Origin of the sequence: Plantactinospora sp. KLBMP9567, assembly GCF_033446045.1 — a bacterium.
Lineage (GTDB): Bacteria > Actinomycetota > Actinomycetes > Mycobacteriales > Micromonosporaceae > Plantactinospora.
In genome coordinates this window covers 1-57,671 of record NZ_JAWQRR010000003.1, presented here as the reverse complement: position 1 = coordinate 57,671, position 57,671 = coordinate 1, and the positions used below count along the sequence as shown (strand labels likewise).

Annotated in this window: 50 protein-coding genes (1 of these 50 running past the window's edge); 24 read left to right on the top strand and 26 right to left on the bottom strand. The window is 72.6% G+C overall.

Annotated elements, in window-relative coordinates; all coding sequences use genetic code 11:
- Positions 1–413, top strand: the 3' end of a protein-coding gene (locus tag R6Y94_RS00965; protein WP_318393800.1) for a nucleoside hydrolase. Its footprint begins 538 nt before the window's first position; the window shows 413 of its 951 coding nt (coding positions 539–951); the start codon falls outside the window, past its left edge; it ends in the stop codon at positions 411–413.
- 83 nt (positions 414–496) lie between these two features.
- Here R6Y94_RS00965 and R6Y94_RS00960 read toward each other — a convergent pair whose 3' ends face one another.
- Positions 497–2,272 (bottom strand): glycoside hydrolase family 15 protein, encoded by a 1,776-nt coding sequence (locus R6Y94_RS00960; RefSeq protein WP_318393799.1) that lies wholly within the window; start codon positions 2,270–2,272, stop codon positions 497–499.
- A 76-nt stretch (positions 2,273–2,348) separates the two neighbouring features.
- Positions 2,349–2,879 (bottom strand): MarR family winged helix-turn-helix transcriptional regulator, encoded by a 531-nt coding sequence (locus R6Y94_RS00955; RefSeq protein WP_318393798.1) that lies wholly within the window; start codon positions 2,877–2,879, stop codon positions 2,349–2,351.
- A 5-nt stretch (positions 2,880–2,884) separates the two neighbouring features.
- Between R6Y94_RS00955 and R6Y94_RS00950 the strand changes: the two genes are divergently transcribed.
- The 5 genes from R6Y94_RS00950 (at position 2,885) to R6Y94_RS00925 (ending at position 6,225) form a co-directional block, all read left to right on the top strand.
- Positions 2,885–4,081 carry an MFS transporter gene (locus R6Y94_RS00950; protein ID WP_318393797.1) on the top strand — a complete coding sequence of 399 codons (1,197 nt, stop codon included), beginning with the start codon at positions 2,885–2,887 and terminating at the stop codon, positions 4,079–4,081.
- Between the two features lie 109 nt (positions 4,082–4,190).
- Positions 4,191–4,550 (top strand): STAS domain-containing protein, encoded by a 360-nt coding sequence (locus R6Y94_RS00945; RefSeq protein ID WP_318393796.1) that lies wholly within the window; start codon positions 4,191–4,193, stop codon positions 4,548–4,550.
- Between the two features lie 199 nt (positions 4,551–4,749).
- Entirely contained in the window at positions 4,750–5,538 is a 789-nt protein-coding gene (locus R6Y94_RS00940; protein WP_318393795.1) for a PfkB family carbohydrate kinase, read from the top strand.
- A complete protein-coding gene (locus R6Y94_RS00935; protein WP_318393794.1) occupies positions 5,508–5,732 on the top strand; it encodes a PfkB family carbohydrate kinase in 225 nt (74 codons plus the stop codon). The genes R6Y94_RS00940 and R6Y94_RS00935 overlap by 31 nt, the downstream gene beginning before the upstream one ends.
- A 130-nt stretch (positions 5,733–5,862) precedes the next feature.
- On the top strand, positions 5,863–6,225 hold the full coding sequence (locus R6Y94_RS00925) for a glycosyl hydrolase family 65 protein (protein WP_412102665.1): 363 nt from the start codon (positions 5,863–5,865) through the stop codon (positions 6,223–6,225).
- 164 nt (positions 6,226–6,389) lie between these two features.
- On the opposite strand, the gene R6Y94_RS00920 is transcribed toward R6Y94_RS00925, so the two are convergent.
- On the bottom strand, positions 6,390–6,695 hold the full coding sequence (locus R6Y94_RS00920; RefSeq protein ID WP_318393793.1) for a hypothetical protein: 306 nt from the start codon (positions 6,693–6,695) through the stop codon (positions 6,390–6,392).
- 159 nt (positions 6,696–6,854) lie between these two features.
- Between R6Y94_RS00920 and R6Y94_RS00915 the strand changes: the two genes are divergently transcribed.
- Positions 6,855–7,382: a DUF6098 family protein gene (locus R6Y94_RS00915; protein WP_318393792.1), complete on the top strand. Its 528-nt coding sequence runs from the start codon at positions 6,855–6,857 to the stop codon at positions 7,380–7,382.
- 35 nt (positions 7,383–7,417) lie between these two features.
- A complete protein-coding gene (locus tag R6Y94_RS00910; RefSeq protein ID WP_318393791.1) occupies positions 7,418–8,950 on the top strand; it encodes an FAD-dependent oxidoreductase in 1,533 nt (510 codons plus the stop codon).
- A gap of 225 nt (positions 8,951–9,175) precedes the next feature.
- Here the strand turns inward: R6Y94_RS00910 and R6Y94_RS00905 are convergent, their stop codons facing one another.
- The 4 genes from R6Y94_RS00905 to R6Y94_RS00890 form a co-directional block, all read right to left on the bottom strand.
- Positions 9,176–9,592, bottom strand: a complete 417-nt coding sequence (locus R6Y94_RS00905; RefSeq protein ID WP_318393790.1) for a CBS domain-containing protein — start codon at positions 9,590–9,592, stop codon at positions 9,176–9,178.
- 102 nt (positions 9,593–9,694) lie between these two features.
- A complete protein-coding gene (locus tag R6Y94_RS00900) occupies positions 9,695–10,630 on the bottom strand; it encodes a carbohydrate ABC transporter permease (RefSeq protein WP_318393789.1) in 936 nt (311 codons plus the stop codon).
- Positions 10,627–11,610, bottom strand: coding sequence for a sugar ABC transporter permease (locus tag R6Y94_RS00895; RefSeq protein ID WP_318393788.1), 984 nt, complete (start codon positions 11,608–11,610; stop codon positions 10,627–10,629). The genes R6Y94_RS00900 and R6Y94_RS00895 overlap by 4 nt, the downstream gene beginning before the upstream one ends.
- Positions 11,611–11,617: 7 nt before the next feature.
- Positions 11,618–12,961, bottom strand: a complete 1,344-nt coding sequence (locus tag R6Y94_RS00890) for an extracellular solute-binding protein (protein WP_318393787.1) — start codon at positions 12,959–12,961, stop codon at positions 11,618–11,620.
- A gap of 298 nt (positions 12,962–13,259) precedes the next feature.
- Here R6Y94_RS00890 and R6Y94_RS00885 point away from each other — a divergent pair, with 298 nt between their 5' ends.
- The 7 genes from R6Y94_RS00885 (at position 13,260) to R6Y94_RS00855 (ending at position 18,549) form a co-directional block, all read left to right on the top strand.
- A complete protein-coding gene (locus R6Y94_RS00885; RefSeq protein ID WP_318393786.1) occupies positions 13,260–14,444 on the top strand; it encodes a zinc-dependent alcohol dehydrogenase in 1,185 nt (394 codons plus the stop codon).
- A 185-nt stretch (positions 14,445–14,629) separates the two neighbouring features.
- A complete protein-coding gene (locus R6Y94_RS00880; RefSeq protein WP_318393785.1) occupies positions 14,630–15,430 on the top strand; it encodes an SDR family NAD(P)-dependent oxidoreductase in 801 nt (266 codons plus the stop codon).
- Between the two features lie 208 nt (positions 15,431–15,638).
- Positions 15,639–15,911, top strand: a complete 273-nt coding sequence (locus tag R6Y94_RS00875) for a hypothetical protein (RefSeq protein WP_318393784.1) — start codon at positions 15,639–15,641, stop codon at positions 15,909–15,911.
- A gap of 22 nt (positions 15,912–15,933) precedes the next feature.
- Positions 15,934–16,542 (top strand): flavodoxin family protein, encoded by a 609-nt coding sequence (locus R6Y94_RS00870; RefSeq protein WP_318393783.1) that lies wholly within the window; start codon positions 15,934–15,936, stop codon positions 16,540–16,542.
- Positions 16,543–16,871: 329 nt separating this feature from the next.
- Entirely contained in the window at positions 16,872–17,459 is a 588-nt protein-coding gene (locus tag R6Y94_RS00865; protein WP_318393782.1) for a hypothetical protein, read from the top strand.
- Positions 17,456–17,899 carry a phage holin family protein gene (locus tag R6Y94_RS00860; protein WP_318393781.1) on the top strand — a complete coding sequence of 148 codons (444 nt, stop codon included), beginning with the start codon at positions 17,456–17,458 and terminating at the stop codon, positions 17,897–17,899. Before R6Y94_RS00865 ends, R6Y94_RS00860 begins: the two co-directional genes overlap by 4 nt.
- The gene (locus R6Y94_RS00855) at positions 17,896–18,549 is read left to right on the top strand and encodes a DUF3618 domain-containing protein (RefSeq protein ID WP_318393780.1); all 654 of its coding nucleotides are present in this window, start codon (positions 17,896–17,898) and stop codon (positions 18,547–18,549) included. Before R6Y94_RS00860 ends, R6Y94_RS00855 begins: the two co-directional genes overlap by 4 nt.
- A 106-nt stretch (positions 18,550–18,655) precedes the next feature.
- On the opposite strand, the gene R6Y94_RS00850 is transcribed toward R6Y94_RS00855, so the two are convergent.
- On the bottom strand, positions 18,656–19,633 hold the full coding sequence (locus R6Y94_RS00850) for a DNA topoisomerase IB (RefSeq protein ID WP_318393779.1): 978 nt from the start codon (positions 19,631–19,633) through the stop codon (positions 18,656–18,658).
- Positions 19,634–19,957: 324 nt separating this feature from the next.
- Between R6Y94_RS00850 and R6Y94_RS00845 the strand changes: the two genes are divergently transcribed.
- Positions 19,958–20,689: a DUF6766 family protein gene (locus R6Y94_RS00845; protein ID WP_318393778.1), complete on the top strand. Its 732-nt coding sequence runs from the start codon at positions 19,958–19,960 to the stop codon at positions 20,687–20,689.
- A gap of 78 nt (positions 20,690–20,767) precedes the next feature.
- Positions 20,768–22,576 (top strand): Hsp70 family protein, encoded by a 1,809-nt coding sequence (locus R6Y94_RS00840; protein ID WP_318393777.1) that lies wholly within the window; start codon positions 20,768–20,770, stop codon positions 22,574–22,576.
- 6 nt (positions 22,577–22,582) lie between these two features.
- Here the strand turns inward: R6Y94_RS00840 and R6Y94_RS00835 are convergent, their stop codons facing one another.
- Together R6Y94_RS00835 and R6Y94_RS00830 are read right to left on the bottom strand one after the other, a co-directional pair.
- Positions 22,583–22,813 carry a hypothetical protein gene (locus R6Y94_RS00835; protein ID WP_318393776.1) on the bottom strand — a complete coding sequence of 77 codons (231 nt, stop codon included), beginning with the start codon at positions 22,811–22,813 and terminating at the stop codon, positions 22,583–22,585.
- Between the two features lie 124 nt (positions 22,814–22,937).
- A complete protein-coding gene (locus R6Y94_RS00830; RefSeq protein WP_318393775.1) occupies positions 22,938–23,690 on the bottom strand; it encodes a hypothetical protein in 753 nt (250 codons plus the stop codon).
- Between the two features lie 504 nt (positions 23,691–24,194).
- Here R6Y94_RS00830 and R6Y94_RS00825 point away from each other — a divergent pair.
- From R6Y94_RS00825 to R6Y94_RS00815, 3 genes are all read left to right on the top strand, one after another.
- Complete coding sequence (locus R6Y94_RS00825) at positions 24,195–25,148, top strand: permease (RefSeq protein WP_318393966.1); 954 nt, start codon at positions 24,195–24,197, stop codon at positions 25,146–25,148.
- Positions 25,149–25,173: 25 nt separating this feature from the next.
- Positions 25,174–25,941, top strand: coding sequence for a TIGR03943 family putative permease subunit (locus R6Y94_RS00820; protein ID WP_318393774.1), 768 nt, complete (start codon positions 25,174–25,176; stop codon positions 25,939–25,941).
- 384 nt (positions 25,942–26,325) lie between these two features.
- The gene (locus R6Y94_RS00815; protein WP_318393773.1) at positions 26,326–31,830 is read left to right on the top strand and encodes a carboxyl transferase domain-containing protein; all 5,505 of its coding nucleotides are present in this window, start codon (positions 26,326–26,328) and stop codon (positions 31,828–31,830) included.
- 258 nt (positions 31,831–32,088) lie between these two features.
- On the opposite strand, the gene R6Y94_RS00810 is transcribed toward R6Y94_RS00815, so the two are convergent.
- A complete protein-coding gene (locus tag R6Y94_RS00810) occupies positions 32,089–33,081 on the bottom strand; it encodes a DMT family transporter (protein WP_318393772.1) in 993 nt (330 codons plus the stop codon).
- Positions 33,082–33,303: 222 nt separating this feature from the next.
- Here R6Y94_RS00810 and R6Y94_RS00805 point away from each other — a divergent pair, with 222 nt between their 5' ends.
- The gene (locus R6Y94_RS00805) at positions 33,304–34,971 is read left to right on the top strand and encodes a hypothetical protein (RefSeq protein ID WP_318393771.1); all 1,668 of its coding nucleotides are present in this window, start codon (positions 33,304–33,306) and stop codon (positions 34,969–34,971) included.
- A 104-nt stretch (positions 34,972–35,075) separates the two neighbouring features.
- On the top strand, positions 35,076–37,730 hold the full coding sequence (locus R6Y94_RS00800) for a wax ester/triacylglycerol synthase domain-containing protein (protein ID WP_318393770.1): 2,655 nt from the start codon (positions 35,076–35,078) through the stop codon (positions 37,728–37,730).
- Between the two features lie 142 nt (positions 37,731–37,872).
- On the opposite strand, the gene R6Y94_RS00795 is transcribed toward R6Y94_RS00800, so the two are convergent.
- The 13 genes from R6Y94_RS00795 to R6Y94_RS00735 form a co-directional block, all read right to left on the bottom strand.
- Entirely contained in the window at positions 37,873–39,768 is a 1,896-nt protein-coding gene (locus tag R6Y94_RS00795; RefSeq protein ID WP_412102664.1) for an AMP-dependent synthetase/ligase, read from the bottom strand.
- Between the two features lie 215 nt (positions 39,769–39,983).
- Positions 39,984–41,024 (bottom strand): glycosyltransferase family 9 protein, encoded by a 1,041-nt coding sequence (locus R6Y94_RS00790; protein WP_318393768.1) that lies wholly within the window; start codon positions 41,022–41,024, stop codon positions 39,984–39,986.
- Positions 41,021–41,713, bottom strand: coding sequence for an SDR family oxidoreductase (locus tag R6Y94_RS00785; protein WP_318393767.1), 693 nt, complete (start codon positions 41,711–41,713; stop codon positions 41,021–41,023). Before R6Y94_RS00785 ends, R6Y94_RS00790 begins: the two co-directional genes overlap by 4 nt.
- Entirely contained in the window at positions 41,710–43,179 is a 1,470-nt protein-coding gene (locus R6Y94_RS00780; protein ID WP_318393766.1) for a PfkB family carbohydrate kinase, read from the bottom strand. The genes R6Y94_RS00785 and R6Y94_RS00780 overlap by 4 nt, the downstream gene beginning before the upstream one ends.
- A gap of 66 nt (positions 43,180–43,245) precedes the next feature.
- Positions 43,246–43,956 carry an SIS domain-containing protein gene (locus R6Y94_RS00775; protein ID WP_318393965.1) on the bottom strand — a complete coding sequence of 237 codons (711 nt, stop codon included), beginning with the start codon at positions 43,954–43,956 and terminating at the stop codon, positions 43,246–43,248.
- A complete protein-coding gene (locus R6Y94_RS00770; protein WP_318393765.1) occupies positions 43,953–45,170 on the bottom strand; it encodes a glycosyltransferase in 1,218 nt (405 codons plus the stop codon). The genes R6Y94_RS00775 and R6Y94_RS00770 overlap by 4 nt, the downstream gene beginning before the upstream one ends.
- On the bottom strand, positions 45,155–46,126 hold the full coding sequence (locus R6Y94_RS00765; RefSeq protein ID WP_318393764.1) for a glycosyltransferase: 972 nt from the start codon (positions 46,124–46,126) through the stop codon (positions 45,155–45,157). The genes R6Y94_RS00770 and R6Y94_RS00765 overlap by 16 nt, the downstream gene beginning before the upstream one ends.
- Positions 46,123–47,820 carry an HAD-IIIA family hydrolase gene (locus tag R6Y94_RS00760; protein WP_318393763.1) on the bottom strand — a complete coding sequence of 566 codons (1,698 nt, stop codon included), beginning with the start codon at positions 47,818–47,820 and terminating at the stop codon, positions 46,123–46,125. The genes R6Y94_RS00765 and R6Y94_RS00760 overlap by 4 nt, the downstream gene beginning before the upstream one ends.
- Positions 47,817–48,842: a glycosyltransferase family 2 protein gene (locus R6Y94_RS00755; RefSeq protein WP_318393762.1), complete on the bottom strand. Its 1,026-nt coding sequence runs from the start codon at positions 48,840–48,842 to the stop codon at positions 47,817–47,819. Before R6Y94_RS00755 ends, R6Y94_RS00760 begins: the two co-directional genes overlap by 4 nt.
- Positions 48,839–50,500, bottom strand: coding sequence for a carbamoyltransferase (locus R6Y94_RS00750; RefSeq protein ID WP_318393761.1), 1,662 nt, complete (start codon positions 50,498–50,500; stop codon positions 48,839–48,841). The genes R6Y94_RS00755 and R6Y94_RS00750 overlap by 4 nt, the downstream gene beginning before the upstream one ends.
- Positions 50,501–50,670: 170 nt before the next feature.
- A complete protein-coding gene (locus R6Y94_RS00745) occupies positions 50,671–52,872 on the bottom strand; it encodes a xanthine dehydrogenase family protein molybdopterin-binding subunit (RefSeq protein WP_318393760.1) in 2,202 nt (733 codons plus the stop codon).
- Positions 52,873–52,874: 2 nt separating this feature from the next.
- Positions 52,875–53,870, bottom strand: a complete 996-nt coding sequence (locus tag R6Y94_RS00740; protein ID WP_318393759.1) for a xanthine dehydrogenase family protein subunit M — start codon at positions 53,868–53,870, stop codon at positions 52,875–52,877.
- Positions 53,871–53,872: 2 nt separating this feature from the next.
- Positions 53,873–54,370, bottom strand: coding sequence for a (2Fe-2S)-binding protein (locus R6Y94_RS00735; RefSeq protein WP_318393964.1), 498 nt, complete (start codon positions 54,368–54,370; stop codon positions 53,873–53,875).
- 500 nt (positions 54,371–54,870) lie between these two features.
- Between R6Y94_RS00735 and R6Y94_RS00730 the strand changes: the two genes are divergently transcribed.
- Both R6Y94_RS00730 and R6Y94_RS00725 read left to right on the top strand, forming a co-directional pair.
- A complete protein-coding gene (locus R6Y94_RS00730; RefSeq protein ID WP_318393758.1) occupies positions 54,871–55,071 on the top strand; it encodes a hypothetical protein in 201 nt (66 codons plus the stop codon).
- A 452-nt stretch (positions 55,072–55,523) separates the two neighbouring features.
- A complete protein-coding gene (locus tag R6Y94_RS00725) occupies positions 55,524–56,006 on the top strand; it encodes a class I SAM-dependent methyltransferase (RefSeq protein ID WP_318393757.1) in 483 nt (160 codons plus the stop codon).
- On the opposite strand, the gene R6Y94_RS00720 is transcribed toward R6Y94_RS00725, so the two are convergent.
- Together R6Y94_RS00720 and R6Y94_RS00715 are read right to left on the bottom strand one after the other, a co-directional pair.
- On the bottom strand, positions 55,984–56,151 hold the full coding sequence (locus R6Y94_RS00720; protein ID WP_318393963.1) for a polysaccharide lyase beta-sandwich domain-containing protein: 168 nt from the start codon (positions 56,149–56,151) through the stop codon (positions 55,984–55,986). The genes R6Y94_RS00725 and R6Y94_RS00720 overlap by 23 nt on opposite strands.
- Positions 56,152–56,188: 37 nt before the next feature.
- Positions 56,189–57,265, bottom strand: a complete 1,077-nt coding sequence (locus R6Y94_RS00715) for a radical SAM protein (protein WP_318393756.1) — start codon at positions 57,263–57,265, stop codon at positions 56,189–56,191.
- Positions 57,266–57,671 lie beyond the last annotated feature (406 nt).

Here is a 57,671-nt window from a genome sequence, read left to right as displayed (position 1 = left end):
CCGGCCTGCCGGTGACGATGTGCGGGCTGAACACCACCCACCAGGCGCTGGTGACGCCGGACGTCATCGCGAGATTCCGGCGGCTCGACACCGACCTGGCACGGATCTGCATCGACCTCATGACGTTCTTCGCGGCGACGTACCAGGACGTGTTCGGGCTCGCCGATCCGCCGCTGCACGATCCGGTCGCCGTTGCCCGGGTGATAGACCCGTCGATCGTCGCCTGCGTACCGGCGCCGGTCGCGGTGGAACTGGCCGGGACACACACCCGGGGCGCGACCGTGGTCGACCTGCACCACCGCACCGCCACGCCGGACAACGCCAACGTGGCGCTGCACCTGGACGTCGAGGCGTTCTGGGAGTTGGTGACCGGCGCGGTCGAACGGCTGGCGTCACCGGCGCGCCGCCGGTGACGACCGCGCCGCCCGAGCGCCGAAGGCTCCCGGAGAAGGCCGCGCCCGTTGCCGGCGCACTTCCCGGAGGCGGTCAGGCGGGCTCAGATGAAGGTGGGCTTGGTGAGTCGCCAGGCGGCTCCGATGAGGCCGACGTGGGACAGCGCCAGCGGGGTGTTGCCGAGGTGCGCGCCGGTGCGCGGGTCGATCTGTTCGGCGAACAGCCCGAGGTCGTTGGCGCGGGCGGCGGTGCGTTCGAAGAGTGCGGCGGCCCGTTCGGTCTCGCCGGCCATCGCCAGGCACTCGACCAACCAGAACGTGCAGATCACGAAGCCGGCCGGATCGTCTGGCCAGCGTCGGACCAGTCCTTCGGTCGTCAGGTCTGTCGCGATGGCCTCGATGGTGGCGCGCATCTGCGGATCGGTGGCCGCCACCATGCCCGAGCCGGGCAGGAGCAGCACCGAGGCGTCCAGTTCCGCCGATCCGATGGCTCCGGTGTAGGCACCGACGCGCTCGTTCCAGCCGTCGCGCAGCACCGTGCGCCGGATCTCGTCGCGGACGGCGGCCCACCGCTGCGGATCGGCGCGCGGGCCGAGGATCGGCGCGAGCTTCACCGCGCTGTCCAGCGCGCCCCAGCACATCGCCTTCGACGCGAGGTAGTGCCGTCCGGGGCCGCGTTCCTCCCACATGCCGGCGTCCGGTTCCCGCCAGTGGGTGGCCTGCTCGGCCAGGCCGACCAGCAGCGCCCGTAGCTCCTCGGTGACGTCGCCGAGTCGGTCGCGGAGCAGGTACGCGCAGAGCAGTACCTCGCCGGGCACGTCGTGCTGCCGCTGCCGCCAGGCGCCGTTGCCGACCCTGACCGGCCGACTGCCGGCGTAGCCGCGCAAATGGTCGAGGGAGTACTCGGCCAGGTTCCGCTCGCCGGTCACCCCGTACATGACCGGCACGGGTTCGTCACCGGTGCGACCGGCCGAGCGGGCGGCCCAGTCGAAGAGCCGGCCGGTCTCCTCGGGGCAGGCGGTGACCCAGAGCGCCCGCATGGTCAGGAAGAAGTCCCGCAGCCAGGCGTAGCGGTAGTCGTAGTTGTCGGTGCCGCCGAGCCGCTCCGGCAGGGACGTGGTGACGGCGGCGACCACCGCCCCGCTGGGCCGGTAGGTCAGGCCTTGCATGATCAACGCGTGCTGCTGTACGAGGTCGCGGTAACGACCGTCGTACCGGTGCAGGTCCCCCGCCGCCCGCCACGACTCGACGGTGTCCCGCAGCGCCGGTACCGGGTCCAGCCGCCGTGGCGGCGGGCCGTAGGCCGTCGCGGTCGCGAGGTCGAAGCCGAACACCTGACCGGCGGCGACGTCGAACTCGCCAACCGCCCGCCCGCGCGCGCAGTCCAGCGGCACCGGGGCGCGCAGGGCCAGGGTCAGCGGACCGGCGGTGGTGAGTACCTGCCCGTCGCGGCAGTGCAGGTACGGAACTATCAGCCCGTATTCCGGTCTCGGGACGTACTCGCAGCACATCCGTACCGTGCCGGTGAGTCCTTCGACGACCCGGGCCAGCACCATCGGGGAATCCCGTCCGATGTCGTGTGCATGCACCCCGGGCTCCGCCAGCAGCGCTTCGGTGACCGCGACGCTGCCGGTGCCGGTACGATGCACGGTCCGCAGCACCAGCGAACCGTCGACGTACGCCCGCTCCGTCCGCGGGTCCGACCCGGGCACCGGGCAGAGGGTCCAGTGTCCGGCGTCCGGGTCCAGCAGCCGGCCGAACACCGACGGCGCGTCGAACCGGCCCGGGCACCACCAGTCGACCGAGCCGTGCCGGCTGACCAGCGCCGCCGACGCGCAGTCGGACAGCAGACCGTAGTCGGCGATGGCGGCCTCGGACATTCCGGGCGAATACCCGATTTGCTGGGGATAGCACTTCAGCGGAGCCGAGCCGTCGGCGCGTCCGCCGTGGGGTCGGCTACCCGGAGTTGTCCGGCCCGCGATCCGTGTATCCCGCGTAGACCGGGCACTCCGTGCACGCCGACCGGTCGCAGAGCCGGCACAGCCGGGCCAGGCACCGCTCGTCGGCCGGCTGCGGCCGCAGGAGGGCCGTGGCGATGTCGGTCAACTGCCGGCGCTGCTCGGCGGACAACGGAGTGAGCAATTCGGTCAGGACCTGGCGTCGGGCTCCCAGTACCTGTTCGGCGATCCGCAGTCCGGCGGCGGTGAGGTGCAGGCGGTAGCTGCGGGCGTCGCTGCCGGGTCGTCGCTCGATCCAGCCCGACTGGACGAGGCGGCGGACGAGGTGCGCGGTCCCCGGTTGGGAGAGGCCGAGCACCTGGCCGAGCCACTCCGCGGTGGCTCCCGGCTGGTCCTTGACCACTACCAGCGCCTCGGGCAGTGACCCGGCGGCTCCCGCTTCGGCGGTCACGGCTGCCCGGACCGTGCCTTCGATCAGCAGACTCAGCGCGCCGAGCAGGTTTGACGTGTCGTCGGCGGGAACATTCATAACTCATGAATCTACCGCGTCGCAGCCTCGCCGTCATCGCCGCGACCAACCTGGCCCAGCTACCGATCGCGCTGCGACAACTGCTGGTCGTGCTACTCGGTCACCACATCAGCGGTAGCTACGCCGTCGCCGGCGCCGCTGGCGCCGCCTGCGGCGTCGGCCTCGCCATCAGCGCCCCGCTGGCCGGCCGGCTGCTCGCCCGGCTGGGGCATCGGAGAGTCCTGCTCGGATTCGGGATGCTGCACGCCTCGGCACTGATCGGGCTCAGTTTCGCCGCCAGCCCGGCCGGCTACCTCACCCTCGCCGCCGTGGCCGGCCTGGCCACGCCTCCGGTCACCAGCAGCAGCCGCGCGATCCTGCCGACCCTGGTGCCCGCCCCCGCGCTCAGTCGCGCCTACGCGCTCAACGCGGTCGGGCAGGAGTTGCTGTACGTCGCCGGCCCGCTGGCCGTGACGGTGATCCTCGGCTACGTCGGTCCGGCCGCAGCACTGCTGGCGTTCACCGCGGTCGGCACCATCGCACTGCTCCTCGACGCCGCGATCATCCCACCCTGCGGCGGCCGTGCCGAGCCGGTCGCCCGGGCCTGGACGGGGCCGGCGCGGGTGGCCGTACTCACGCTGGTCGGAGTGCATTTCGCCTACATGGTCGGGATGGGCGCCATGTGGGTGCTCCTACCCGCCTTCGCCACGGACAACGGCCGTTCGAACCAGACCGGGCTGCTGGTCGCCGTCTGGTCGGCCGCGAGCCTGTTGGGCGGGTTGCTGCTGGTGAAACGGGGCCGCTCCGGTGGCCTCGTGGTCAGCTACCTGGCCCTGCTGGCGGCACTGGCGCTCACCTCCGGCGCGCTGCTGTTGCCCCGCACCGTGCCTCAGATGGGCCTCGCCCTGCTGGCTTTCGGCCTCGCGCTGGCGCCGTGGCTCGCCACCACCGACGAACTCATGGTCCGGACCGTGCCGCGGCACCGGAGCGCGGAGAGCTATGGCTGGCAGCAGACCGCCGGCCAACTCGGGGTGGCGGCAGGTTCGGCCAGCAGTGGGCTGGTCAACGACCACTTCGGCACCAGGGCCGCGTTCCTGCTCGTGTGCACCACCCTGATTGCCGGCTTCGCGCTCGCCTACCGGCAGCGTGCGGGCCTCCAGGCCGCGACCGGACGTGAACGTTACCGACCGTCACATCCGGACATCCGAGGGGCGCCGTCATGACCGGATGACGATGCCAGGGTCCCGCATCGTAGCTTCGGGTGTGGGACCAGATAAGCGAACCAGCGCCGCCCTGCGCCTCGCGGGCCGCCGCAGGTGTCATTATGATGCGATGACGGACGGAAGGCGGGAGATGTCCCCCGAACTCGATTCCACCGCGGCCGTTCTGTCCTTGACAGTGGTGCGCGACGGCATCGGGATCCGGGTGGCAGCCGACGGCGAGGTGGACATGAGCACCGCCGACAACCTACGAGACTGTCTGGACGAACTGCTGGACCAGAAGCCCGACAAACTCACGGTCGACCTGGCCGGTGTCACCTTCCTGGACTCCAGCGGTATCGCCACACTCGTGCACGCCTACAACCGCGCGACCAAACAGGACGCCGGCCTGAACGTGGTGAACTGCCGGCGAAACGTTCGTCGGGTCCTGGAGTTGACCGGTCTGCTCTCCGTCATGAGCGACGGCACCTGAGACCACGCACCGGGCAGACGGTCGGCCCCTCAGGCCAGCCAGGACCGCCGGCTGCGGCGATGGCCGTCGTCCGGCGGCAGCTCCGGCTTCGCCAGCGGGCCCGATGTGCTTCGTCCGACGCGGTACAGCAGCACGGGCCGGCCGCCGGTCGTGACGCCCGGCCGAGTAGCGCCGGCCGGTTCTGGGTAGCTGAAGGTCCGTGAGCGCTGTCCCGCAGGTTCTGGTGGTCGGACAACTGGCCCGCGATCTCGTACTGGTGGTCGACCGGATGCCACCGGCCGGCAGCGCCGCCGACGTCCGGTGCCGCCGCGAGATGCTCGGCGGCAAGGGCGCCAACCAGGCGGTGGCGCTGGCCCAGCTCGGCGCCCGTCCGATCCTGCTCGCCGTGGCCGGCGACGACCGGGTCGGTGCGGACCTGTTGGCGCAGGCGCGCCGGGACGGTATCGACGTGTCGTGGGTACGCCGCCGGGTCGGGGCGGGCACGGGGCTGATCGTGGAGGCGCTGGACGCCGAGGGAGGCTGGCGCTACCTGCAACACCTGCCCGACGACATGCTGCTGACCGAGGCGGACGTGCGGGAGGCGGCGGAGGCGTTCGCCGCCGACGGCGTACTGGTGCAGCTCCAGCAGCCACCACCGGCGGCGCTGGCGGCGGCGCGGCTCGCCCGGGAGGCGGGCCGGCTGCTCGTGCTCGACGGCGCGCCGGCCGACGACGAGCACCGCCAGCCGCTGCTGGCGGCCGCCGACGTGCTACGGGCGGACGACCGGGAGACCGGGTTGCTGACCGGCGTCTCGACCGACGACCCGGATCGGCTCCGTGCCGCCGCCGAGCGGCTCCTCCGCGCCGGCCCGGACCTGGTCGTGCTCGGCCCCTCGGGCCAGCGGGAAACCTCTTCGTCTGGGACGACCGTCGCTGGGGCCGGGGGCATCTGCTGGTGCCGCTCACCGAGGAGACGGTGGTGGACACCACCGGCGCGGGAGACGCGCTGACCGCCGCGCTCACCGTGGCACTGCTGCGCGGTGACCCGCCGCCGGACGCGGCCCGGTACGCGGTGGCCGCCGCCGGTGCCAGTGTCGGGCATCCCGGAGGCCGCCCCGCGCTCGGTGGCGCTGCGGTACGGAAGCGGCTGGCGGACCTCGCTCCCGAACCGGGTGACGATCGGCTGATCGGCGGCGAGGCGTGAGCGTCGAGACCGGGCCCACCTCGGTCACGCCCACCTCGCCGAGTCGGCCCTACAGGACCTGCACGGTCTCGCCGGGCAGAGCCGCGACGGCCTGCACACCGCCACCCTCGCCGGCGTCTGGCCGGCCCTGGTGACGGGCTTTGGCGGGCTCCGGGACGGCGGCGACGAACTCGCGTTCGCGCCTCGGCTGCCGGCGGCGCTGACCCGGCTGGAGTTCTCGCTCCGCTGGCGGGGCCGCCGGCTTCGGGTCACGGTGACCGGGGACACCGCGACGTACCTGCTGCGGAAGGGCACCGACGAGCACGGAATCCGGCTGCGCCACCACGGGACGCGGGTGCACCTCCGACCGCGTCGCCCCCGTCGCCTGCCGCTGCCGGAACTCCCCGACCCCGGCCCGGAACCCGCCGCACCGCCCGGTCGGGCTCCCCGACGCCGGCATGCCGGGCAGCCGGTGACCGCCATCCGGGCGGCCCGGTCCGGTGTTGGTGAGTGAGCCCGTGCCTCCACCGGCTCAACCCGGTCCCGAGGCTCCAGCACACGGATGAGGGCGAAGGCTCCGGCACACGGGGTGGAGCGGGCACGCCGACGCCGTCCGGACCGCCTGGATCTGCGAGGGAGGAGCGGCGGCGGCCCGGACGGCGGCGAGGGCGCGGGAGGCTAGGAGCGGGAGCCGGACAGATCGTCCCGGCTGGAAGGAAGCTCGGTGGCCTGGCCTGCGGCCAGCGGAGAGGCCACCCGGTCCCGGGCGTTCTCCGAGCCCGAACTCCCGCCGTCCGCGGCCACCTCCCCGTCGTAGTTGTAGACCCGGTACGTGCCACCGCCGACTTCCCTCGTCGCGGTGGTCCGGATGTACCGGTGGATGAGTCCGTCGAGCTCCAGTTCGACAAGTCCGGAGTCGCCGGCCGCGACGAGGCTCTCGCCGTGCGGGCCGCCTATCAAGATCGCGTCGTCACGTGTCGTCATGACTGCCCACTACCCAGCGCCGGATCCGTTCACTCACGCCACGCTCCGATCGGCGGTGGGGCCGGCCGCCATGTCGGTTGGCGCCGGCCCGGCGACGCCCGACAGCACAGCTCGGGCGAACCAGGAATGACCTGGCCAGTGCGGGGGCAGAGTGACGGCATGGATCAGCAGGCGACCGCAGGGATGTACCGGATCGAGGATCTTTGTCAGTTGGCCGAACTGGTGCGGCAGGCGCCGGCGGACGAGGAACTGTACGTGCGGTGGTCCCACGGCCCGGACGCCGACCACGTCGGTCGGGGTGCGTCCCGGCAGACCAGCCGGGACGCGCTCACCGGCGTGCCACTGCCGGGCCTGTCCGCCAACCCGCTGCGGGTCGAGCCGTGGTGGGGCGACCGCTCGCGGTATCTCTGGGTCGCCCGGCGTCTCTACGACTACTGCCATGTCCGGGAACTCCGCGGCCCGGGAGCCTCCCCCTGGGTCCTGACCGGCCGGGAGTGCGGACGGGGACCGGACAACGAACCGCTGGTGATCTGCCGCCGACCGGTCGCGTGGGTGGGCGAGAAGGCACTCCGCGAGGCCGACCTGGCGATCCGGGGACAACGCTCCGACGAATGGGGTCCGTTGCACCGCGCGGATCAGGACGGCGAGGACGAGCGGCGAGGGTGGGGACTGGGCGTCGCGCAGTGAGCGTGGCGGTCAGCGGGTGCGGGTATAGCGACGACATGGTGCATGAACCGGGCTCGGCGGAGTCGTACTGGATGGATTCGACGGCGGCGACCTCGTTCGCCGCGCTGGCCGACGACGTCGAGGTCGACGTGGCGGTGATCGGCGGCGGTATCGCGGGCCTCTGCACGGCCTGGGAGTTGGCCCGCACCGGGGTTGCGGTCGCGGTCCTCGAGGCCGACCGGATCGCCGCCGGGGTCACCGGCTACACGACCGCGAAACTGACCGCCCAACACGGTCTCGTCTACGCCCACCTGCGGACGAAACTCGACGAGCAGGCCGCGCGCTGGTATGCGGCGTCCCAACTCGACGCCCTCGAGCACGTCGCCGCGACAGCCCTCGAACTGGGCATCGACTGCGACCTGGAGCGGCTGCCCGCCTACACCTACCTGCCCGAGGAGAAACGCGGCCAGATCGAGGCCGAGGTCCAGGCGGCACGTCTCGCCGGCCTGCCGGCGTCGCTGGTCACCGAGTCCGGGCTGCCGTACCCGATCGGTGCCGCCATCCGCGTCGACCGGCAGGCCCAGTTCCATCCCCGCCGTTACCTGCTCGGGCTGGCCGCCGACCTCGTCCGCCGGGGCGGGCGCATCTTCGAACGCACCCGCGTCGTCGACCTGACCGAGGGCGAGCCGTGCCGGCTCGGCACCGAGAGCGGTGCCACGGTGACGGCCCGGGACGTCGTGGTCGCGACCCACTACCCGATCTTCGACCGGGCGGGCCTGTTCACCCGGCTGGTACCACACCGGGAACTGGTGGTCGCCGCCGCCATCGACGCCGGTGACGACCCGGCCGGCATGTACGTCACGCCGGAGCAGAACACCCGTTCGGTCCGTACCGCCCCGTACGGCGACGGGCGCCGGCTGCTCATCGTGACCGGCGAGTCGTTCCAACCCGGAACGCCGGGAGTGCGCGAGCGCCTGGACAGACTCGCCGACTGGACCGGTGAGCACTTCCCGGTCGACTCGCTGGCGTACCACTGGGCGGCTCAGGACAACACCAGCACCGACCGGATCCCCTACATCGGTCTGCTGCACCCGGGCGCCTCGCACGTCTACGTGGCGACCGGCTTCAACGCCTGGGGAATGACCAACGGAGTACTGGCCGGCCGGCTGCTGACCGCTCTCATCGACGGAACGGATCCGCCGCCCTGGAGCAAGCTGTACGACCCACGTCGCCTGCATCCCGTGGTCGAGGCGGTGCCCCTGGTGAAAGCCGCGGCCGAGGTCGCCAGGCGGTTCGTCGGAGACCGGTTGCGACCGGCCAGCTTTGCCGACTCTCCCGAGCAGCTCGCACCCGGTGACGGGGCCGTGATCCGGATGGGCGGGCGGCGGTGCGCGGTCTACCGTGACGACTCCGGCGACCTGCACTCGGTCTCGGCGACCTGCACCCACCTGGGCTGCGTCGTCGCGTTCAACGATGTCGAGAAAACCTGGGACTGCCCGTGCCACGGCTCCCGTTTCGACGTAGAAGGTGCCGTACTGCACGGGCCGGCCAGCACACCACTGCCGCCCGCGGGCGACGTCAGGACCTGACGCCCGCCCACCTCAACACCAACCCTGAGTGTCCACTCCCCGTCGTCGTGTCCGGCCCCACCCGTCCGGTGCGTCGACGGTCTCCTCGACGACCCCGGGCCGCGCATCGCCGCAGACCCGCTCGCCGCTCGGAGACGCCAACCGGGCTCGACGGTGCCGGTACCGTCGAGCCCGGATGGGAGCGAGCCGGATGCGCCGTACCGCCCGCGCGTTCTGCTGTCGGGTTCAGCGCTGCGAGATGGCGTCGACCAGGTCACCGACGGGACGGTCCGGCAGGGCTCGCGCGACGTCGGCCACGGCCACCACTCCGACGAGGTCGTGTCCGTCGATCACCGGGAGCCGGCGTACCTGGTGGCTGCCCATCGTCCGCAGGATCTCCTCGGCGTCGTCGTCGGCCCCGATGGTCACCGGCTTGCCCTGGGCGAGTTCTCCTGCCGTCACACTGCGCGGATCACGACCCTGGGCGAGTACCTTCACCACGATGTCGCGGTCGGTGAGCATGCCCTTGAGCCGGTTGTCACTGCCGCAGATCGGCATCGAACCCACGCCGAGCTCCGACATCCGGCGGGCGGCGGTCAACATGTCCTCACCTTCGCCGACACAGGTCGGGTTCGGCGTCATGATCTCCCGTGCGGTTGTCATACCCAATCACCTTCTCTACGGACGGCCTTGCGAGCCTTCTACCCGGAAGCCCGGGATTCGATGCCCGTCGCGGCATCGAGAGCAGGCGACTCCGCGCCGTCGTCAGCCCTTGCGGCCGGTGGTGGCGATGCCCTCGACGAAGTGTCGTTGGGCCAGGAAGAACAGGATGATCATCGGTACGGTGGCGATGACGCTGCCGGCGAGGACGATCTCCCACTGCTGTTCGCCGCCGTACCCGAACCGGTCCAGCAGGACCTTCAGCCCTCTGGGCAGGGTGTACAGCTCCTCGTCGCGGAGATAGATCAGCGGCTTGATCAGGTCGGTCCAGCTCGCCTTGAACTCGAAGACGAACGCGACCAGCAGGGCCGGCCGGATCAGCGGGAACGCCAGCCGCCAGAAGAGTTGGGGATAGCTGGCGCCGTCGACCCGGGCCGCCTCGAAGTACTCCCTCGGCAGGGAGAGCAGGAACTGCCGGATGAGGAAGATGTAGAACGCCGACCCGAAGAGGTTGCCGGCCCAGAGCGGCACCTGGGTGCCGGTGAGGCGCAGTTCCGACCAGATCAGGTAGGTCGGGATCATGGTGACCGCGAACGGCAGCATCATGGTGGCGAGGACCAGGCCGAACAGGAGGTTCCGGCCCGGGAACCGGAAGTAGGCGAAGCCGAACGCGATCCAGGCACTGGAGACGGTGACCGCCGCCGCCGCGGCGACCCCGACCAGCAGGCTGTTGAACAACCAGCTCACCAGCGGTATCGCCGACCAGGCCGCGGAATAGTTCTCCGGGCGCCACGGCAGCGGCAGGAAGCTGGCGGAGAAGACGTACTCGCGGGGGCGCAGCGAGGCACTGACGAGCCAGCCGAACGGGAGCATGAACAGCGTCGCCACGGCGACCAGCGCGAGTACGGACGGCAGCCGCCGCCACCACGGCCGGCCCGCGGCCCGGCGCCGCGGCGGTCCGGCCGGGTCCGGTGACAGCGGTGGCGGAACGGCCGGCGGTGCCACCGGAGCGTCGCCGGCCCGGGTCACGGTCTCGCTCATCGGTCCCGCCCCTCGTAGTAGACGAACCGCCGGGAGAGCCGTACCTGCACGGCCGTGATAGCGAGGATCACCAGGAACAGCAGCCAGGCCATTGCCGAGGCGTAGCCCATGTGCAGGAACTGGAACGCCTCCTGGAAGAGCCGGATCACGTAGAACGTCGCGGCGTCGGAGTTGAACCTGTTCTGCGTCTCCCGGTTACCGAAGTACATCGTGTAGACCTCGGTGAACATCTGGATCGAGGCGATCGTGTTGACGACCAGGGTGAAGAAGAGCGCCCCCGAGATCATCGGCACGGTCACGTTCCGGAAGCGCGCCCACGCTCCGGCACCGTCGATGCTCGCCGCCTCGTACAGGTCAGGTGGCACGTTCTGCAGTGCGGCGAGGTAGATCACCACGGTCGAGCCGAGGCTCCAGAGGCTCATCAGGACGATTCCCGGCATCACCCAGTCCGGGTCGGTGGTCCAGGCCGGGCCGTCGACGCCGATGGCCGCCAGGCCCCGGTTGACGAGGCCGTCCTGGGTGTTGAGCAGCAGCAGGAAGAGCACCCCGATCGCCACCGCCGGGGTCATCACCGGCAGGTAGAAGACCGTCCGGAAGAAGCCCTGGAGCCGGCCGACCCGCAGCAGCAGCATCGCGAGGCCGAGCGACACCGCCATCGTCAGCGGCACGTGCAGCACTGTGTAGTACAGCGTGTTGGTGAGGCTGCGCCGCACCATCGGGTCCTCGGCGATCCGCCGGTAGTTGTCCAGACCCGTCCAGGTCGGCGCGCTGACCACGTCGTACTCGGTCAGGCTGAGCCAGAGGCTGGCCAGCATCGGGCCGGCCTGGAAGACCAGCAGGCCGAGCAGCCAGGGCGCGATGAAGACGTACGCCCAGCGCGTCTCGTGCCGGGCCAGCGGGTTCGTCCGGCGGCGCCGCCGGGGTACGCCGGTCTCGCCGGGCCGGTCGGCGGCCGCGACGTCGACGGTGCTGATCGCCATCGTCGGGCTACTTCGCGGCCCGGTCCAGTGCGGCGGTCGCCTCGGACTGCGCCCGGCGCAGCGCCTCGGCCGGCTCGCTCTGGCCGGACAGCACCCGGTTGACCGCGTCCATCCACGCCTTGTCGAACTCCGCACCGGCCCGGGACGCCGGAATGGCGAAGGCGTGCTCCTGCACCGAGAGGATGGTCTGGACGGCGTTGTCGAACCGTGGGTTGCCGCTGGGGCGGTACACCTCCGACATGATCCGGCGGTCCGCCTCCGCGTTACCGGTGTACAGGCCGGTGAACGGCGCTCCGCTGGCCTGCCGGGCGGCGACCCGCGCCTTCGCCGCCGCCACCCAGGTGTCGGTCTCGGTCATCTGCTTGGCGAACTCGCAGGCGGCCTCGGGGTTCTTCGCGCCCTTGGGGATCGCCCAGGCCTGGCCGCTGACCAGGGTGAGCGGGTTGCCCTGCCGGTCGACGAACGGCTTGACCACCAGTTGCGCGTCCGGGGTGTTCTTGGCCACCTGGTTGAGGAACCAGTCCTCCATCGGCCAGACGCCGAGCTGGTGCCGGGCCAGCGGGCTGTCGGGGCCGAAGAAGTCGAAGGTGTCCCGGAAGCCCTTGAACCTGTCCCAGCCGGCCTGCCGCTGAAGCAACCCAAGAGTGGTCTGGAGGGCTTCGAGCACCTTTGGGTCGTCGAGCCGGGCGGTGCGCCCGTCGGCGGAGAGCAGGTCGGCCCCGTTGGCCCTGGCCCAGATCGGCAGGAACTCGGGAATCTTCGGGTCGATGCCGATCCGGGTGAGGCGGCCGTCCGAGACCCGGGCCAGCCGGTCGGTCAGGGCCGGCAGATTGGCCCAGTTCGCCAGGTCGACCTGGTCGGGGGTCAGCCCGGCCTGCCGGAGTACGGCCTCGTCCAGGTAGACGACGCGGACACTGTAGAACTCGGGGATGCCGTACAGGACGCCGTCCAGGGTCACCTGCTCGCGCGCCGCCGGCCGGTACTGGTCGAGGTCGACGTCGTGCTTCTCGACGCACTCGGTGAGCGGCGTGATCGCGCCCCGGGTGGCGTACGTGCCGATCAGCTTCCGGTCCAGATAGACGAGATCGGGCGGATTCCCGTCGGCGACGGCCGAGAGGAACTGCTGCTCGTCGAAACCACCCTCGGTGACCTCCACCGTGATCTCCGGGTGGGCTTGCTTGAACGCGTCGACCCGGCTGGTGGCGATCTCGTCGGAGAAGCTGAACCCGAGAGTCGTGAGCCGGCCGGATCCGCCTGTGCCGCCGTCGTCGCCGGTGCCGCCGACCCCGCCACAACCGGCGACGCCGAGGACCAGCGCCAACAGTGCCGCCGAGCCTGAACTCCTCCGCATGGTGTGCCCCCTCCCCGCGTCTCCGGCCGACCCGGGCAACGCAGCGGGTGACTACTTCCACCCGGCCGTCCGGTTGAAACGCTCGGTCCGTCGTTGCGGCGTGATCTGCGCCATCTGCCGTCGGTGGAGCGGACCGGCCCCGACGTCCGGTGACTTTCCGCGATGTGCTGGCAGCGTCGAGTCGGTCGGGACCTGCGGCGTCACCGGCGTCCCGGGAAGGCGCGGCGCCACGCCGGTTGACGCGGCACACACCCGGGTAGCAGTTCTGGCATCAGTATGCCGACGGGAGGCGGAACCAGTGAAGGCGTTGACCTGGCAGGGCAAGCGCGACGTGCGGGTGACGGAGGTGCCGGATCCCCGGATCGAGGAGCCGACCGACGCGGTCATCCGGGTCACCTCGACCGCGATCTGCGGCTCCGACCTGCATCTCTACGAGGTGCTCGGCGCCTATCTGAAGCCGGGCGACATCCTGGGACACGAGACGATGGGTGTCGTCGAGGAGGTGGGGCCGGCGGTGGACCGGCTCCGTCCGGGAGATCGGGTGGTGGTGCCGTTCAACATCTCCTGCGGTTGGTGCTGGATGTGCGAGCGCCAGCTCTACGCCCAGTGTGAGACGACCCAGGTCCGGTCCGAGGGCAAGGGCGCGGCCCTGTTCGGCTACACCTCCCTCTACGGCTCGGTACCCGGCGGCCAGGCCGAGTACCTGCGGATCCCGTACGCGCAGTTCGGGCCGGTCAAGGTGCCGGCAACGGGAGCGGACGAGCGGTACCTCTATCTCTCCGACATCCTGCCGACCGCCTGGCAGGCGGTGCGGTACGCCGACGTCCCGCCGGGCGGCACGCTCGCCGTCTTCGGGCTGGGTCCGGTCGGACAACTCTGCGCCCGCGTCGGCCGCCATCTCGGCGCCGCCCGGGTCATCGGTCTCGATCTCGTGCCCGAACGGCTGGCGATGGCCCGGCGGCACGGCGTGGAGACCGTCGACGTCAACGAACTGGACGACGTGCCGGGCACCCTCATCGACCTGGTCGACGGCCGTGGCCCCGACGCCGTGGTCGACGCGGTCGGGATGGAGTCGCACGGCTCACCCTGGGGCAAGCTCGTCCAGACCACGGTGGGACTGCTGCCGGACGGGGTGGCCCGAACCATGAACGACCGGTTCGGGGTGGACCGGCTCAGCGTCCTGCACGCCGCGGTCAAGTCGGTACGCCGTGGCGGTACCGTCTCCCTCTCCGGCGTCTACGGCGGGGAACTCGACCCGATGCCGCTGCTGGAGATGTTCGACCGCGGCGTCCAGGTGCGGATGGGCCAGGCACACGTACGCCGCTGGACCGACGAGATCATGCCGCTGCTGGAGAGGGACGACGATCCGCTCGGCGTCGAGGATCTCCGTACCCACCGACTGCCGCTGCGGCGTGCAACCGAAGGCTACGAGATGTTCCAGAAGAAGACGGACGGCTGCATCAAGGTGGTGCTGGCGCCGTAACGGGCGGCGGCGCCACCCGCGCGACGCCGGGTGCCGGGGCTGGTTTAGCCCCGGGCCGGCGGGGCATGAAGGGCAACCTCGCCGCGGACCGCGCGGCCGGCCAGCCGGCCGCCGTTCCTCCCGGCCCGGCAGGGAGCACACTCCGCCGAGGAGGCACTCCTTCGACCCGACAAGGAGCACCCGAGATGACCGACACCCCCGGCCGACCGCTCGCGCTGGTCACCGGCGCCTCCAGCGGCATCGGCTACGAGTTGGCGAAGGAGTTCGCCCGGCACGGCTTCGACCTGGTCGTCGTCGCGGAGGACGACGGCATCGGCCCGGCCGCCCGGGACGTCGAGGCGCTGGGCGTCACCGTCGAGCCCGTCCAGGCCGACCTGGCCACACCCGCAGGTGTGCAGCGGGCGTACGACCGGGTCACCTCGACGGGCCGCCCGCTCGACGCCCTGGTGATCAACGCCGGCATCGGCCTCAGCGGCAGGTTCGCCGAGACGGACCTCGCCGACGAACTGCGGCTGATCGACCTCAACGTGCGGTCGTCGGTGCATCTGGCCAAGCTCGGGATACCGCCGATGGTCGCGCGGGGCGCCGGACGCGTCATGTTCACCTCGTCGATCGCCGCCACCCAGCCGGGACCGTTCGAGGCCGGATACGCGGCGTCCAAGGCGTTCCTCCTGTCGTTCTCGGAGGCGCTGCACAACGAACTCAAGGATTCCGGTGTCACGGTGACCGCGCTGATGCCGGGCCCCACCGACACCGAGTTCTTCGAGCGGGCCGACATGGGCGACACCAGGCTCGGCGCCGGCCCGAAGGACGACCCGGCCGAGGTGGCCCGGCACGGATTCGAGGCCATGATGGCCGGCAGGGACCACGTCGTCGCCGGTTCGGTGCGCAACCGGATGTTGGCCGGCGCGGCCAAGCTGACCCCCGAGCGGGTCAAGGCCGAGCTGCACAGCAGGCAGGCCAGGCCCGGCTCCGCTGCCGGCTGAGCCGCCCGACGACCCGGCCCACCCGGCAGCGCCTCCGCCGGGCGCCTCCGCCCCGCACGCCGGCCGGGTGCGCGCGGTCCAGCCACCGATCGCGACGCCACCGGCTGGCGGTTTTCGTCCGCCGGCGACGGGTAGCGGAGACAGTCGTACCTGCCGGGCTGTTTCGGCGTCCCTCGAGGAGGGATCGGGCCCGGCGAACCCCTATCTGATGACCGCCGGGTCCGGCATCTGCTGGACGGTCGTGGGGCAGGCTGCCCAGGGCGTCCGGGACCGGGATCTGTTCGAGGTCGTCCTGTCCTGCGCCGCCGAGACCAGCGTCCAGCTCGGCTGGCTGCGTACCCGGATGAAGCAGGCGGCCCCAGGCGCTCGTCGTCGCCGGATAGCTGACGGCGGCGGTCTCGTCGCCCACCCGGGCGGGAAGGTGGAATCGGACGATTCGGCTCGCACGGTACGGGGTAGGAGGACACCGGTCAGCCGATAAGATCGAGTTCAGGAGCAGACCTGTGGGAACCGTCCGTGCCCTCGTTTTGTGCTGCACCCTCAAGCCCTCCCCCGCGCCGTCCAGCGCCGAACTGCTGGGCCGGGAGGTGCTCACCGCACTGGCCGACCACGACGTGGACGGCGAACTGATCCGGGTGGTGGACCACAGGGTGAAGTTCGGCGTATCCACCGACGAAGGCGACGGCGACGAGTGGCCGGCCATCCGCACCAAGCTGATGGACGCGCAGATCCTGGTGGTGGCGACCCCCATCTGGCTGGGTCAGCCGTCGAGCGTCTGCAAGATGGTGCTGGAACGCCTCGACGCCGAACTGTCCGAGACCGACGACCAGGGCCGGTTGCGGACGTACGGCAAGGTCGGCGCCGTGGCCGTCGTCGGCAACGAGGACGGCGCGCACCACGTCACCGCCGAGGTACTCCAGGCGCTCAACGACGTCGGGTTCAGCGTCGCCGCCGCCGCGTCCACCTACTGGGTCGGCGAGGCCATGGGCGGCACCGACTACCGGGACGCCGGACCGAAGCCGGACACCACCGGCAGCGCGACCAGCGCGCTCGCCCGCAACTCCGCGCACCTGGCGCATCTGCTGGCGGCACAGGCTTACCCGGCGAGCTGATCTGAACGGTCAGAGCCTGCCGCCTCACCCGATTGGCCTCGACAGCCTTCCGTGGGCGGCAACGGACCATAACGACCGATATGGGCGAACCACCGCCCTCCCGCTCCCGATGTGGGAGGACCTGACTCGCGACAGCCGGTCCGGTCACGGTCTCCCACGGCCCGGCACGTGTCGGTATAACTGCCGGTCAGCGGGGTATCCGGCGGTCGACACCGCGGGCGAAGCTGGGGGCGGAGATGACACAGGACAGGATTGCTGACCCGTCTGGTGACGGTCACCGGTCGAAGACCCAGGTTGCCCGGCAGGGCGCCACGGAGACTGGACAGCGGTTGGCACAGACCGGAGGAGGCCTGGCACACAACGCCGCCGACCGGGGCCGGGACGTCGCAGCCGAGGCGGGCCGCCAGGCCAAGGATCTGATGGGGCAGGCGTCGGGCCAACTCAAGGAACAGGCGGGCGCGCAGCAGCAGCGGGCCGCCTCCGGCCTGCGGGCCATCGGCGACGAACTGCGGGCCATGTCCGAGCGCAGCGACCGCCCAGGGGTCGGCACGGACCTGGTCCGACACGCGGCCGAACGCGTTCAGCAGGCGGCCCAGTGGCTCGACCAGCGCGAACCCGGGATGGTACTCAACGACGTGCGCGACTACGCCCGCCGCAATCCCGGACTCTTCCTCGCCGGGGCAGCCGTCGCCGGGGTGCTCGCGGGCCGACTGACCCGAACCCGGGACGCGTTGCAGGGCGGTCCGTCCGATCCCCATCCTGACGGGAGGCGGACGGAGCCGGATGTCCGGCCCGACGGGATGCTCGGGCAGCCGTCCGGGATGGGTGGCCAGCCGCACGGCAACCCGCTCCCGGAGGCGGGGGCCGGACAGCGTGGCGGGTCCGGTGACGGACGGACCAGCGAGGTACGGCGATGAGCGTCTCGGCGGGTGGGCTCGGCGCGGACCGGGAGCAGGACCCCAGCCGCGCCTCGATCGGCGAACTGCTCGGTGCCGTCACCCGCGACACGTCGACCCTGGTCCGCCAGGAGATCCAGTTGGCGAAACTGGAGCTACGGCAGGAGATGCGCACCGCCGGCCGGGTCGCCGGGATGTTCGGCGGCGCCGCGCTCGGCGCGTTGATGGTGCTGCTCTTCCTGTCGTACGCCCTGTGGTGGGGGTTGTCGAACGTGATGGACCAGGGCTGGGGGGCACTGGTCGTCGCGGGGGTCTGGGCAGTGGTCGCCGCGATTCTCGTCGGGGTGGCCAGGCGTCAGGCGCGCAGCCTCCGGCCGCTGCCACAGACGTCCGAGTCGATCCGGCGGATGCCTTCCGCCATGCGTGACCGGACACAGCATCGATCGGGGGGACAAGGATGAGTATGGACCCAGGCTCGATCCGGGCCGACGCCGACCGTACCCAGGATCGCCTGGGTGAGAACCTGAACGCGCTCGGCGACCGGATGAACCCGCGCAGCATGGCGCAGCACCAGGCGGGCCGGGCTCGGAATGCCTGGCGGCGGGCGCGGGAGACGGTGATGGGTAGCGCCGAGAACGCCCGCCAGGACATCGCCGGCCAGGCACGCGGGGGTGCGCAGCAGGCGCGCGGCAGCATGCAGCGGGCTCGTGAGGCGTCACAGGCCGGGCTCTCCTCGGCCGGCCATCGGGCTCAGGCGCTGGGACAGCAGACCCGGCAGATGCCGGAAGGGCATCCACTGGCCGCCGGCCTGGTCGCGTTCGGGCTCGGTGTGCTCGCCTCCGCGCTACTGCCGGCCAGTCCGGCGGAGCGGCGGGTGGTCGGCCGGCTCCGGGACGAGGTCGCCGAGCATTCCGACCAGATCAAGCAGCAGGCCAGCGGCATGGCCCGGCAGACACAGCAGAATCTGCGGGAACCGGCCCAGCACGCCGTCGAATCGGTCCGTTCCCGCACCGGTCAGCACGCGGGCGAGATGCGCGAGCACGCCCGCTCGTCGGCGGAGGAGCTGCGGGGGCAGACCCAGGAGACGATGGGCGAGGTACGCCGACGCTGATCGGGCCGGCGACCGCTCCGGGCGGCCCGCCGAGCGGGCACCAGGACGGGGCTGATCGCCCGGGTTGGATTCCTCCGCTGGCATCGCCTGGGTGGGGGTGCCGGGATCAGCCGCCGAGCAGGCCGGGGACGGCCTGCTCGGCGGCTTGGCCGGACGTTCCCTCCAGCGGCCCGAGCCGACCGTCCCGATAGAGGTCGAGGAGGCGGGGGTCGACGTACGAGGCCCGGGCCACCGCCGGGGTGTTGCCGAGCAGCTCGGCCACCTCCCGCATCACCCCGGCCACGACCCGTCGCCGCTTCGCCTCCGAGTTCCGGGGCCCGGCCGCCGCCAGGCGGGTGGCCGCGAGCACGGTCGCGTGCCAGGTGCGGAAGTCCTTCGCCGTCATGTCGGTGCCGCTCGCCTCACGGAGGTATTCGTTGACGTCCTCGGCACGTACGTCCCACCAGCGCCGCCGCGCCCAGTAGCCGAACAACCGGTCCCGACCCCGACGACGGCGCCGCAGGTCCCGCAGTACCTGGCAGAGGTCCGGATCGGTCACCCGCCGGCTCTGCTCCACTCCGCCCTTGGCCGGGAACTCCAGCACCACACAGCCGGCGGCCCTCCGGGCATGCTCCGGACGCAGCGTCGCGACACCGAACGTCGGCGCCTCGCCGGCCGCGTACTGGTCGCCGCCGATCCGGAACATCCCGAGGTCCAACAGGCGGGTGATGGCGGCCAATACCCGCGACCGGGTCAGGCCGCGCTCGCGCAGATCGTTCTCGACCTGCTTCCGCAACTGGCCGAGGTGTCCGGCCACCTCCAGGACGTGCGCGAACTTCTCGCGATCCCGCCGCTGTCGCCACACCGGGTGGTAGAGGTACTGCTTGCGCCCGGCCTCGTCGATGCCGGTGGCCTGGATGTGGCCCCGGGGATCGGACGAGATCCACACCTCCCGCCAGGCCGGCGGGATGGCAAGGTCACGCAGCCGACGTAGCTGTGCCGAGTCGGTGATCGGCCGCCCTGCGGAGTCGAGAAACGTCACTCCCCGTCCCCGCCGACGGCGACGGTAACCGGGGACGCTGGGGTCAGAGCGACGCAACCGCATGTCTCACCGTCGCTGTCATGCCCGCCCTTCTACCCCCGGACCCGCTCGGGCACTCCAAGGTCCGCCGGGACGCGCTCACCCGTACGGTGACATATATCGCCCTTCGGGCGGATCGAGACCGTACACGTCTACCAGCACGACCCCTTCCGCCGGCCGGCTGACACCTGACGCCGATCACCCGGGCGCGCCGCCCGCCGACCTCCCGCCCCGGCCGCGACACGCCGTGACCAGGTTTTCCGCGAACCCGTGCAGGGAAGCAAGGCCCGGGCAGGAGGGGTTCCCTGACCCGGGAAGGGCACCTCCGGGGGGAAAGGAGGTCCCGGCATGGGACAACAGACCGTCACACGAGGGCGGACCACAGCGCGGCGCCAGGCGGGCCCGCAGCCCGCCACCCGGGCCCGTCACTGGCTGCGCGACCACGGGTTGGCCGTGACGATGTTCGGCGCGTTCCTGATCTTCCTCGCGCTACAGAGCCTCTTCGGCTGGCAGACCCACAACGACGAACTGGTCCAGGCCGGCGTGCGTCCCGAGGGCTATCTCGACTACCTCGGCACGGGGCACTTCGCCGAAGCCGTGTTCGAGAACTGGGAGTCGGAATTCCTCCAGATGGGCGCGTACGTGCTGCTCACGGTCTATCTGGTGCAACGCGGGTCGGCGGAGTCCAAGCCCGATCCGGACCAGGACCGGCCAGGCGACAACCCGGTCAAGGCGAAGTCGAACTCCCCCTGGCCGGTACGCGCCGGTGGCCTGCTACTGGCGCTGTACCGCAACAGCCTGTCCATCGCGCTCTTCCTGCTCTTCGGCGCCTCCTTCGTCCTGCACCTGGTCAGCGGCACCGCCGAGTACAACGAACAGCAGGCGCTGGAAACCGGAGCACCGCCGATCACCGCGTGGCAGTTCCTCGGCAGCAGCGAGTTCTGGTTCCAGTCGATGCAGAACTGGCAGAGCGAATTCCTCGCCGTCGGCACACTGATCGTGCTCAGTGTCTTCCTGCGCCAGCACGGGTCACCGGAGTCGAAGCCGGTCAACACCCCGCACCGCGAAACCGGGGCGTGACAGCTCGGCAGGAACGACCGTCGGGATCGCCGGGGTCGAAGTGCGAACGACCGGCGCCGCCCGGATACGGTGGTGTCCATGAGCGCGGACGGGATCGTGCTGGGTGTGGACTTCGGCACCTCAAACACAGCCGCGACACTGCTCTGGCCCGACGGCCGGGTCCGGCCGGTGCTCTTCGACGGTTCTCCCCTGCTGCCCTCGGCGGTCTGCGCCGACGGCGGCACCCTGCTGGTCGGTCGGGACGCGTTGCAGACCGCCCGCGCCAACCCGGCCGGCGTCGAGCCCTACCCGAAACAGCGGATCGACGACGGCAGCGTGCTGCTCTCCGATGTGGAATACCCGGTGGTGGACCTGATCGCCGCCGTGCTCGGCCGCGTCGTCGACGAGGCGAGGCGGGTCGCCGGCGGTCCACCCGGCCGGATGGTGCTCGCGCATCCCGCCGGCTGGGGTAACCGGCGCCGGGAGATCCTCCGCAGCGCGGCGGTCGCGGCCGGCGTACCCTCGGTCGACCTCGTCGTGGAACCGGTGGCCGCGGCCGCCTACTTCGTCGGCGTGGCCGGCAGCCGCCTGCCCGCCGGATCGGTCGCGCTGGTCTACGACCTCGGGGCCGGCACCTTCGACGCCTCGGTCGTCCGGCGCACCGCCGACGGCTTCGACGTGCTCGGCACCGAAGGCCTGGTCGGCGCCGGCGGACTCGACCTCGACGCCGCGATCATCGCCTACCTGACCGCGGTGTTCGGCAGCCGCGACCCCGGCACGTGGCGCCGTCTCACCCACCCCGGGTCAGAGCCCGACCTGCGGTTGCGGCGGCAGCTCTGGGACGACGTGCGGACCGCAAAGGAGTCACTGTCCCGACGGACGTCGGCCCGCATCACGCTGCCGCTGGTCGACGAGGACGTCCCGCTGGGCCGTGAACAGCTCGACGCACTGGCCCGGCCGCTGCTCGAACGTACGATCACCGCCTCACGGGCCGCGCTCGGCGGGGCCGGCGTCACGCCCGCCGACCTGGCCGGCGTCTACCTGGTCGGCGGCGCCAGCCGCTATCCGCTGGTCGCCACCCTGCTGCACCAGTCCTTCGCCCTGACACCCACCGCGATCGAACAACCCGAGCTCGCGGTCGCCGAAGGCGCGATCCGGCCCACCGGGCAGCTCGCCGACCTGCCGGCCGGCGAGCCACCGACACCGGTCAGGACCCGATCTCGCCGGCTCCCCCGGATGTCGCGCCGGGCGACCACCCTCGCCGCCGGAGTCGCGGTCGTGCTGGTGTCGGCCGCGATGGCGCTCGTGTTCAATCCGGTCGGCGAACCGCACCGTGCCGGCGGGGGCGACCGGCTGCTGGCCGGTGCCGGAGCGGTGACCGCCGGGGCGGTGCCCTCGACGCCGACCGCCGCGCCGACGCCGGTCCCGACACCGTCGAGGAGCGTCGCGCCCGGCGTCGACCCCTGCGTGGTCGGCCGCTGGCGGATGACCCGCTGGGACGAGCGCAACGTCGGGCTCTTCGGCACCGACGTCGACCTGAAGCTGCTGACCCCGGGTCGGGGTGAGGTCAACTACGGCCCGACCGGCACCGGGTGGACCGACCACCGCAGGGGCGTCACCACCGGCGGCACCGCGCGCGGGCGCAGCTACCGGGTGACCCACACCGGGACGATCCGGTTCACCTACCTGACGATCGGCGACAAGCTCACCCACACGGACGGCCGCCCGCGCGGCACGACGGTGTGGAAGATCGACGGTTCACAGCGCGACCGGAAGGCGATGGGCTGGGACGACTCGGGACCGCCCAGCACCTACGACTGCACCGCCGAGCTGCTCAGGGTCGCCGGGGAAAGCTCCACGATGGAGTACCGGCGGATCTCGGACCAGGCATTGCCGGTCCCGCGCTGACCCGGGTCAGGTCCCGCGAACGGCGCGCCGTCCGCCGCGCCACCTGGTGATGTACGGCAGCACGAACAGGTACAGACCGGTGAACATGAGCAGGACGAGCGGGAGCAGCGGCAGGTAGAACACCCAGGCGGCGGGTTCCTGCTGTGCTCCGACGGCGACGGCGACGGCGATGACGGAGAGCGTGAAGGCGACGGCGAGCCAGCGGTGGATCTGCCGAATCCACTTGTTCCAGGTCAACGGGACCTCCTCGGACGACGGGCAACCCCCGAGGAGGTCAGGCTAGCCCCGGCCTCCCGACCCGAGCTTCTCGATTCCTGACCGGTTCTGAGGCGGCCTCGACGGCGGGCGGCAGCCGACCGGATCAGAGCGGTAGCAGGTCTTTGGCCAGGGCCCGCCTGATGCGCCATTCGTCCTGCGATCCCGTCCGCCGCGGAAAACCGCCGTGGCTGAAGACCTGGTTCAGATAGCAGACGAACGGCATGGTCGTCTCGCCCGCGAAGAGCCCGTCCACACAGCCGTCGGGAAGCACGATCCCATAGGGCGGACCGCCGCTGACGTTCTCCTTGTGCAGCCGGTCGGGCGCGAGGGGAAGCACGAACAGACCGGCGTCCGGGTCCTCCTCGGAATGTTCCCGCCAACCATTCCATTCCGCATCGAAGTAGTGCCGGATCGGCGGGTGGTCGGGGTGACGCGCCCCCTCCAGTTCGACGACCAGGGGGTCGCCGGATGCCGACGTGTCCCACTGCGGGTGGCTTCCTACCAGCCAGACGTCTCCGACCAACCGGGTCCAGGAAAGGACCGTCATGGGGACGTCGCCGAACCGTTCCGCAAGCCAATCCGCGTGCTCTGCCGCCGTCGTGGTCGGGGCGACGTGTGGCGTCACCGGGCGCTGTTCGTCGTCGTTGGTGTGGAACCGGTAACCGTCGGCGGTGAGCCGTTCGACGAGTACCTCGACGTTCTGCCGGGCCCGCCGGGCCATCTCGTCGCAGACCAGCCGCGCTTCGCCGGCAAGGTCCGGATCCTGTCGAACGGCGCGACCGGCCTGGCGCAGTTCATGCCAAACCTGGTCCCGTCGCCCGGCGAGATAACGGTCGAGCCACCGCGGTGAGGTCATGGCGGCGATCCTGCCACGCCATCGACAGCTCGGTGCCGCCTGGGCAGCTCGCGCGCCCTGGTGGCGTTGTCAGCGGGGCGAGCGAGTCCGAGCCGTGCAGCCGCCAGGTCGATCCTCGGCCGGCGCCGTCGTGGATCGTGGCCGACAAGCTGGACCGCACGGCGTACCGGACCGGTACGCTGCCAGCCATGTACGACCGGACGCGCGGCCCGGACCGCCCGGTTGCGGCCGCCAGGGGCGAGCGATCGGCCCAGCCCGGACCGGGTCGAGCCAAGCCGACGGCCGGCCGCCTCGACCGGGACCCAAAAGGCAAATGGCCTCGACCGCCCCGGGCAACCCGGCACCGAGCACCGTGACGGACACCGTGCTGCCGGTTAGGGCGGATGGCCGGTTTCCACCTGCCGAAGGGATGTTGTTGCCGTGACCGTGCCGGATCAGGTGGGCGCTCGGCGTGCCGGATCGGCAGACGGGACGGAGGAACCCGACCGCCCTCGGAGAGGCCGGCTGGGCGACCGGGTGGGTTCGATCGAGATACTCGCCCTGCTGCTGATCCTGCTGGTGGTGTTCTCCGGGCCGGTGGCGTCGGCGCTGTCCACTCCGCGGTTGCAGACCTGGACCACGGTCTTCGTCTCGGTGATGGTCCAGGCGGTGCCGTTCCTGGTCTTCGGGGTGGTGCTCTCCGCGGTGATCGCGGTCTTCGTGCCCCGGTCGTTCTGGGCCCGGGCGTTACCTCGCCATCCAGCGCTGGCCGTACCGGTGGCGAGCGCTGCCGGGGTGGTCCTGCCCGGCTGTGAGTGCGGTTCGGTGCCGATCGCGGGCTCGTTGATCCGGCGCGGGGTCACCCCGGCCGCCGCACTGGCGTTCCTGCTCGCCGCTCCGGCGATCAACCCGATCGTGCTGGCCGCCACCGCGGTCGCCTTTCCGGGCAATCCGGAGATGGTGGTCGGGCGGGCGGTGGCCAGCCTGGTCGTCGCGATGATCATGGGTTGGCTCTGGATGCGGCTGGGTCGGGCCGACTGGATCCGGCTGCCGTACCGCCCGGAGCTGGCCGACCTGTCGAAGGGCCGGGCGTTCTGGGCGGCGATCCGGCACGATGTCGTACACGCGGGCGGGTTCCTGGTGATCGGCGCGATGGCGGCGGCCTGCATCAACGTGCTGGTGCCCGAGCGGTGGTTGCAGAGCCTGGCCGACAACCCGGTGCTGTCCGTGCTCGCGCTCGCCGTACTGGCGGTGCTGCTCTCGATCTGTTCCGAGGCCGACGCCTTCGTGGCCGCCTCGCTGTCGCAGTTCTCGCTCTCGGCCCGGTTGACGTTCCTGGTCGTCGGCCCGATGGTCGACCTCAAACTGATCTCGATGCAGACCGGCGTCTTCGGCCGCCGGTTCGCGGCCCGGTTCGCCCCGGCGACGTTCGTCGTCGCGGTGTTGGTGAGCGTCGGAGTGGGAGCGGTGATCCTGTGACCGGTAGTCGACGTGGAGTGCCGAGGTGAACCGGCAGGCGCAGGCGGTTGTGCTGCTGCTGCTCGGCGGCTCGGTGCTCAAGGCCAGCGTCACCGACGTCTACCTGCGGTACGTCAAGGAGGGGCTGCGCCCGTTCCTGATCGCCGCCGGGGTCCTGCTGGTGGCCGCCGCGCTGATCACGCTCTGGTACGACCTGAGGGGCGGAGGCGACGACGCCGACGCGCACGCCGGGCACGGTCACGACAGCCACGACCAGCCCGGCGGCGGGCCGGGACCGGGCGGCGGGCACGGCCACCGCGAGCCGTGGGTGGGCTGGCTGCTCATCCTGCCCGCGCTCGGGTTGCTGCTGATCTCCCCACCGGCGCTGGGATCCTTCGCGGCCGGGCAGGCCGGCACCGCGTTGACCGGCCAGGAGATCGACCAGTTCCCGCCGCTGCCGGACGGCGACCCGGTGACGCTCACGCTGCTGGACTATGCCGGTCGAGCCATCCTCGACGGGGGCACCACCCTCGGTGACCGGCGGATCCAGCTCACCGGGTTCACCGCGCCCGGCCCGGACGGGGAAGCGATCCTGGCCCGGATGACCCTCTCCTGCTGTGCCGCCGACGGCCGGCCGATCAAGCTCGGCATGTCCGGGGACGCGCCGACCTGGCTGCCACCGGACAGCTGGGTGGAGGTGGTCGGCCGGTACACCACACGACTCGGCAAGGATCCGGTGAGCGATGTGGACATTCCCTATGTCGAGGTCGAGTCGTGGCGGCGGATAGACCCGCCGAAGCAACCGTACGAGTAGTCCGTCATCGGGCCACGCCCAGGTCGAAGCGTCCGTCTGGACAGACTACCGGAGCGGGCCGAGCGGTCCCGTCCGCCAGCGTAGAGTCCGGCTGGCCACGGACGGCGCCGTCCCGAGCGAGGGGGTGTCCGGTAATGGCCTGCACACCGGATCGAGTCGGGAGAGCATGATCACATCTGCGGCTGGGCGGCACCAGTGCTCTCGACCGCGGTCTCGGCTGCGGCGAGGACAGCCAAAAGCTTTTGTCGGGTTCCTACAAACCGGGCCGCGTACTGTTCGGTGCGTACGACATGGCGCTGCCGGTCCGCAGGCAGGAGGGTGATCACTGCCGGGGACGGCCGTCCCGCGGCGGGTTCGGATGGGTCTACCAGAGGGGTCGGTCGGGTGTTCAGCCGTATCGCCATCGTCAACCGTGGTGAGGCCGCGATGCGGCTCATCCACGCGGTCCGAGAGCTGGCTGCGGAGACCGGGGCGCGGATCGAGACCGTCGCCCTCTACACCGACGTCGACCGCACCGCCACGTTCGTGCGGGAAGCGGATCTCGGCCACTACCTCGGTCCCGCGTCCGCGCGTCCGTACCTCGACAAGGCGGCGCTGGAGCGGGCGCTCGTGCGGTCCGGGGCCGACGCGGCGTGGGTCGGTTGGGGCTTCGTCGCCGAGGACCCGGCGTTCGCGGAGTTGTGCGAGAAGCTCGGGATCACCTTCGTCGGGCCGAACGCGGACGCCATGCGCCAGCTGGGCGACAAGATCGGTGCGAAGCTGATCGCTGAGGAGGTCGGCGTGCCGGTCGCGCCGTGGAGCCGCGGCGCGGTCGAGACCCTGGACGCCGCTCTGGCAGCGGCGGCCAAGATCGGCTACCCGCTGATGCTGAAGGCGACCGCGGGCGGCGGCGGACGCGGCATCCGGGTAATCACGAACGATTCCGAGCTGTCCGACGCCTTCGAGCGGACCCGTCAGGAGGCGGCGCGGGCGTTCGGCAGTGGCGTCGTGTTCCTGGAGCGCCTGGTCACCGGTGCCCGGCACGTGGAGGTCCAGGTGATCGCCGACGGTCAGGGCACCGCCTGGGCGCTCGGTGTCCGCGACTGTTCGGTGCAGCGGCGCAACCAGAAGGTCGTCGAGGAGTCGGCGTCGCCGGTGCTCAGCCCGGCGCAGGCCGCCGAGCTGAAGGCCTCGGCCGAACGGCTGGCCGTAGCGGTCGGTTACCGGGGTGCGGCAACCGTCGAGTTCCTCTATCACCCTGGTGACCGCCTGTTCGCGTTCCTCGAGGTCAACACCCGCCTCCAGGTCGAGCATCCGATCACCGAGGCGACCACCGGGTTCGACCTGGTCAAGGGGCAACTGCACGTTGCCTCGGGCGGTCGGCTCGAGGGCGAGCCGCCGGTGGAGCGCGGGCACGCCATCGAGGCCCGGCTGAACGCCGAGGACCCGGATCGCGACTTCGCGCCTTCGCCGGGCCGGATCGCGCGGCTGGACCTGCCCGCCGGGCCGGGCATCCGGGTGGACACCGGCGTCAGCGAGGGTGACACCATCCCGGCCGACTTCGACTCGATGATCGCTAAGATCATCGCCTACGGCCGTGATCGCGGCGAGGCGCTCGGCAGGCTGCGCCGGGCGATGGCGGAGACGACGGTGGTCATCGAGGGCGGCGCGACGAACAAGAGCTTCGTACTCGACCTGCTCGACCAGCCCGAGGTGATCGACGCGAGCGCGGACACCGGCTGGATCGACCGGGTCCGGGGTGAGGGCAGGCTGGTCGCGCACCGACACTCCGCCATCGCGCTGGCGGCGGCCGCCATCGAGACGTACGAGGAGGAGGAACGCGCCGAGCGGCGGCGACTGCTGGAGACCGCGTCCGGCGGGCGCCCGCAGGTGCAGCACGCCAGCGGTCGACCGTTGGACCTCAAGCTGCGCGGCGTCGGCTACCGCATACGCGTGGCGCGGATCGGCCCACACCGGTTCCGGGTCGGCATCGAGTCGGGCGGCGGCGTGCGCACCGCCGACGTGGAACTCGACCGGTTCGACCGGCACAGCGGACAGATCGTCGTCAACGGCAACCGGTACCGCCTGCTCACCGGGACGCACGGGCCGATCCACCTGGTCGAGGTGGACGGCGTGACGCACCGGGTCAGCCGGGACGAGGGCGGCGTCGTCCGCTCCCCGATGCCCGCGCTGGTCGTCGCCACGCCGCTGCCGGTCGGCGCCGAGGTCGAGGCGGGCGCACCGGTGCTGGTGCTGGAAGCGATGAAGATGGAGACGGTGTTGCGATCACCGTTCAAGGCGCGGCTGAAGGAGTGCGCCGTCTCCGTGGGCAGCCAGGTACAGGCCGGCGCACCGCTGCTGCGGCTGGAGCCACTCGGTGACGGGGCCGACGACTCGCCGGCCGCCGCCACCGTCGAGCTGGACCTGCCGGCCGCGCCCGAGCGGATCCCGGCGCGTCAGCGCGCCCGGCGCGGCCAGGAGGACCTGCGCGGCCTGCTGCTCGGCTTCGACGTCGACCCGCACGACGACCGCCGGGTACTCGACGACTACCTCGCCACCCGGCGGGCGGCCATCGAGGAGGGCCACCGGCCGCTGGTCGAGGAACTCGACCTCATCGACGTGTTCGCCAACCTCGCCGAACTGAGCCGCAACCGACCCTCGGGCGAGGACGGCGGCGAGGCCCACGTGCACAGCGCCCGCGAGTACTTCCACGCCTATCTGCGAAGCCTCGACGTCGAGCGGGCCGGACTGCCGGCTGCCTTCCAGGCCAAGCTCGCCCGGGCGCTCGAACACTACGGTGTCAGCGAACTGGAGCGCTCCCCCGCGCTTGAAGCCGCCGTGTTCCGGATCTTCCTCGCCCAGCAGCGCGCGTCCGCCGACGCGACCGTGATCGCGACGCTGCTGCGTACGTGGCTGCGGGAGCCGCCGCCGAACGAGACCCTGCGCGAACCAGCCGGTCTCGCGCTCGAGCGGCTGGTGGCCGCGACGCAGGTCCGCTTCCCGGTGGTCGCCGACCTCGCCCGTGGCGTGGTGTTCGCCTGGTTCGCCCAGCCGCTGCTGCGGCGCAACCGCGCCCTGGTCTACGACCGGGTCCGCACCCACCTGCGGCACCTGGACGCGCAGCCGGACTCGCCGGACCGCGCCGAGCGGATCGCGGAGATGGTACGCAGCACCGAGCCACTGGTCCGGCTGCTCGGCCGGCGGCTGCACCGCGATCATCTCGATCATGCGGTCATGCTGGAAGTGCTGACCCGGCGGTACTACGGCAACAAGGGGCTCACCGGCGTCAACACCCGCGAGGTCACGGGCTGCACGTTCGTGGTCGCCGAGCGCGCGGGTTCGCGCCTGGTCTCCACCGCGGTGCGCTTCGACGCGCTGGGGGGCGCCCTGCGCGGGCTCGCCGAACTGGCGGCCGGCGGGGACGCCGTCGACGCCGACCTCTACCTCGGCTGGGAGAACCAGCCGGAGGACTTCGACGCGATGGTCGCCGAGCTGCTCAAGGTCATCGGCGCGCACCCGCTGCCGCCGCAGGTTCGCCGGCTCACCACCACCGTGGCGGGACGGCGCGGGGCGGTGATGCACCACCACTTCACGTTCCGGCCGTCGAGCAGCGGGATGACCGAGGAGCGGCTGATCCGCGGCCTGCACCCGTACATCGCGCAGCGGATGCAGTTGGAGCGGCTGCACAAGTTCGACCTGACCCGACTGCCGTCGTCGGACGAGGAGGTCTACCTCTTCCAGTGTGTGGCCCGGGAGAACCCGTCCGACCAGCGCCTCGTCGCGTTCGCGCAGGTGCGCGACCTGACCGAGCTGCGCGAGCACGACGGCCGGCTGGTCGCGCTGCCGACAACCGAGGACACCGTGGCGGCCTGCCTCGACTCGATCCGCCGCGCACAGTCGCGGCGGCCGTCGAAGACCCGCTTCAACACCAACCGGATCGTGATCTACGTCTGGCCGCCGAGCGGCCTGACCCGCGAGGAGATGGAGATGATCGCCGGGCGGGTACGCCCGACGACCGCGGGCGCCGGGCTTGAGGAAATCCTGTTCATCGCGCGGCAGCGCGACCGCCGGACCGGCGAGCTGGCCAAGATCGCCGTACGGATCTCCTTCGACGTCACGGGCGGTGCCGAGCTGACCGTCGGGGAGCCGCCGGTCGAGCCGGTCGAACCGCTCGACGACTACCGGCTGAAGGTGCTGCGGGCGAGCAGCCGCAACACGGTGTACCCGTACGAGCTGACCGGCCTGCTCGGCGACTTCGTCGAGTACGACCTCGACGGCGACCACACGCTGGTGCCGGTCGACCGGCCGAAGGGGCGCAACGCCGCGGCGATCGTCGCCGGCCTGGTCAGCACACCGACCGCACGGCACCCGCAGGGCGTCACCCGGGTCGTGCTGCTCGGCGACCCCACCAAGTCGCTGGGTGCGCTGTCGGAGCCGGAGTGCCGTCGCGTGATCGCCGCGCTGGACCTGGCCGAGCGGATGCGGGTGCCGCTGGAGTGGTACACGCTCTCCTCCGGCGCCCGGATCTCCATGACGTCGGGCACCGAGAACATGGACTGGGTGGCGGCCGCGCTCAAGCGGATCGTCGAGTTCACCCAGCAGGGCGGTGAGATCAACATTGTCGTCACCGGCATCAACGTCGGTGCGCAGCCGTACTGGAACGCCGAGGCGACGATGCTCATGCACACCAGGGGCATCCTGGTGATGACGCCGGACTCGGCGATGGTGCTCACCGGCAAGCAGGCCCTCGACTTCTCCGGCGGCGTCTCCGCCGAGGACAACTTCGGCATCGGCGGCTACGACCGGGTGATGGGCCCGAACGGACAGGCGCAGTACTGGGCACCGAACCTCACCGCCGCCCGGGACGTGCTGATGTCGCACTACGAGCACACGTACGTCGCCCCGGGCGAGGCGGCGCCGCGCCGGGCGACCACCACCGACCCCACCGACCGCGACATCTCCGACTTCCCGCATGTCGTACCCGGCAGCGATTTCGGCACGGTCGGGGAGATCTTCTCCGCGGCGGCCAACCCGGACCGCAAGAAGCCGTTCGACATCCGCACCGTGATGCGGGCGCTGGCCGACCAGGACCACCCCGTGCTGGAACGCTGGGCGGGCATGGCCGACGCGGAGACCGCGGTGGTGCAGGACGTGCATCTCGGCGGCATCCCGGTGTGCCTGCTCGGCATCGAGTCCCGGACGGTGCCGCGGCGCGGCTTCCCGCCCACCGACGGCCCGGACACCTACACCGCGGGCACGCTGTTCCCGGCCTCCTCGAAGAAGGCCGCGCGGGCGATCAACGCGGCCAGCGGCAACCGCCCGCTGGTGGTGCTGGCGAACCTCTCCGGCTTCGACGGCTCGCCCGAGTCGATGCGGAAGCTGCAACTGGAGTACGGCGCCGAGATCGGTCGGGCGATCGTCAACTTCCGCGGACCGATCGTGTTCTGCGTGATCTCGCGATACCACGGCGGCGCCTTCGTGGTCTTCTCGAAGGCGCTGAACCCCGAGATGACCGTGCTGGCCCTGGAAGGCTCGTTCGCCTCGGTGCTCGGCGGCGCTCCGGCCGCCGCCGTGGTGTTCGCCGGCGACGTCGACGCCCGCACCGCCGCCGACCCACGGGTACGGGACCTGGAGACCCGGGTCGCGTCCGCCTCCGGTGCCGACCGTGCCGCGTTGACCGCGGAACTCGACGAACTCCGCACGTCGGTCCGGACGGAGAAGCTCGGCGAGGTGGCGGCGGAGTTCGACCGCGTGCACAACATCCAGCGCGCGGTCGAGGTCGGCTCCGTCGACGCCGTCATCCGGGCGGCCGACCTCCGTCCCCGCGTCATCGAGGTCATCGAGTCGCGTCTGCGTCAACCGGTCGAGGGCGACCGGAACGGCGCGGCGAGCGCGGCGGTAGCCGGGTAACCGGCGACGGCGGCTCCGACGCGGAGGCGTACCGAAACCATCGGATACTGGGCGGCCGGGGACACCTGCGTGTCGTCCGGCTGCTCGGCGCGGAACTCGGGCTCAACAGCGCAGAGCGCCGACACCGGCACCGCTCGGCGCGCCGCCGCGCGACTCGAAGCCGACCCGGGGATCAGCCACGCCCAACTGGGCCTGCTGGCGTCCGCTACCCGGTCGATGTCGCCACAGCCACCGCCTGGGACCGTCGGCCGCCGGGGACTACTCGCCGGTCCGCCGTTCCCGGTCACCGGCACCGGTGACGTCCCCGCCCGGTGCGCCCGGACTCTCCCCCGGACCGGCGTCCACGGCCTTCGGCGACCCACGCGCGGCCGCGGCGCGATCATTCGCCCGCGGGGCACGTCGGGCGAGCAGGAAGACGCCTACGACGAGTCCGCCGAGCGCGGCGAGTTCGCCGACCAGGCTCCAGGTGCCGGTCCGGATCCGCTCGTCCAGCCAGAGCAGCCCGACCGCCATGGAGACCAGGGGATCCGTGACGGTGAACGTCGCCAGTGCCGGCGCGCCGAGGGGGCCCGCCTGGTACGCGTTCTGGCTCAGCAGCACCCCGATCGGGCCGAGCACCACGATGCCGTACGTCTGCCAGTGCCCCAGCACGGCGACGGGTCCGTCGTCGAAGGTGTGCGCGAGGCTGCTGATCAGACCGGCCGTGACGCCGTAGCAGGTGCCGGCGGCGGCCGCCAGGGGAAGTGGCCGCCATCGACCGCCCAGTCGGGCCGCGAGCAGCAGGCAGCCGGCGACGGCGCCGACGAGGCCGGCTGCCAGCCACGCCCCGTCCTGGATCGAGTCCAGGCCGCGGCCGCGGTTCGCGGCAGGAGCGGCGATCAGCAGGAAGGCGGAGAGGCCGACGAGGCAGAGGAGCGACTCCAGCAGGATGGGTCCGTCCGGGCGGTGGCGTTCCAGTGCGGCGAGCAGGAGGACATACCACAGCAGGCCGGTCACCAGGACCGATTGCACCAGTATCAACGGAACGAGGGTGAGCGCTGCCGCCTGTAGGCCGAAGGCCGCCGCTGCCAGCAGCACGGACCACCGCCAGTTGCGCCGGTGCAGCAGCCGCCACAGCAGCTTCGGTCGGGCCACCCGCTCCTGTGGTATGCCCTGGTTCGCCCGGTACTGGAGGACCGAGGAGGTGCCGAACGCGGCGGCGGCGGCCACCGCGAGCGTCGTACCGAGCGCCAGCTGCGCGCCCTGGTTCACCGACGGGTAGGTCCGGGCATCATCGCGTCTCCTCGGCCGGGTGTCCGCGCCATGGTCCGGGCCGGCCGACGACGCCGCTGCGACTGGGCCGCCGGCGCCGGGCTGGCCGACCCGGGGCGTTCCCTGTCGCAGCGCCGGCAAACCTTCACACGACCGGCACGACCGGCGCCGGGTTTACCCGTCCCGGCCGCGGGTAGCCGGCTCGCCGGGCGGAGGCGTGGGGTGGACGGACGTGAGCGGGTGGACGAGGCGAGCACGGTCGGGCGGCGCGGGCTGCGGAGTCGGGTGCCGCTCCTGCTCGCCCTGACCGCTGGCCCCGCCGCGGTCGAGGCGGCGGTCCTGAGCTGGACCGCGAACCGGTCCGCGCTCGGGATGGCCCCACAGGCCGCCGCGGCCAACCCGTTCGGCGTCTTCCACGATCTGCGCTGGGTTTTCGTGTACCACGACTCGTGGCTCTCCTTCACCGTCGCGCTGCTCGCCGCGATCGTGGTCCGGACGCTGCTCACGGTCGCGATCGTGATCGTCGCGTGGCCGCCGGAACGACCCCGTCCAGCGGTACGCCGGCTGGCCGGTACCGGTCTGGCCGTCACCGCGGCGACCGCGTTCGCGCTCGCGCCGTGGACGTCGATCACCGTGGCCGCCGGCGCCACCGCGCTGTCGTGGTTCTCGATCGGTGCGGTGCTCGCGCTGCTCGTCCTGGCCCTGCTGCTGCAACGGGGGCCGATGACGGGAGCGTGGTGGCGTGGGCTGCCGCCGCCGGGGGCGGTGCTCTGGGCGGCGGTCACGTTCGGGGCGCTCACCGTCGGGGGCATGGTCGTCGGCCTCGGCCCCGGTTGGGCGGCGGTGCCGTTGGCCGCCGCCGCCGGCGCGGTCAACGCGCCGCTGTGGCAGGCACTGGTCGCAAGCGCGGTGCTGGGCCGATCGCGCCTGCCACGGCTGCCGACGGTACCGGTCGTCGTGGTGGTGCTACTGCTCGCCCTCGCCGGCAGCGGGCTGCTGGCCCGGTCGGGCTCCCGTGCCGCGGCCCGACCGCCACCGGCGCTGGTGCAGCGGGACGGTGACGTCGCCCCGGAGCAGGCGCTGCTCTACGTCGGCGGGTACGACTCCCGCTACGACGGCTCGACCGGACACCTCCCCGACCCGGCGGGCCGGGCAACGCTGCCGGTACGCAGGTTCTCCTATGCCGGGCTCGACCGGCAGGGCCAGCCGTTGCCCTACTCCCCCGCCGACACGCACCAGCCGCTCACCCGCAGCGCGGAACTCCTCGCCGCCCAGGTGATCGAGGTACGTCGGCGGACCGACCGCCCGGTGGCGCTGCTCGCGCACAGCGAGGGGACCCTGGTGGTGCGCGCCTACCTGGACGACGGCCCGCATCCCGACGTCGACGCTGTCGCCCTGCTGAGCCCACTTCCGCAACCCGCCCGCGTCTACTATCCGCCGGCGCGGGCACGGGCCGGGTGGGGCATCGCGACCGGCTGGCAGTTACGGATCATCTTCGGGGTGGTCGCCACGACCGGCGGCTCGGACCTCGGCAGCGACAACCCCTTCGCCCGGTCACTGCTGGACGAGGCGCCGCGGTACCGGGACCGGATGCTCCAGCCGGTGGCCGACGTACGGATGATCGCCTTCCTGCCCCTGGTCGACGCCCTCACGAATCCGCCAGGCCCCGACCCGCGGATCCCGGTCGTCGTCGTTCCCGAGCGGCACGCCATGGACTACGGCAGGGCGAGGACGCAGCGGCTCCTGATCGCGTTTCTCGACGGCCGCTCACCCGATCCGGGCGGGGACGGCGGGTACCGGGCGCTGCGCGCCGCCGGTGCCGCCTGGCAGGCGCCGAGCCTGGCTTTCTCGCTCAACCCGGTCTGGCAGACCCGTCCGTCCCCGTCGTGACAATCTGAGCATGGACGACGGAAGTCCCGCCGCGCCCAGGGCGATCCGCACCGCTGACCCGGATCGGGGGCGGTCGGCCCGGGGCCGCTCAACGAGGAGACGGCATGACTGATGGAGGTGGCAGCGCACTCCGTGGCGTGGTCAGCCGTCGGCTGCCGGACCCGCCACCGACCCCGCCCGTCCCGGGAATGACCCCGCGTCGGGTACTGGTGGTCTCGGCCGACATCGGCGGTGGCCACGACGCGACCGGCCGGGCGCTACAGGAGCGGATTCTGGAGTTGTGGCCGGGCAGCACGGTGCGGTGGCTGGACACCCTCGACGTGATGGGACCCGGCGTGGGGGCGGCCTTCCGCCGCGTCTACGTCACCAACGTGGAGCTGACCCCCTGGCTGTACGAGTTCTTCTTCCGCTCGCTGTGGCGGTATCCCTGGCTGGCTCGGGCGTCGAAGGCGTTCACCGGGGCCTGGGCGGGGCGTCGGCTCGGCCCCCGGATCGAGGCCTTCGACCCCGACCTCGTCATCTCCACGTACCCGCTGGGCAGTGCTGGTCTGGCCTGGCTGCGTCGCCACCGCGGGCTCGGCGTACCGATCGGGGCCTGGGTGTCGGATTTCGCCCCGCACCCGTTCTGGGTCTATCCGCAGCTCGACCTGAACCTGGTGGTCCACCCGCAGGCGGTACCGCTTGCGGACGCCGCCGCACCCGGGGCACCGATCGCCGTCTGCCCACCGCCGGTACTGAAACGCTTCGGCCCGGGTGACCAGGCCGCCGCTCGGCACCGGTTCGGGCTGGACGCCTCCCGGTACGTCGTCGTGGTCGCCTGCGGCTCCTTCGGCTTCGGAGCGGTGGAGGAGGCGGTCCGGGGCCTGGCCACGCTCGCCGGCCCGGTGCAGGTGGTCGTGGTGTGCGGGCACAACCGGCAGCTCGTCGACCGGCTCAGCCGGCTGGGGGCACCGGCCGACCGGCTCATGGTGCTCGGCTGGGTCGACGACATGCCTGCCCTGTTGCGCGCCGCCGACCTGTTGGTGACCAACGCCGGCGGCGCGACCGCGCTGGAGGCGTGGGCGACCGGTACCCCGATGCTGATGTATCGTCCCATCGCCGCACACGGTGCCGCGAATGCCGCGCTGATGACGGCCTGCGGGCTGACCGAGACCTCCCAGGACCTGCCCGACCTGCTGCGGCGGGTTCGGCTGGCGGCGCAACGCGCGTCCTCGCCGCGCCCGCACCAAGGGCTCGACGGTGGGGGTTGCCTGGCCGAGTTCGGCCTACTGGCCCTGGCTGCTTCGACCCCGCCGCCGTCGACTCCGGCACCGCCCGCACCCTCCTCGACCCCGGTACCGGCCGTGCGGACCTCACCGGCCGTCGGGGCCGGCCCCGGAACCACGGACTCGCGGCGGCGCCGACCCCGGCGGCTGCCAAGCTGGCCGCTTCGCGCCCAGGACGCCTTCTTCCTGCACGTCCAGTCCCCGACGGTCGCGCAACAGATCGGCGCGGTAATCGAACTCGACCCGTTGCCGGACGGTCGTCCCGTCGAGCGCGACGAGATCATCGACCTGCTGGCCCGGAGGCTGCCCGCGATCACCACCTTGCGGCGCCGGCTGTCGGAGCGCGGCCGGTGGCGGCGGCCCGGCTGGGTCGTCGACCCCTGCGTCGATCCGGCGGACCACGTGGCCGAGCACCAGCTGCCGGCCGGCTCCGGGGGGAACGCCGCCGACTCGGCGATCGACCTCTTCTGGTCGCGGCCACTCCCGATGCACCGGCCGTTGTGGCAGATGCTGCTGGTCACCGGCCTGCCCGGCGGCCGTACCCGGCTCGCGGTAAAGCTGCACCACAGCCTCGGTGACGGCCTGTCCGTGATCGGCACGGTGCAGCGCCTGTTCGATCCGGCCCCCGGGGCGGACGTCCACGGCGAACCCCCCGGGCCGGCGCGCCGACCCCGGATCCGGCGCCCCGGGTCGGCACTGCTCGGTGCGGCCAGCACAGGCACCCGGCATACTCTCGGCGCGATGCGCGGACTGGCTCGCCTGGCCGTGGCCGGGCGGGCTCCCCGTACGCCCGTCAACCGTCCGTTCCGCAGCCCGGGTCGGGTCTTCGTCGCGACCACCCTGCCCAGCGAGGAACTGCGTCGAACGGCGCGGGCGAACGGCGCGCACGTCAGCGAGCTGGTGTGCGCGCTGCTGGCCGACGCGCTCGGGAGCACCTACCATCCGACGGCGGCCCCGACCGGCCTGCGAGCCATGTTCGCGGTCTCCATGGATCCGCGGAGCCGCTCGCGGACCCACGGAAACTGGACCGGGGCGATCGCCCTCGACCTGCCGGTCGGGCCGCTGCCACCCCTGCGGCGTCTGGCCGAGGTCAGCGATCGGTTGCGGAGCAGTGTGGCGAGCGGACAGCCGATCGCCGCCACGCTCGTCATGCGGGCCATGGGTGCACTGCCGGCACCGGTCCACGGCGCCCTGGCCCGCCGGGTCTACAGCCGCCGCTTCCTCAACGTCATCGTCTCCTACCTGAGCGAGCGCTCGCCGCGTCCACAGCGGCTGGCCGGCGCGCCCGTACGCGCCGTCACCCCGGTCGTCGCACTGGCCGACGGCGTGCCGATCGGGGTCGGCGTGCTGCGCTGGGGCGACACGACGAACGTGGGCATCCTGCTCGACGAGACGCTGGCCCACACCGCGAGCGAGTTCGTGGCCGCGCTGCACGCCGCCTTCGCCGAGATGGTGCGCAACCACGACGACCCGGCGCCCGGCGGCAGGGGTTGAAGTCCGGCGCGCCTGTCTGCTCGTCGCGTGCATCCGGTCGAGGTCGACGGGACGGCGGACCCGTCCGGGCCGGTGCCGCAGGGCCGTGCACGCTCGCCGAGGTCGCGCGGTAACAGCTGCCGGGCTGCCCGGACGGGGTCAGTCAGTGACCCCGGTACAGCGCCTCGACATCTGCCGCGTAGCGGTCCTCCACCACGTCGCGTTTGATCTTCAGGGTGGGGGTGAGTTCGCCGTCGGCTTCGGTGAACTCCCGGGGCAGGATGCGGAACGTCTTCACCTGTTCCGCCCTCGAAACCGTCTCGTTGGCCCGGTCGACCGCAGTCTGGATCTCCCGCCGGAGCTTCGGGTCGTCACGCATGTCGGCGACGGATCTGTCGGGTCGGCCGTGTGTGGCGCGCCAACGCGGCCACGCTTGGGGGTCGATGGTGACGAGTGCGGCGACGTAGGGACGATCGTCGCCGACGAGCATGCACTGGCTGACGAGAGGGTGCTGCCGGATCTGCTCTTCGACGGGCTCCGGGGCGAGGTTCTTCCCGGCGGCGGTGACGAGGATTTCCTTCTTGCGTCCGGTGATGCTCAGGTAGTGATCATCATCGATCCTGCCCAGGTCACCGGTACGCAGCCAGCCGTCGCTGAAGGTGTCGCGGGTCGCGTCGGGGTTGTTCCAGTAGCCGGCGAACACCACCTCGCCGCGGGCGAGCACCTCACCGTCGTCGGCGATGCGGATCTCCACGCCGGGGAGCGGGCGCCCCACAGTGCCGATCCGGGTCGCCGACGGTAGGTTCACCGTCAGCGCGGGCGACGTCTCGGTCAACCCGTACCCCTCCAGCACCGTCACGCCGGCGCCCCGGAAGAAGTGACCCAACCGCGCACCGAGCGGGGCGCCGCCGACGATCGCCATCCGGCAACGCCCGCCGAGGGTGGCGCGTAGCCTGCGGTACACCAGGGCGTCGAACACCAGGCGTGCCAGCCGGAGCAGCGGCCCCGGGCCGCGCCGGGTCTGCACCGCGCGGCTGTGGCGGACGGCGACGGTGTCTGCCGCGGTGAACAACCATCCGCGGTGGGCGTCGTCGGCCGTCTGCCGGGCCCGGGCGTACATCTTCTCGAACACCCGGGGCACCGCGAGAATGAACGTCGGACGGTACCGGCGCAGTTGATCGAGCACTCCGGCGGTGCCGGCGCCGTGTACCAACGTGGCCCGGGTACGCACCATGCCGACCTGGATCAGCCGGGGGAACGCGTGGGCGAGCGGCAGGAACAGCACCGTCGTCGCGCCAGGATGCAGCAACTGCGACAGCACCGCGGTCGCGACGGCCACGTCGCAGGAGATGTTGCGGTGCGTCAACACACATCCCTTGGGCCGTCCGGTCGTACCGCTGGTATAGACGATCGTGGCCACATCTGCGGGCGTGACCGCCCGACGACGCGCTTCCACCTGCGCGTCGTCGACGGCGCGGCCACGCGCGACCAACTCGATCAGGTCACCGGAGTCGATCCGCCACACCTGCCGCAACGCCGGCAGGTCAGGGCGGAGGTCGGCGAGCATCGCAGCGTGCTCGGCGGTCTCCACGACGCATCCGACCGCGCCGGAGTCGGACAGCATCCATCCGAGCTGTTCCGGACTGGAGGTCTCGTACACCGGGACCGTGACCGCCCCGATCGACCACAGCGCATAGTCGACCAGCGTCCACTCATAGCGGGTACGGCTCATCAACGCGACCCGATCGCCGGATCCCACCCCAGCCGCGACGAGCCCCCGGGCGAGCCCCTGCACGTCATCGCGGAACTGCCGGCAGGACACCCGCACGGCCCCGTCGCTGCCGGGTCCCGGCGCCGGCCACGACCGAGGATCCGGATCCGGGCGCACGAACTGCACGGCCTCCGGATCCTGCCGGGCGTTGTCCCAGACGACCTCGGCCAGGCCCGACGGTTCGACACCGGTCAGCGGCGGCGCCGCCGTAACGTCCCGCACCCGGCCACCTCGCAATCGCCCTCGCCACCACTGCCCCGCACCGCAACCAAGGTCCGCTTCGGCCATGATGTCGCACCAACGGCCCGGCACGACGGCGAACTCCGAAAACGGGCCGGAGCGCAGGCCATCCGACCGCATCGGCCCGCGCCGATGGCGCCCACTCCGCCGGACCGGCCGCCGGATCGCGACGGATGCGGACCGCTCGCCCGGTAGCCACCGAGTCCGCCACCGATGGCCCCCGCCCACGGTCCGCCGCCGGCGAGCCGGCCGGCCCGGCCCCGTCAGCCCGCGGTGACCGCCCCACGTCCCGCCCGCTCGACCTCCTCGACGGCCGCCAGGACCTCCGCCACGCCAAGTGCCGCCAGCGCCGGATGCGGCCCGGCCTCCGCCGGTCGTCTCCCCCGCTGGTGCGCAGGTTCCGGTTCCGGCCGCCCCGACGCGCCGGGATCCGGCTGCCGGGCGGCGGGAACGGCGGGCGGGTGCCGCCACCGCACCGCCGGGCCGGCCCAGAGGGCACGGTGCCAGGGCCGGTCGACCGGCGGTCCCCACAGCGCCGGCGGCACCGGGCCGAAGAGCAGGACCGACGGGGTGCCGTAGCCGGTGGCGAGGTGGCCGATGCCGGTGTCACCGGCGACCAGCAGCCGGCCGTGCGCGACCAGCGCCGCCAGCGCACCGACGTCGGTGCGCCCGGCCAGGACGGCCGAACCGGGCAGCCCGGCCCGGGCGGCGACCTCCTCGGCGAGGCCACGCTCGCCGGGTGTGCCGGTGACCGCGACCCGGTGTCCCCGCCGCGTCAGCTCCCGAGCCACGGCGGCGAACCGGTCGACCGGCCAGCGCCGCTCGGCGGCCTTGGCACCGGGATGCACGATGCTGATCCCGACCGGGAGGTTGTCCGGCGGCGGCCGGTGCAGCGCCAGGTCATCCGGATCGGTGGCGATGCCGTACCAGTCGAGCAGGCGGCACCAGCGGTGCACCTCGTGCTCGTCCGGTCGCCACACCGGGCCGACGTGGTGTCCGGCCTCGGCGCAGGCGTACGCGATCAGGTGCCGCGGCTGGGCGGTGCGCAGCAACCGGTGCGACTGCGGGCCGCGCCCGTGCAGGTTCACCGCCCATCCCGGCGCCAGCGGCGGCCACCGGTACGGCCCCGGCCCGTCGACGTCGATCTGCTCGTCGATGCCGCCGACCAGGTCGACCAGGGGCGCGAGCCAGCGCGGTGCGGCGAGCGCCAACCGGTCTCCGCCGAAGGCGGCCCGCAGCGCGCGCAGGGCCGGTACGGCGGTCGCGAGGTCGCCGATGCCGAGGGCGCGCAGCGCGAGGATCACGGGTACGAGCTCTCCCGGTCGGCGCAGACCACCAGCTCCCGTACGGCGCAGCCCGGCGGTTGGGAGAGCGCGAAGAGTACCGCGTCGGCGACATGGCCGGGATCGTTGAGTACCGCGTCCGCGCCGGGGCGGTACTGCTCGTCGCGACCGTCGAAGAACGCGGTGCGCATGCCGCCCGGGATGAGCAGGGTGACGCCGACCGCGCCGGCCAGTTCTGCGGCAAGGGCGCGGGTGAAGCCGACGACGCCGAACTTCGCGGCGCAGTAGGCGGTGGCGTCGCTGACCGCCTTGACGCCGAGGGTGGAGGCGACGGTGACGACCGTGCCGTGCGAGCGTTCCAGCGCGGGCAGCGCGGCACGGACGACCGCGGCGGTGGCGAACAGGTCGACCGTGACGACCCGTTCCCAGATCTCGGCGGGTACGTCGGCCAGCCGCCCGGGCGTGTCGGTGCCGGCCGCGGTGACCACGCCGTCGAGCCCGCCGGCCTGCTCGACGAGTTGCCGGGTGGCCCGCTCGGCGGCGCGGGTGTCAGCGAGGTCGCACTCGATCCAGGGCACCTCGTCGGCCGGTGCCTGCCGGTCCAGCACGTACGGCCGCCCGCCCGCCTTCTGCACGGCGGTCACCACGGCGGCACCGAGCCCGCTGGCGCCGCCGGTGACCAGGATCGCCTTGCCGGTCAGGTTGTTCATCGTCGTCCTTCCGTGAGTTGACGGCCGCCGGCCCGGGCGGCGGCGATGGTGCCGGAGGTGGAACGCCCGTCGAGGTAGGGAACGAGCACGGTCTGTCCGCCCCAGCGGCGTACCTGCTCGGCTTCGGGCAGGTCGGGGTGGTCGGGGTCGGCGCCACGGGCGTAGTCGCCGCCCTTGACCCAGATGTCGGGACGGAGCCAGCAGAGCACCGCGTGCGGTGTCGACTCGTGGAAGACCACGACGGCGTCGACGCAGTCCAGCGCGGCCAGCAGCCGGGCCCGGTCGGCCTGCGGGGTGAGCGGCCGCCCGGGCCCCTTCAGCTCGGCGACACTGCGGTCGGAGTTGAGGCAGACGACGAGACAGTCGCCGAGCCGTCGGGCGGCCTGCAGGGTGGCCAGGTGGCCGGCGTGCAGAAGATCGAAACAACCGCCGGTGGCGACCACCGTCCCGCCGTTCGCGCGTACCCGCGCCAGGACGGCGGAGGCGGCCTCCCGCCCGTCAACGTCGACTCCGGGTGTGCCGGCTGGACGATCGCCGGCACCCGTGGCGGCGGCGTCCGGCCGTCCTCCGGCGGCCGGGCCGGCGAGCGTGGCTGCTCCGCCTTCCGCCACGTAGGTCGAGGCGACCCGGACCGCCTCCTGCACCGCTTCCGACAGGAGCGCCCCGTCGGCCAGCGCGGTGACGGCGGCGACGGCGAACCGGTCACCGGCGCCGCAGGTGTCGCCGACCGCGCTCACCGGCGCCGGTACGACCAGCGGAGCCCCGCCGTTGTGGCAGAGCAGGCTGCCGTCCGCACCCATCGTGACCGCGACCGCGGCGGCACGCCACCGGTCCCGCAGCATCCGGGCCGCCCGGGCCAGCCCGGACAGCCGTGGCCCGGTGGCCGCGTCACCGGTGAGCCGGAACAGCTCCCCCTCGTTCGGCGTCACGAGACGGCTACCCGGAACAGCCGCCGGGCCGCGCGGATGCGGGTCCCAGACCACCGGTGCGGTGGTCCCGGCGAGCGCCTGGCGCATCGCCGACAGTCCGGCCACGCCGCGTCCGTAGTCGCTGACCAGGATGGCGCCCGCCCCGGCCAGCACCTCCAGCGCGGCGGCCGGTGGTTCGCCGGGCGGTTGGGCGGCACCGCCCCGGTCCAGCCGGAGCAGGGTCCGGCCGCCGGCCCGCAGCCGGATCTTCTCCGGAGTGGCGCCGGGCAGCGGCAGCGGGTAGAGCCGCACGCCGGCGGCCGTGAGCAGTCCGGTCAGCCGAGCCGCGGCCGGGTCGTCGGCCAGCGCGGTGATCAGCGCGACCTCCCGCCCGTCGGCGGCGGCGAGCAGGGCGGCGAGTCCGGCCCCACCCGGCCGGTAGGTGGCGAACTGCTGGTCCAGGACCGGCACCGGGGCGTCCGGGCAGAGCCGGTCGACCCGGCCGTCGACGTCCCGGTCCAGCAGGGTGTCCCCGACCACGACAAGCAGCTCACTCATGCCGGCACTCCGGTTCGCCATGGAACACACTCGCGCTGAGCTGGCTGATCCGCTCGCCCCGCTCACTCACGAGCACGCCTCCTCGCCGGAGAGCACGCTGAGCAGCCGTCGCGGTGTCGACGGTCCGCGCCCGTTGTGCGGTCTGGGCGGCGACACCGAACCGTCCCGGGCACCGGGTGGTCGGCCCGGGCCTGCGGGCCGCAGCCGCGACAGGGCCTGGTCGACGTACGAGCAGAGCAGGTGGGTGGAGACCAGGTGCAGCTCCTGTACCACCTGCGGTTCCGGAGACGGCACCGCCAGGACCTCGGTGCAGGCGTCGGCCAGCGGGTTCGGCACCGGTCCGGTGAACGCCCAGCAGGTCAGCCCGGCGTACCGGCCGGCGTCGGCCGCCGCGACCAGGTTCTCGCTGCGACCGCTGGTCGACATCAGCAGCAGCACGTCGCCGGGTCGACCGTGTGCCCGTACCTGCCGGGCGAACACCTCGGCGAAGCCGTAGTCGTTGCCGATCGCGGTCAGCGAGGAGGTCTCGGCGGTCAGCGCGATCGCGGAGAGCGGGGTGCGGTCGTCGCGGAGCTTGCCGACCAGCTCGGCGGTGAGGTGCTGGGCCTCGGCGGCGCTGCCGCCGTTGCCCGCGGCGAGCAGACGACCGCCGTCGGACAGGATCCGGGCGAGGTGGGCGCCCCACCGGCCGAGGCGCCGGGCGGAGTCGCGGTAGCCCGGCAGGGCTCGGTACAGCTGGGTCAGGTGCGCGTCGAGAAGCAGTTGCTCGGACATCAGGCCACCGCCCCGCTGGTCTGGGGCGTGCCGCACACGGCGGCGTAGGCGGCGCCGAGCCGGGCCGCCGTCCGGGTCCACGAGTAGCCGGTACGGATCCGGTCGACGGCGGCGAGACCGTAGCGGTGCCGCCGCTGCGGGTCGGCGAGGAGATGGCGCAGAACCGCACCCAGCGTCTGCGGGTCACGGGGCGGTACGAGGTCGCCGGTGAGGCCGGGCACGACCGTGTCGACGAGGCCACCGACGGCCGCGCCGAGCACCGGTACCCCGCAGGCCATCGCCTCCAGCGGAGTCAACCCGAACGGTTCGTACCAGGGTGTGGCGACGAGGAGGTCGGCCGACCGGTACCACCGCGGCATCTCGTCCCGGGGCACCGACCCGACGAGGTGTACCCGGTCGGCGACTCCCTCGGACTCGGCCAGCGCACGCAGCCGGTTGGCGAACCCGTCCCCGCCGAGCCGCGCCGCCGGAGGGCCGCCGATCAGCACGTACTCGGCCTCGGGCACCATCCGCAGGGCCCGGACGACGTCCTGGAAGCCCTTGCGTTCGACCAGCCGGCCGACGCCCAGCAGCCGGGGCCGGCCCGGGTCGCGGCCGGCGGCGGGACCGTCCCGGGTGAAGATGCGCAGGTTGACCCCGGAGGGGACGACCGTGATGGCGGACTGCGGCACGCCCATCCGGATCAGTTCGGCCACCTCGTCGCGGCACTGCGCGACGACCTGGTCGACTGCCCGGCCGAGCATCCGTTCGTACCTGATCCGCTGCGGCGGGCTGGTGTCGGCCGGGCCCTGGTGGCGGCGCTTGACGGTGCCGAGGGCGTGGTAGGTCTGCACCACCGGCACCCCGGTCTGCCGGGCGGCGGCGAGCGTGGCGAGGCCGCTCATCCAGAAGTGCGCGTGGGCCACGTCCGGGCGCCACAGCCCGTCCTGCCAGTGCCGGGTGAGCCACCGACCGAAGTCGGTCATGTACGGCAGCAGCTCGTCCTTTGGCACCGGCTCGGGTGGACCGGCCGGCACGTGCAGCACGCTGACCCCGTCCCGCATCGGCACCACCGGGCTCTGCTGCGGCTGGTCGCGTCGGGTGTAGACGCGCACGTCATGTCCCTGGTCGGCCAGGGCCGCAGCGAGTTCGGCCACATGGGTGTTCTGTCCGCCGGCGTCCGGGCCGCCGAGTTCGGCGAGCGGACTGGCGTGTTCGGAGATCATCGCGATACGCATTGCTCCTCCTGAAGCAGTCGGTCCCAGTCCGCGACGAACCGGTCGAGGCCGTAGCGGGTGGTGGCGACCTGTCGGGCCCGTTCACCCATCGCCCGCGCGGCGGTCGGATCGGCGATCAACCACGCGGCGGCGTCCCGCAGGGTGTCGAGGTTGCTGGAGAGGACGCCCGCGTCGGGCGGTACGGCGGCGACCGCCTCCGTGGTGGCCAGCACGACGACCGGCATGCCGATCGTCATCGCCTCCAGGAGGCTGAGCCCGAGCGATGTCCAGCGGCACAGGTGCAGGTAGGCCCGCCGTCGGGCGAGCTGTTCGTGCAATCGCGCCTGCGGCAGGTCGTAGGTGCCGAGGCGGTCGCCGGGCAGCCCGACCGCCTCGGGCAGCGCGTCGACGCCCATGCCGAAGACGTCCAGCGGGGCGACCGCGGCGAAGTGGGGGAAGAGGTCGGTGCCGGTGACCCGCCAGCGACGGACCGGTTCGTTGGTCACCACCGCCAGCCGGTCGAGGCTGCCGTCGTAGCGGACCGTGGGCGGAACGATGCCGTGCTCGACGACGGTGCTGCGGGTGGCACCGGTGTCCCAGAACAGGGCGTTGAAGTGGGTGACGTGCGCGACGAGCAGGTCGTCGCGGTCGGCCATCGGGTGCCGGGTGTTCGGTACGTCGCCCTTCGGGGTGTTGTGTTCGACGTAGACCGCCGGCAGGTCCCGGCCGGGGCGCCGGCCCAGCCACTTCTCGGCCAGCTCCAGTTCCTCCGGCCGTTGCAGGATCACCAGGTCGACCGGCTCGGCGGCGAGCCGCTCCGGAGCGACCTCGTGCACCGTCTCCGGCCAGTCGTACGTCCGGGCCCGGCCGAGGCCGTACGGCCCCCGGTCCGGCGTGACCGGGACCAGGTAGCGGTGCTTGCCCTGGACGAACGCGGTGGTCCACGAGCCGTGCACGTGCCACAGCAGGATGTTCACCGTGCTCCTCCCGGTGTCGTGTCGTGGAACCCGGCCGGGTGTCCGGACCCGGCCGGCGGTGGTGGCGGCAGTGGCCGGGTTACCAGCAGGTCGACGGCGGCCACCACCTCGGCCGGGTCGACGCCGGCCAGACAGGGGTGACCGGGCAGCGGGCAGACGCCGGCGCGGCTGTCCCGGCAGCCGGCGCCGGCATCGCCGAGGCGTACCACCGGTACCCGGTAGGGTGCCCACTGCCCGAAGGGGACGGTGGGAGCGAACAGGCTGACCACCGGTGTGCCGACCGCCGCGGCCAGGTGTGCCGGGCCGGTGTTGCCGACCACGACGCAGGCGGCCCGGGCCAGGACCGCCGCCAGTTCGCCCAGCGAGGTACGGCCGCCGAGGTCGATGCCGCCGCCGGCCGCCGCCACCTGTGCGGTCAGGTCCCGCTCGCCCGGACCGCCGGTGACCAGCACCCGGTGACCGGCGCGGGTGAGCGCGGCGACGATGTCGGCGCACCGCCCCGGCGGGCAGGCCCGGGCCGGCACCGACGCGCCGGGGTGCACGACCAGGTAGCCGGTGCGGACGTCCACGGGCGGTCGCGCGGGCAGCGCGTCAGCACGCAGCCGCAGTGTGGGCTCGTCGCCGGCCGGCAGCTCGAAACCGGCGGCGGCGGCCAGCGACAGCGCCCGCTCCGGCTCCGGCATTCCGGCCGGCACGCGGTGGCGCAGGTCCAGCAGGCTGCCCGGATAGTCGTCACTGATCGCGCCGACCAGGGGTATCCCGGCCATCCGCAGCAGCAGGGCCAGTGGCAGGGCGGACTGGTGGAACGAGGTGAAGATCAGCGCCTGGTCCGCGCCGACGGCGGCGAGCCGGGCGGTCAGCTCGCGCATCGCTTCCGGCTGTACCGGGGCGGGTGCCGGGTCGATCCAGGGCAGTGGCCACTCGATCAGCTCGTCGACGCCGGGCAGCAGCCGCGCGGCGGCCCGGCCACGGGGCCCGCAGAGCATGACGACCCGGTCCGCCCCGGCGGCGACCGCCCGGATCGCCGGCCCGGTGACCAGGACATCCCCGGCCGAGTCACTGCGTGCCACCAGCACCGTGCCCCGCTGCCCACCGGCCCGCCGCGCGGCCGTCGACAGCCGCCCGGTGGCCGGCGCGACGCGCAGCAGTGCCTGACGGCGGAGCAGTTGGTCGACCGCGCCGGCGAGATCGGCGGCGACCGCCGGGGCGGCTGCGACCTCCTCGGGGCGGGTCACCGGCGTGGGTACCAGGATGCCGGCGGCACCGGCCGCGGCGGCGGCGGTCATGTCCCGGCCGATGTCGCCGATCACCGCGCAGCGGCGCGGATCGGTGCCGAGCGCCCGGGCGGCGGCCGCGACGAGCCCGGGAGCGGGTTTGCGGCACCGGCAGCCGTCGCCGTCGCCGTGCGGGCAGATCTGCCAGGTGTCGAACGGGCCCAGCAGTTCCTCGACCCGGGCGTTGACCGCCGCCATCTCGGCGGCGGTGAACAGGCCACGGGCCAGCCCGGACTGGTTGGTGACCACGCCGAGTCGCAGCCCGGCGGCGCGCAACCGGGCCAGCGCCTCCCGGGCGCCGGGCATCGGACGTACCTTCTCCGGGTCCCCGTTGTAGGGCACGTCCTCGATCAGGGTTCCGTCCCGGTCGAGCAGGACGGCGTCGAACAGCGGACGTGTCCGGCCTTCCCGCCCGGTCACCGCAGGTCCCCCGGATACCGCCGGACCGGGCGCGGCGTCTCGTTCCGGTTGCGCCACCAGCCCCGCACCCAGTGGGCGACGGCGAGCGGCGGAATGACGGCGCTGGTCACCAACATCGTGGTGACCTCCGAGCGGGTACCCGGCCCCGGCGCGATCCGCGCATACCCGAACCGGGCGGTACCGGCCAGCCAGGCCGCCCCGGCCAGGGCGGCGGTGGCGGCGAACGGGCGGCCGGCCCGGGACCGGCGGGCGGCCGCCGCGCCGGCCAGGGCGACGGCGGTCAGTGTCGCAGCGCCGGTGAGCGCCGCGTGCTGGTGGCATCGTCCCGGCGGCACGCCCAGGTCGGCACGCCAGGTCGGACCGTAGAGCCGGCGCAGCAGGGCGTCGTCCGCGTTGCCCCGCTGGGCACGCAGGCTGATCCAGCGGTTCTCCGGCCGCACCGGGTGGACGACGGTCCGGGTGCCCCGGAGCAGCCGCCAACCGGCCAGCCGTACCCGGTGGGCCAGCTCCGCGTCCTCCCGGTAGGCCCGGGGGAACCGCTCGTCGAAGCCCCCGACGGCGGCCAGCGCGGCTCGCCGGTAGGCCATGTCCGCCGTGATCCATTCGCCGTCGGCGAGGCCCGCGGTCACCCGTTCCCAGTCGGTCGGCGGGCGATCGGTCGGCAGTGGCACCCGCACGACGCCCTGCACCCCGCCGACCCGGTCCGGCACGGCGAGGTCGGCCCGGAGCCGGTCCAGCCAGTCCGGTGCCGGCAGCACGTCGTCGTCGAGGAACGCCACCCAGGGATGCCGGGCCGCCTGCCAGCCGAGGTTGCGGGCCGCCGCCGGGCCGGCGCCGCGTCCGCGCAGCACCTTGGTGTACGGCGCAAGGGCCCCCGGCACAGCCGGCTCGGCGCCGCCGGCCGGCCGGTCGTCGACCAGGAGAATCTCGAGTTCCGGCCGGTCGTGCACCTGTCCGGCGAGGGTACCGAGCAGATCCGCCAGGCTGTCCCGGCCGAGGGTCGGCACGACGACGCTGATCACCGCCGTGCTCCGAGGTCGCCGCGGTGCACGGCGTAGGGGCCGATGGCGAGCAGGTCGACCGGTGCGGAGCCGAACAGTTCCATCGCCTCGCGCGGGGTGTCGACCATCGGCCGGCCGGCGGTGTTCAGCGAGGTGTTGACCACCACGGGCAGGCCGGTGAGCTGCTCGAACTCGGCCAGCATCTGCGCCACCAGCGGTTCGGTCTCCGGGTCGACGGTCTGTACCCGGGCGGTGCCGTCCACGTGTACCACCGCCGGGATCCGCTCCCGCCACCCCGGTGCGACCCGGTGCACGAAGAGCATGTACGGGCTGGGCAGCACGCCCTCGAAGATCTCGGCGGCCCGTTCGGCGCGGACCATCGGCGCGATCGGGCGGAACTGCTCACGGCCCTTGACGTCGTTCATCCGGCGGGTGGTGTCCGGGTCACCGGGGTGGGCCAGCAGCGACCGGTGGCCGAGGGCCCGCGGCCCGTACTCGCTGCGCCCCTGGAACCAGGCGACGATGCCGTTGCCGGCCAGCACCCGGGCCGCCTCGGCGGCGATCGAGTCCGGTCGCCGGTACGGCAGCGCCGCGCGGCGCAGCTCGGCCTCCAGTTCCTCGTCGGTCCAGCCGCGGCCGAGATCGACGCCGGGCATCGGGGTGGTGGTGTCGCCGAGCACGCTGTCCAGGTGCAGCGCAGCGCCGAGCGCGGTGCCCGCGTCGCCGGCGGCCGGCTGCACCCACACCCGCTGGTAGGGCCCCTCGGCGGCGATGCGGGCGTTGGCCACGCAGTTCAGTGCGACCCCGCCGGCCATGGTCAGGGTGGCCGGACCGTCGGCCGCCTCGTGCAGCCAGCGGGCCAGGTCGAGGGTCACCTCCTCCAGCCGGGCCTGCACGCTGGCGGCGAGGTCGGCGTGCTCACCGGTCATCTCCCCGTCGGGGGTACGGGCCTTGGCGAGCGAGGCCCAGTCGATCCGCTCGACGGTGAAGCCGCCGTCGTCGGTGGTGCGGACCAGTTCACGCAACAGCCCGAGGTGGCGGGGTTCGCCGTACGAGGCGAGGGCCATCACCTTGTATTCGTCGCTGGAGTGCAGGAAGCCGAGGTACCGGGTGAGGTCCTCGTAGAGCAGGCCCAGCGAGTGCGGCAACTGCTGGGCGGCGAGCTGCCGCAGCCGGCCCTCGCGGTAGACCCCGCCCAGGTGGCTGGCGGTCTCGCCCCGCCCGTCGAGCACGAGTACCGCCGCACTGGTCGCGCCGGCCGGGTCCGGGGGCGCGGCCAGGCCGGCCGAGGCCGCGTGCGCGACGTGGTGCGGCACGAACCGCACGATCTCCGGGTCGAGGCCGGGCAGCACCTCGGCGAGGAACTGCGGCGCCCGTTTGGCGTACTCGACCCGCAGCCAGTCCCACGGGTCCGCCAGACCGAGTTCGGCCGCGTCCCGGCACAGCCCGGGGTCGAACGAGTACGCCACCGCGTCGAGGCTGGCCGGGTCGAGGCCGCCCTGACGCAGGCACCAGGCGGCGGAGAGTTCGGGAAGCTCCCACGCGGAGAAGGGCACCGGTCGCTTTCCGTGCTTGCGCCGGCTGAACCGCTCCTCCTCGGCGGCAGCCAGCACCGTACCGTCCACGACCAGTGCGGCCGCCGGGTCATGGAAGATCGCGTTGATCCCGAGTACGCGCATGACGGCGCTTCTACCCCGGGCGGGTCCACGCCACACCGAAGATCAGCGACTTCCTAAAGATGCCTATCGTCCATTAAGTCCGATCGACTGCCGATCGATCTCCGTGACGCCGGTCGCCACCGACCGCCCAGTTCGCCCCCGCCGCCATCCCCGCCCGACCGACGTCCGGCTCAGAGAAGCTGGTCGATGGTTATCGGCAGGGAACGGATACGTTTGCCGGTAGCGTGGTAGACCGCGTTCGCGATCGCGGCTGCTACACCGGGCAGCCCGACCTCGCCGACCCCTTTGGTGCCGACCGGGGTCAGCCGGTCCGGTGCGCCGACGAAGACCACGTCCACCTCGCCGATGTCCGCGTGCACCGGGACGAGGTAGTCGCCGAGGTTGGCGTTGGCGATCCGGCCGGTCCGGGCGTCGGTGCGGGTCTCCTCGAACAACGCCTGGCCGATCCCGCCGACGACCCCGCCGATGATCTGGCTGCGGGCCAACTTCTCGTTGAGGATCCGGCCCCCGTCGATCACCGAGACCACCCGGGGGATCCGCAACAGTCCCAGATCCGGGTCGACGTGCACCTCGACGAACTTCGCCGCGAAGGCGCCGGCCGGCGCCATCCCCACCTGCTGCGCCTCGGGCGGGGCACTCGCCGCCTGGGCGGTCAGCTCGTCGAGCCCGTGCCGGGCCAGGATCGCGGAGTAGCTTTCGCCCTGCCCGGGATTGGCGCGGTGGTGGATGCGCCCGCCGCTGACCGCGACGTCGTCGATCGTGCAGCCGCGCAGCGGCGACCCGGGATCGTCCACGACGGTGTCGAGGAACCGCCGGACCAGCTCACGGCAGCTGGCGTACACGGCGTTGCCGAGTGCGCCGGTCAGCCCCGACCCGCCCGCCTGCGGCGCCCAGGGCATCTCCGAATCGCCCAGGTCGAACCGGACCTGCTCCAACTCCAGCCCGAGCAGCTCCGCCGAGAGCTGCCACATCACGGTATAGGTGCCGGTGCCGATGTCGGTGGCGGCGCTGCTGACGTAGGCGGTGCCGTCCCGGCCGATGCTGGCCCGGGCCTCGCAGCGCACCTGCCACCACAGGTAGCTCACCCCGGCCATGCCGTAGCCGACCAGCCACCGGCCGTCCCGCATCGCGCCGACCCCGGGCTCACGGCGGGACCAGCCGAACCGTTCCGCCCCCACCTCGTAGCACTCGCGCAGCGCCTTGCTCGACCACGGCAGGCCGTACTGCGGCTGCGTTTCGGCGTAGTTGCGCATCCGCAGCGTCAGCGGGTCGAGGTTCAGCCGGTAGGAGAGTTCGTCGAGCGCCGACTCCAGCGCGAAGTTGCCCTGGGCCTCGCCAGGTGCCCGCATCGAACCGGGACAGGGGATGTTCAGCCGCCGCTGCCGGTCGCGGTGCGCCACGTTCGGGCAGGCGTACGAGTTGCCGCTGACCGCCGCCACCGGCTCCGGGTTCTCGTCCTCCATCGCCACGGTCTGCACGGACTCGTGGTCGATCGCGACCAGCTCGCCGGTCCGGCGGGCGCCGATCCTGATCGTCTGCACCGTGTCGGGCCGGTGCCCGACCCCGGTGAACATCTCCGGACGGGAGAGCACCAGCTTCACCGGCCGGCCGACGGTACGGGCGGCAAGCACCGCCAGGATCACGTGTTGCCACACCCGCAGACCGGATCCGAAGCCGCCGCCGACGTACTTCGCGTACACCCGGACCGCCGGCTCCGGCAGCCCGAACACCTCTGCCACGGTGGTCCGCACGTTCGAGGTCCACTGGGTCGCGTCATGGACCGTGACCTGGTCGCCGTCCCAGGCCGCCACGGTCGCGAAGAGCCCCAACGGGTTGTTGGTGTTCTCCGCCGTGCTGTAGGTCGCCTCGTGCACGACGTCGGCGGAGCCGAGCGCGGTGGCGACGTCGCCCCGTTCGGCGTCGGTGTCGAACGGGTTCGTACGCAGTTCACCGCGCGGGTCGTCGATCTCCAGCACCGGGTCGGCGCGCTCGTAGCCGACGGTGACGGCACGGGCCGCCGCCGCTGCCTGGTACGGCCGCTCGGCGACCACCACCGCCACGTACTGCCCGTTGTGCCGGATCCGGTCGTCCTGCAGCGGCGGGGGCGGGGTCGGTCCGAGGTTGTTCTCCGGTCCCCGGTTGAGCCGTGCCGCGTTGTGGTGGGTGAGCACCGCCAGTACCCCGGGCATGGCTTCGGCGGCGGTGGTGTCGATGCTGCTGATCCGGCCGGCGGCAATGGTGCTGCGCACCGGTGCGGCGTGGACCATTCCCGGATAGCTGACGTCGGACGGGTACGCCACCGCGCCCGCCACCTTGAGCGGCCCGTCCACCCGGTCGACACCGGCCCCGACGACCGTGGTCGGCTCGGTCATGGTCACGGCTGGTACCCCGCGACGGTCTCCAGCGCCCGCACGATCGTCCGCCGGGCCAGCTCCGGCTTGAACGCCGTGCCGGGCACGACGAACGGTTCCTGGAGTTCGGCGGCCGCCGCCGACCGGAACGTCTCGGCGACAGCCGGAGCACCGGTCAGCACCCGCTCGGCGGCCCACGCCCGCCAGGGGACCGTTCCCACCCCGCCGAGGCCGACCCGGGCCTCGGTGATCCTGCCGTCCTCCACCACGAGCACGGCGGCGACCGAGACGAGGGCGAACTCGTACGAGGCTCGGTCACGCACCTTGAGATAGCCCGACCGGGCCGCCGGTGGCAGCAGCGGCACCACGACCCCGGTGACCAGGTCGCCGTGCCGCAGCACCGTCTCGACGTCCGGCCGGTCGCCCGGCAGCACGTAGAACTCGGTCAGCGGGATCTCGCGCTCGCCGTCGACCCCGCGCACCTGCACCACCGCGTCCAGCGCCACCAGCGGTACGCAGAGATCCGAGGCGTGCAGCGCGATGCAGCTCTCCCCCGCCCCGAGGATCGCGTGCATCCGGGCCGCCGCACCCGTGATGGCCGCACAGCCCGACGACGGCCGCCGCTTGTTGCAGTCCGGCACGGTCGGATCCCGGAAGTAGCGGCAGCGGGTCCGTTGCAGAAGGTTGCCGCCGATCGTCGCCATGTTGCGCAACTGCGGCGATGCCCCGGCGAGCAACGCCGTGCGGACCAGCGGAAGACGCCGGGCCACCGTCGGGTCGGCGGCCATCTCCTCCATCGTGGTCAGCGCGCCGACCCGCAACGTCCGGTCGTCGGCGGTGATCCCGGCAAGCGGCAGCCGGGTGATGTCGACCAGCCGCTCGGGATCGAGAATGCCGTCCTTGAGCATCAGGTCGACCTGGGTGGTGCCGCCGGCGAGGAACTGGGCCGCGGGGTCGGCGCTGACCAGCGCCACCGCGGTGGCCACGTCATCGGGGCGCAGATACTCGAAGGCACGCACGGTTACGCCACCCCCGCACGAGCGACCTCGCGGATGGCGGCGAGGATGTTCGGGTACGCGCCGCAGCGGCAGATGTTGCCGCTCATGAACTCGCGGATCTCCTCGTCGGAACCCGCGCGCCCCTCGCGGAGCAGGGCGACCGCCGACATGATCTGACCGGGAGTGCAGTACCCGCACTGGAACCCGTCGTGGCGCAGGAACGCCTCCTGTAGGGGATGCCGGTGCCCGTCACCGGTCAGGCCCTCGATCGTGGTCACCTGCCGGCCCTCGCACTGCGCGGCGAGGGTGAGGCAGGCGAGCACCCGCCGGCCGTCGACCAGCACGGTGCACGCCCCACAGGCGCCCTGGTCACAGCCCTTCTTCGTGCCCACCAGGCCCAGGTCGTCACGCAGCGCGTCGAGCAGGGTGACCCGGTTGTCGAGTCGCAGTCCGTGGTCGGCACCGTTCACGGTCAGCGTCAACTGGATCTGGGTGGCCCCGCTCGGTGCGGGCGGGCCCATGGCGCTCCCGATTCCGTCGTCTCGACTCACGTCTCCCCCGCTCCCCTGCCCGGAAATGCCGTACGGGATGGAGTATCTGCGATAGTTGGGGGAGATAAGGCCGGATTCACAAAGCCCGGATTCCACCGCCCGGGACCCCGCACTCCGGCGGGCCGCCGTCCCGAGCGAAGATCACCACTGGTCAGCCCCTCGTGAGCAGTTCGTCAAGAACGAGCCTGAAGAGTGCGGGACGGCCGACATTTCCGGGAACGCCCTGGTTCTCCCCCGAAAGGTCGTCCGAGGTCCACCGCGAGTCGCGCTGCTCGGGAGCTTTCCCTGGCGGCGACTGTGCGGGGTCTGGGCGCAATCTGGGCAGCTCCTCCTGGATGGTTCTACCCCACGCCGGTTCAGCACATCGCGGCCTCGTCCCGGCGGGCAGCGCCACGTTGCGACGTCCGCTGGCAGGCGAGCTGTCGGACCCGGCGCAACGGCGTGCTGTCGACACTGGTGGGAGAGAAGCCATGGCGGCCTTTTCGGTGGAGCTGAACGCGTTCAGACGGCTGAACGACGCGCTGGACGACACGGCGGTCGACTGCGGGCAGATCCGCAGCGACAACCTGGTGCGGTTGCTTCGCGTACCGGACCGGTGGGTTCCTGGCGAACCTCGAGAACGTGGTGAAGGTTGGGAAGGCGGCGCTCGCGGCCGCCGCACACCGCGTTGACCAGAAATCGAGTGGATCGCCCGTGGTCGGCGACCTGGCGCCGTGGGGGCCGTTACCCGCCGCCGCCAGTTGGCCAGTTTCGGTCCGCCAACCGGGGGAACTCCTACGCTCGGCGTTCCCGCCGAGGCGCGGCCACCTCCGCAGGGCGGACAGGGGCGGCCGCAGGCCGTAGCCTTACCCGACGCACCCTGGGGCCATTCGCTCGGCGCGCCCGGCGATGACCTGCCCGGATGCTCGGCCCGGCCCCACGGTGACCGAGGACACGGTGCATCCGGCGATCCAGAGGGGTGGAATCGGGTGTGTGACCAGAACCCGGACCAGCGAGTGACGTTGTGAGATGTACCTTCCCGACCCGCGATCCGGGTCTCCTCGCCGGCGACCCCGTCCCGTTGCCAGACGCGTCGGCTCAGGCCCTCGCGGCCACCTACCGGCAGCGTTGGGCGGTGGAGACGATGGCTGTCGCCCCCCACGACCGCCTGTTGGAGATCGGATGCGGGCGCGGGGTGGCCGTCTCCCTGGTCGCCAGCCGGCTCGTCACCGGCCGGATCGTCGCGATCGACCGCGCGGCGACGATGACGCGGCTCGCGACCGAACGTAACGCGAGCCACATCCGTTCGGGCACGGCCGAGATCCGGCTCGCCGAGTTCGAGTCGGCCGACCTCCCGACCCGGTACTTCAGCAAGATCTTCGCCGTGAACGTCAACCTGTTCTGGCTGGGTGCGGCGACGCGGCAGATCCATCGGATGCGGAACCTGCTGGCTCCCGGCGGGCGGCTCTACGTGTTCGGCGAGCGGCCCACCTCCGTGCACCCCGTGGCGAACGTCACCTCGACCGAGCGGTTGCTCCGCGCCCAGGGGTTCAGCACCACCAGATCGATGGAAGTCCGCGGACAGGGCCGGGTGCTCACCTGCATCACCGCCACGCCGACGTCCTGAGGCGAGCGGCGGGGAGTCGGCGCCGGTACGGCTCGGCCACGCAGATCGTCAGCGGGTCCGCGTACTCGCGGACGACGACCGCGCTGACCCGGCTGACCGTGATCCCGCCGACCGAACCGACCGACCAGAAGTTGGCCATGGTGATCCCGGTGCCGGCCCCGGCGCTTTCCGAAGGCGAGGACTCAGCCGCGGACCGGTCGCAGCGCGAGCCGCCGCTGCGGCTGGTCCGGATCGAAGACCGGACGGCGGTCGATCCGGGCGCGGACCTCGTCCGAGCCGAACCGGTAGTCGATCCGGCGCACCGCCTCGGCCCAGTCCGTCCTGGTACGGATTGCGCGCAGGCACTCCAGCACGAAGGGGTCGTGCCACCGGCTGCGGGCGCGTTCCCACAGCACGAACGGATCCTCGGTCAGCAGGCTGCCGACGGTGCCCTCGTAGATCGGCATCGCCCGCACCCTGCCGTCCGGTTCGATCTCCAGCGGACGGAAGTCGGGGTGGCTGGCAATGTAGTCGGGGTGCATCTGCACGCCGAAGTTGTCCGTGGTGGTGACGGTGACCGACGCCGGCACGGCCTGCTGGAGCCGCTGCCTCGTCCCCTCGTCGACCAGTGCCGCGACCTGCTCGTCGGTCAGCATCTCGTGCGCGCCGTACGACACCCGACTGGCCAGGCCGGTGGGCACCACCGCGCCGAACGCCACCTCGCTCAGGTGCGGGAACCTCGGCACCACGGAGCTGCACATCTCGTCGAGCTGGTGGTAGTTGCTGCGGACCACCACGTTGTCGATGCCGTACCGCAGCGGAGACTCCCCTGCCGCGACACGCCGGGCGCTCTCCGCGTCGAGCAGTGCCAGCGCGGCCATGGCCCGGTCGAAGGAGCCGGCGCGGCCACGGATCCGGTCGTGCACCTCCGCCGTGGCGCCGTCGACGCTGACCACCATCTTGGCGACCATCGCGGCCAGGTCCCGGACCGTCCGCTCCGGCAGTGACCAACCACTGGTGTACAGGAATACCCGTACGCCCGCCGCGGCGAACCGTTCCACCACCTCCACGATGCGCGGCACGGTGAGCGGTTCACCCCCGCAGAGCGTGATCATGATCGGCCGGAAGGTGATGAGCGCGTCCGCCACCTTCAGCATCTCCTCGTGGCTGAGATTCTGCGGGCGCCGCCGGCCCGACTCGGTGTAGCAGTGCGAGCAGCGCAGTGGACAGGCGAAGGTGACGTCCCAGATGAGGACGTTGGGACCTGCGTCGACATTCATGAGACGGGTCTCCCGAAGGAATCGGCAGTGCGGTCGCCGGAACTGTACGGGCGGCGAACCGCCCGGGACATCGGCGACGGATACGCAAGCGGCACCACCGGATACGCAGGTCCGGCCCCCCGACGGCGTACGCGTACCGGTCGCCCCTCGGTGGCGCCGGCGCGGCGGTTGCGTACCCGACTACCGATTCCCCGGTGCGCCGTGGCACCTAGCGTTCTGGCGTGGCGGCCGCCACGGTGCACTGTCCGTCGCCAGCAGAGGAGGTGGATCATGCGCGCTTACCCGCCGGTCGACGCCTCGTAAGGGGCCAGGTGCCTGATGGCGGTGGGCCCCCCCGGCGGGGGGGCCCCCCCGCGCGGTGCCCAAACCCCCCCCCGCGCCACCAGTGTTGCCCTGGGGCCCCCAC

What these genes read in the sequence shown, in the direction of transcription:
- R6Y94_RS00960 (WP_318393799.1), bottom strand. Translation starts at nt 2,272, where the DNA reads ATGTCCGAGGCCGCCATCGCCGACTACGGTCTGCTGTCCGACTGCGCG.
- R6Y94_RS00955 (WP_318393798.1), bottom strand. Translation starts at nt 2,879, where the DNA reads ATGAATGTTCCCGCCGACGACACGTCAAACCTGCTCGGCGCGCTGAGT.
- R6Y94_RS00950 (WP_318393797.1), top strand. Translation starts at nt 2,885, where the DNA reads ATGAATCTACCGCGTCGCAGCCTCGCCGTCATCGCCGCGACCAACCTG.
- R6Y94_RS00945 (WP_318393796.1), top strand. Translation starts at nt 4,191, where the DNA reads ATGACGGACGGAAGGCGGGAGATGTCCCCCGAACTCGATTCCACCGCG.
- R6Y94_RS00920 (WP_318393793.1), bottom strand. Translation starts at nt 6,695, where the DNA reads ATGACGACACGTGACGACGCGATCTTGATAGGCGGCCCGCACGGCGAG.
- R6Y94_RS00915 (WP_318393792.1), top strand. Translation starts at nt 6,855, where the DNA reads ATGGATCAGCAGGCGACCGCAGGGATGTACCGGATCGAGGATCTTTGT.
- R6Y94_RS00910 (WP_318393791.1), top strand. Translation starts at nt 7,418, where the DNA reads ATGGTGCATGAACCGGGCTCGGCGGAGTCGTACTGGATGGATTCGACG.
- R6Y94_RS00905 (WP_318393790.1), bottom strand. Translation starts at nt 9,592, where the DNA reads ATGACAACCGCACGGGAGATCATGACGCCGAACCCGACCTGTGTCGGC.
- R6Y94_RS00900 (WP_318393789.1), bottom strand. Translation starts at nt 10,630, where the DNA reads ATGAGCGAGACCGTGACCCGGGCCGGCGACGCTCCGGTGGCACCGCCG.
- R6Y94_RS00895 (WP_318393788.1), bottom strand. Translation starts at nt 11,610, where the DNA reads ATGGCGATCAGCACCGTCGACGTCGCGGCCGCCGACCGGCCCGGCGAG.
- R6Y94_RS00890 (WP_318393787.1), bottom strand. Translation starts at nt 12,961, where the DNA reads ATGCGGAGGAGTTCAGGCTCGGCGGCACTGTTGGCGCTGGTCCTCGGC.
- R6Y94_RS00880 (WP_318393785.1), top strand. Translation starts at nt 14,630, where the DNA reads ATGACCGACACCCCCGGCCGACCGCTCGCGCTGGTCACCGGCGCCTCC.
- R6Y94_RS00875 (WP_318393784.1), top strand. Translation starts at nt 15,639, where the DNA reads ATGACCGCCGGGTCCGGCATCTGCTGGACGGTCGTGGGGCAGGCTGCC.
- R6Y94_RS00860 (WP_318393781.1), top strand. Translation starts at nt 17,456, where the DNA reads ATGAGCGTCTCGGCGGGTGGGCTCGGCGCGGACCGGGAGCAGGACCCC.
- R6Y94_RS00855 (WP_318393780.1), top strand. Translation starts at nt 17,896, where the DNA reads ATGAGTATGGACCCAGGCTCGATCCGGGCCGACGCCGACCGTACCCAG.
- R6Y94_RS00850 (WP_318393779.1), bottom strand. Translation starts at nt 19,633, where the DNA reads ATGCGGTTGCGTCGCTCTGACCCCAGCGTCCCCGGTTACCGTCGCCGT.
- R6Y94_RS00845 (WP_318393778.1), top strand. Translation starts at nt 19,958, where the DNA reads ATGGGACAACAGACCGTCACACGAGGGCGGACCACAGCGCGGCGCCAG.
- R6Y94_RS00840 (WP_318393777.1), top strand. Translation starts at nt 20,768, where the DNA reads ATGAGCGCGGACGGGATCGTGCTGGGTGTGGACTTCGGCACCTCAAAC.
- R6Y94_RS00830 (WP_318393775.1), bottom strand. Translation starts at nt 23,690, where the DNA reads ATGACCTCACCGCGGTGGCTCGACCGTTATCTCGCCGGGCGACGGGAC.
- R6Y94_RS00800 (WP_318393770.1), top strand. Translation starts at nt 35,076, where the DNA reads ATGACTGATGGAGGTGGCAGCGCACTCCGTGGCGTGGTCAGCCGTCGG.
- R6Y94_RS00795 (WP_412102664.1), bottom strand. Translation starts at nt 39,768, where the DNA reads ATGGCCGAAGCGGACCTTGGTTGCGGTGCGGGGCAGTGGTGGCGAGGG.
- R6Y94_RS00785 (WP_318393767.1), bottom strand. Translation starts at nt 41,713, where the DNA reads ATGAACAACCTGACCGGCAAGGCGATCCTGGTCACCGGCGGCGCCAGC.
- R6Y94_RS00780 (WP_318393766.1), bottom strand. Translation starts at nt 43,179, where the DNA reads ATGAGTGAGCTGCTTGTCGTGGTCGGGGACACCCTGCTGGACCGGGAC.
- R6Y94_RS00770 (WP_318393765.1), bottom strand. Translation starts at nt 45,170, where the DNA reads ATGCGTATCGCGATGATCTCCGAACACGCCAGTCCGCTCGCCGAACTC.
- R6Y94_RS00750 (WP_318393761.1), bottom strand. Translation starts at nt 50,500, where the DNA reads ATGCGCGTACTCGGGATCAACGCGATCTTCCATGACCCGGCGGCCGCA.
- R6Y94_RS00745 (WP_318393760.1), bottom strand. Translation starts at nt 52,872, where the DNA reads ATGACCGAGCCGACCACGGTCGTCGGGGCCGGTGTCGACCGGGTGGAC.
- R6Y94_RS00735 (WP_318393964.1), bottom strand. Translation starts at nt 54,370, where the DNA reads ATGGGCCCGCCCGCACCGAGCGGGGCCACCCAGATCCAGTTGACGCTG.
- R6Y94_RS00730 (WP_318393758.1), top strand. Translation starts at nt 54,871, where the DNA reads ATGGCGGCCTTTTCGGTGGAGCTGAACGCGTTCAGACGGCTGAACGAC.
- R6Y94_RS00725 (WP_318393757.1), top strand. Translation starts at nt 55,524, where the DNA reads ATGGCTGTCGCCCCCCACGACCGCCTGTTGGAGATCGGATGCGGGCGC.
- R6Y94_RS00715 (WP_318393756.1), bottom strand. Translation starts at nt 57,265, where the DNA reads ATGAATGTCGACGCAGGTCCCAACGTCCTCATCTGGGACGTCACCTTC.